General features: G+C 73.4%; 51 protein-coding genes and 2 pseudogenes (1 of these 53 only partly in view). 31 read left to right on the top strand and 22 right to left on the bottom strand.

Annotation, left to right across the window (positions count from 1 at the left end):
* The 13 genes from ABD324_RS20880 to ABD324_RS20820 all read left to right on the top strand — a co-directional run.
* Positions 1–1,577, top strand: the 3' portion of a protein-coding gene (locus ABD324_RS20880; protein WP_344419581.1) for a CaiB/BaiF CoA-transferase family protein. 646 nt of this gene lie to the left of the window's left edge; the window shows 1,577 of its 2,223 coding nt (coding positions 647–2,223); its start codon lies beyond the left edge, outside the window; the stop codon is at positions 1,575–1,577.
* On the top strand, positions 1,574–2,812 hold the full coding sequence (locus ABD324_RS20875) for an ABC transporter substrate-binding protein (RefSeq protein WP_344419578.1): 1,239 nt from the start codon (positions 1,574–1,576) through the stop codon (positions 2,810–2,812). The genes ABD324_RS20880 and ABD324_RS20875 overlap by 4 nt, the downstream gene beginning before the upstream one ends.
* Before the next feature lie 49 nt (positions 2,813–2,861).
* The gene (locus ABD324_RS20870) at positions 2,862–3,737 is read left to right on the top strand and encodes a branched-chain amino acid ABC transporter permease (protein ID WP_344419575.1); all 876 of its coding nucleotides are present in this window, start codon (positions 2,862–2,864) and stop codon (positions 3,735–3,737) included.
* Positions 3,737–4,753 carry a branched-chain amino acid ABC transporter permease gene (locus ABD324_RS20865; protein WP_344419572.1) on the top strand — a complete coding sequence of 339 codons (1,017 nt, stop codon included), beginning with the start codon at positions 3,737–3,739 and terminating at the stop codon, positions 4,751–4,753. Before ABD324_RS20870 ends, ABD324_RS20865 begins: the two co-directional genes overlap by 1 nt.
* Entirely contained in the window at positions 4,746–5,489 is a 744-nt protein-coding gene (locus ABD324_RS20860) for an ABC transporter ATP-binding protein (protein ID WP_344419569.1), read from the top strand. Before ABD324_RS20865 ends, ABD324_RS20860 begins: the two co-directional genes overlap by 8 nt.
* Entirely contained in the window at positions 5,486–6,349 is an 864-nt protein-coding gene (locus ABD324_RS20855) for an ABC transporter ATP-binding protein (protein WP_344419566.1), read from the top strand. The genes ABD324_RS20860 and ABD324_RS20855 overlap by 4 nt, the downstream gene beginning before the upstream one ends.
* Positions 6,350–6,470: 121 nt before the next feature.
* Positions 6,471–7,616, top strand: coding sequence for an NAD-dependent epimerase/dehydratase family protein (locus ABD324_RS20850; RefSeq protein WP_344419563.1), 1,146 nt, complete (start codon positions 6,471–6,473; stop codon positions 7,614–7,616).
* On the top strand, positions 7,613–8,803 hold the full coding sequence (locus ABD324_RS20845; protein ID WP_344419560.1) for a thiolase family protein: 1,191 nt from the start codon (positions 7,613–7,615) through the stop codon (positions 8,801–8,803). Before ABD324_RS20850 ends, ABD324_RS20845 begins: the two co-directional genes overlap by 4 nt.
* A gap of 12 nt (positions 8,804–8,815) precedes the next feature.
* Entirely contained in the window at positions 8,816–9,385 is a 570-nt protein-coding gene (locus ABD324_RS20840; protein WP_344419558.1) for a Zn-ribbon domain-containing OB-fold protein, read from the top strand.
* The gene (locus tag ABD324_RS20835; RefSeq protein WP_344419555.1) at positions 9,382–10,323 is read left to right on the top strand and encodes a cyclase family protein; all 942 of its coding nucleotides are present in this window, start codon (positions 9,382–9,384) and stop codon (positions 10,321–10,323) included. Before ABD324_RS20840 ends, ABD324_RS20835 begins: the two co-directional genes overlap by 4 nt.
* Before the next feature lie 79 nt (positions 10,324–10,402).
* The gene (locus ABD324_RS20830; RefSeq protein WP_344419553.1) at positions 10,403–11,410 is read left to right on the top strand and encodes an alcohol dehydrogenase catalytic domain-containing protein; all 1,008 of its coding nucleotides are present in this window, start codon (positions 10,403–10,405) and stop codon (positions 11,408–11,410) included.
* Positions 11,411–11,420: 10 nt separating this feature from the next.
* Positions 11,421–13,076 (top strand): class I adenylate-forming enzyme family protein, encoded by a 1,656-nt coding sequence (locus tag ABD324_RS20825; protein ID WP_344419550.1) that lies wholly within the window; start codon positions 11,421–11,423, stop codon positions 13,074–13,076.
* A 154-nt stretch (positions 13,077–13,230) separates the two neighbouring features.
* The gene (locus ABD324_RS20820) at positions 13,231–13,986 is read left to right on the top strand and encodes a GntR family transcriptional regulator (protein ID WP_344419547.1); all 756 of its coding nucleotides are present in this window, start codon (positions 13,231–13,233) and stop codon (positions 13,984–13,986) included.
* A 235-nt stretch (positions 13,987–14,221) separates the two neighbouring features.
* Here ABD324_RS20820 and ABD324_RS20815 read toward each other — a convergent pair whose 3' ends face one another.
* Entirely contained in the window at positions 14,222–15,589 is a 1,368-nt protein-coding gene (locus ABD324_RS20815; protein WP_344419544.1) for an MFS transporter, read from the bottom strand.
* Positions 15,590–15,632: 43 nt separating this feature from the next.
* Between ABD324_RS20815 and ABD324_RS20810 the strand changes: the two genes are divergently transcribed.
* The 3 genes from ABD324_RS20810 to ABD324_RS20800 all read left to right on the top strand — a co-directional run bounded on the left by ABD324_RS20810 (position 15,633) and on the right by ABD324_RS20800 (position 17,323).
* Positions 15,633–16,226 (top strand): YqgE/AlgH family protein, encoded by a 594-nt coding sequence (locus ABD324_RS20810; protein WP_344419541.1) that lies wholly within the window; start codon positions 15,633–15,635, stop codon positions 16,224–16,226.
* Between the two features lie 84 nt (positions 16,227–16,310).
* Complete coding sequence (locus ABD324_RS20805) at positions 16,311–16,646, top strand: hypothetical protein (RefSeq protein ID WP_344419538.1); 336 nt, start codon at positions 16,311–16,313, stop codon at positions 16,644–16,646.
* Positions 16,647–16,825: 179 nt separating this feature from the next.
* Positions 16,826–17,323, top strand: coding sequence for a DUF427 domain-containing protein (locus ABD324_RS20800; protein WP_344419535.1), 498 nt, complete (start codon positions 16,826–16,828; stop codon positions 17,321–17,323).
* Positions 17,324–17,379: 56 nt separating this feature from the next.
* Here ABD324_RS20800 and ABD324_RS20795 read toward each other — a convergent pair whose 3' ends face one another.
* Positions 17,380–17,820 carry an SdpI family protein gene (locus tag ABD324_RS20795; protein WP_344419611.1) on the bottom strand — a complete coding sequence of 147 codons (441 nt, stop codon included), beginning with the start codon at positions 17,818–17,820 and terminating at the stop codon, positions 17,380–17,382.
* A gap of 493 nt (positions 17,821–18,313) precedes the next feature.
* On the opposite strand from ABD324_RS20795, the gene leuS reads away from it, so the two are divergent.
* On the top strand, positions 18,314–21,169 hold the full coding sequence (gene leuS / locus ABD324_RS20790) for a leucine--tRNA ligase (RefSeq protein ID WP_344419532.1): 2,856 nt from the start codon (positions 18,314–18,316) through the stop codon (positions 21,167–21,169).
* Positions 21,170–21,654: 485 nt separating this feature from the next.
* On the opposite strand, the gene ABD324_RS20785 is transcribed toward leuS, so the two are convergent.
* The 5 genes from ABD324_RS20785 to ABD324_RS20765 form a co-directional block, all read right to left on the bottom strand.
* Positions 21,655–22,128, bottom strand: coding sequence for a hypothetical protein (locus ABD324_RS20785; protein ID WP_344419529.1), 474 nt, complete (start codon positions 22,126–22,128; stop codon positions 21,655–21,657).
* A 414-nt stretch (positions 22,129–22,542) separates the two neighbouring features.
* Complete coding sequence (locus tag ABD324_RS20780; RefSeq protein ID WP_344419526.1) at positions 22,543–23,301, bottom strand: UPF0158 family protein; 759 nt, start codon at positions 23,299–23,301, stop codon at positions 22,543–22,545.
* A gap of 391 nt (positions 23,302–23,692) precedes the next feature.
* Entirely contained in the window at positions 23,693–24,280 is a 588-nt protein-coding gene (locus tag ABD324_RS20775) for a C40 family peptidase (protein WP_344419523.1), read from the bottom strand.
* A gap of 517 nt (positions 24,281–24,797) precedes the next feature.
* Positions 24,798–25,877 carry an inositol-3-phosphate synthase gene (locus ABD324_RS20770; protein WP_344419520.1) on the bottom strand — a complete coding sequence of 360 codons (1,080 nt, stop codon included), beginning with the start codon at positions 25,875–25,877 and terminating at the stop codon, positions 24,798–24,800.
* Positions 25,870–26,460: a PadR family transcriptional regulator gene (locus ABD324_RS20765; RefSeq protein ID WP_344419517.1), complete on the bottom strand. Its 591-nt coding sequence runs from the start codon at positions 26,458–26,460 to the stop codon at positions 25,870–25,872. Before ABD324_RS20765 ends, ABD324_RS20770 begins: the two co-directional genes overlap by 8 nt.
* A gap of 178 nt (positions 26,461–26,638) precedes the next feature.
* Between ABD324_RS20765 and ABD324_RS20760 the strand changes: the two genes are divergently transcribed.
* The 4 genes from ABD324_RS20760 to ABD324_RS20745 all read left to right on the top strand — a co-directional run bounded on the left by ABD324_RS20760 (position 26,639) and on the right by ABD324_RS20745 (position 31,920).
* Positions 26,639–27,043 carry a DUF5318 family protein gene (locus ABD324_RS20760; protein WP_344419514.1) on the top strand — a complete coding sequence of 135 codons (405 nt, stop codon included), beginning with the start codon at positions 26,639–26,641 and terminating at the stop codon, positions 27,041–27,043.
* Positions 27,044–27,224: 181 nt separating this feature from the next.
* On the top strand, positions 27,225–29,735 hold the full coding sequence (locus tag ABD324_RS20755) for a transglycosylase domain-containing protein (RefSeq protein WP_344419511.1): 2,511 nt from the start codon (positions 27,225–27,227) through the stop codon (positions 29,733–29,735).
* A 93-nt stretch (positions 29,736–29,828) separates the two neighbouring features.
* Positions 29,829–31,304, top strand: a complete 1,476-nt coding sequence (locus tag ABD324_RS20750; protein ID WP_344419508.1) for a glycosyltransferase family 87 protein — start codon at positions 29,829–29,831, stop codon at positions 31,302–31,304.
* A complete protein-coding gene (locus tag ABD324_RS20745; protein ID WP_344419506.1) occupies positions 31,291–31,920 on the top strand; it encodes an NUDIX hydrolase in 630 nt (209 codons plus the stop codon). The genes ABD324_RS20750 and ABD324_RS20745 overlap by 14 nt, the downstream gene beginning before the upstream one ends.
* 295 nt (positions 31,921–32,215) lie before the next feature.
* On the opposite strand, the pseudogene ABD324_RS20740 reads toward ABD324_RS20745, so the two are convergent.
* Positions 32,216–32,968 (bottom strand): annotated as a pseudogene (locus ABD324_RS20740) (glycosyltransferase 87 family protein); the annotation flags it as partial.
* Between the two features lie 368 nt (positions 32,969–33,336).
* Positions 33,337–34,107 carry a deoxyribonuclease IV gene (locus tag ABD324_RS20735; RefSeq protein WP_344419503.1) on the bottom strand — a complete coding sequence of 257 codons (771 nt, stop codon included), beginning with the start codon at positions 34,105–34,107 and terminating at the stop codon, positions 33,337–33,339.
* Between the two features lie 272 nt (positions 34,108–34,379).
* On the opposite strand from ABD324_RS20735, the gene rpsF reads away from it, so the two are divergent.
* From rpsF to dnaB, 5 genes are all read left to right on the top strand, one after another.
* Positions 34,380–34,718 (top strand): 30S ribosomal protein S6, encoded by a 339-nt coding sequence (rpsF, locus tag ABD324_RS20730; RefSeq protein WP_425565874.1) that lies wholly within the window; start codon positions 34,380–34,382, stop codon positions 34,716–34,718.
* A 41-nt stretch (positions 34,719–34,759) separates the two neighbouring features.
* Complete coding sequence (locus ABD324_RS20725) at positions 34,760–35,305, top strand: single-stranded DNA-binding protein (protein ID WP_344419500.1); 546 nt, start codon at positions 34,760–34,762, stop codon at positions 35,303–35,305.
* Between the two features lie 58 nt (positions 35,306–35,363).
* Complete coding sequence (gene rpsR / locus ABD324_RS20720; protein WP_037042067.1) at positions 35,364–35,600, top strand: 30S ribosomal protein S18; 237 nt, start codon at positions 35,364–35,366, stop codon at positions 35,598–35,600.
* A 14-nt stretch (positions 35,601–35,614) separates the two neighbouring features.
* Complete coding sequence (gene rplI, locus ABD324_RS20715; protein WP_344419487.1) at positions 35,615–36,064, top strand: 50S ribosomal protein L9; 450 nt, start codon at positions 35,615–35,617, stop codon at positions 36,062–36,064.
* Positions 36,065–36,700: 636 nt separating this feature from the next.
* Positions 36,701–38,149, top strand: a complete 1,449-nt coding sequence (gene dnaB, locus ABD324_RS20710; RefSeq protein ID WP_344419485.1) for a replicative DNA helicase — start codon at positions 36,701–36,703, stop codon at positions 38,147–38,149.
* A 78-nt stretch (positions 38,150–38,227) separates the two neighbouring features.
* On the opposite strand, the gene ABD324_RS20705 is transcribed toward dnaB, so the two are convergent.
* Positions 38,228–39,160, bottom strand: a complete 933-nt coding sequence (locus tag ABD324_RS20705; protein ID WP_344419482.1) for a cation diffusion facilitator family transporter — start codon at positions 39,158–39,160, stop codon at positions 38,228–38,230.
* Between the two features lie 218 nt (positions 39,161–39,378).
* Here ABD324_RS20705 and ABD324_RS20700 point away from each other — a divergent pair, with 218 nt between their 5' ends.
* Positions 39,379–39,708 (top strand): DUF3040 domain-containing protein, encoded by a 330-nt coding sequence (locus tag ABD324_RS20700; RefSeq protein WP_344419480.1) that lies wholly within the window; start codon positions 39,379–39,381, stop codon positions 39,706–39,708.
* Here ABD324_RS20700 and pcaD read toward each other — a convergent pair.
* Genes pcaD through ABD324_RS20685 form a run of 3 tightly spaced genes read right to left on the bottom strand, consistent with a single transcriptional unit; the run spans position 39,705 to position 41,844 of the window.
* Positions 39,705–40,469 carry a 3-oxoadipate enol-lactonase gene (gene pcaD / locus ABD324_RS20695; RefSeq protein ID WP_344419477.1) on the bottom strand — a complete coding sequence of 255 codons (765 nt, stop codon included), beginning with the start codon at positions 40,467–40,469 and terminating at the stop codon, positions 39,705–39,707. The genes ABD324_RS20700 and pcaD overlap by 4 nt on opposite strands.
* Positions 40,466–41,131 (bottom strand): CoA-transferase, encoded by a 666-nt coding sequence (locus ABD324_RS20690; RefSeq protein WP_344419475.1) that lies wholly within the window; start codon positions 41,129–41,131, stop codon positions 40,466–40,468. Before ABD324_RS20690 ends, pcaD begins: the two co-directional genes overlap by 4 nt.
* Complete coding sequence (locus ABD324_RS20685) at positions 41,128–41,844, bottom strand: CoA transferase subunit A (RefSeq protein WP_344419472.1); 717 nt, start codon at positions 41,842–41,844, stop codon at positions 41,128–41,130. Before ABD324_RS20685 ends, ABD324_RS20690 begins: the two co-directional genes overlap by 4 nt.
* Positions 41,845–42,073: 229 nt before the next feature.
* Here ABD324_RS20685 and ABD324_RS20680 point away from each other — a divergent pair, with 229 nt between their 5' ends.
* Entirely contained in the window at positions 42,074–42,982 is a 909-nt protein-coding gene (locus ABD324_RS20680) for an aldo/keto reductase (RefSeq protein WP_344419469.1), read from the top strand.
* Between the two features lie 81 nt (positions 42,983–43,063).
* On the opposite strand, the gene ABD324_RS20675 is transcribed toward ABD324_RS20680, so the two are convergent.
* Both ABD324_RS20675 and ABD324_RS20670 read right to left on the bottom strand, forming a co-directional pair.
* The gene (locus ABD324_RS20675) at positions 43,064–44,512 is read right to left on the bottom strand and encodes an SDR family oxidoreductase (protein WP_344419466.1); all 1,449 of its coding nucleotides are present in this window, start codon (positions 44,510–44,512) and stop codon (positions 43,064–43,066) included.
* Between the two features lie 14 nt (positions 44,513–44,526).
* Positions 44,527–45,864 carry an AI-2E family transporter gene (locus ABD324_RS20670; RefSeq protein ID WP_344419463.1) on the bottom strand — a complete coding sequence of 446 codons (1,338 nt, stop codon included), beginning with the start codon at positions 45,862–45,864 and terminating at the stop codon, positions 44,527–44,529.
* Between the two features lie 778 nt (positions 45,865–46,642).
* Between ABD324_RS20670 and ABD324_RS20665 the strand changes: the two genes are divergently transcribed.
* Entirely contained in the window at positions 46,643–47,212 is a 570-nt protein-coding gene (locus ABD324_RS20665; RefSeq protein WP_344419460.1) for a hypothetical protein, read from the top strand.
* Positions 47,213–47,422: 210 nt separating this feature from the next.
* Here the strand turns inward: ABD324_RS20665 and ABD324_RS20660 are convergent, their stop codons facing one another.
* The 3 genes from ABD324_RS20660 to ABD324_RS20650 form a co-directional block, all read right to left on the bottom strand.
* Positions 47,423–48,679, bottom strand: coding sequence for a D-arabinono-1,4-lactone oxidase (locus ABD324_RS20660; protein WP_344419457.1), 1,257 nt, complete (start codon positions 48,677–48,679; stop codon positions 47,423–47,425).
* Between the two features lie 263 nt (positions 48,680–48,942).
* Positions 48,943–50,241, bottom strand: coding sequence for an amidohydrolase family protein (locus ABD324_RS20655; RefSeq protein WP_344419454.1), 1,299 nt, complete (start codon positions 50,239–50,241; stop codon positions 48,943–48,945).
* Positions 50,238–50,855, bottom strand: coding sequence for an NYN domain-containing protein (locus ABD324_RS20650; RefSeq protein WP_344419451.1), 618 nt, complete (start codon positions 50,853–50,855; stop codon positions 50,238–50,240). Before ABD324_RS20650 ends, ABD324_RS20655 begins: the two co-directional genes overlap by 4 nt.
* Before the next feature lie 108 nt (positions 50,856–50,963).
* Between ABD324_RS20650 and paaI the strand changes: the two genes are divergently transcribed.
* Positions 50,964–51,413, top strand: coding sequence for a hydroxyphenylacetyl-CoA thioesterase PaaI (paaI, locus tag ABD324_RS20645; protein WP_344419605.1), 450 nt, complete (start codon positions 50,964–50,966; stop codon positions 51,411–51,413).
* A gap of 41 nt (positions 51,414–51,454) precedes the next feature.
* Here the strand turns inward: paaI and trmB are convergent, their stop codons facing one another.
* From trmB to ABD324_RS20630, 3 genes are all read right to left on the bottom strand, one after another.
* Entirely contained in the window at positions 51,455–52,162 is a 708-nt protein-coding gene (trmB, locus tag ABD324_RS20640; RefSeq protein WP_344419448.1) for a tRNA (guanosine(46)-N7)-methyltransferase TrmB, read from the bottom strand.
* A complete protein-coding gene (locus ABD324_RS20635) occupies positions 52,155–53,159 on the bottom strand; it encodes a glycosyltransferase family 2 protein (RefSeq protein ID WP_344419445.1) in 1,005 nt (334 codons plus the stop codon). Before ABD324_RS20635 ends, trmB begins: the two co-directional genes overlap by 8 nt.
* 159 nt (positions 53,160–53,318) lie before the next feature.
* Entirely contained in the window at positions 53,319–54,332 is a 1,014-nt protein-coding gene (locus tag ABD324_RS20630; RefSeq protein WP_344419443.1) for a glycosyltransferase family 2 protein, read from the bottom strand.
* 177 nt (positions 54,333–54,509) lie between these two features.
* Here ABD324_RS20630 and ABD324_RS20625 point away from each other — a divergent pair, with 177 nt between their 5' ends.
* Entirely contained in the window at positions 54,510–56,945 is a 2,436-nt protein-coding gene (locus ABD324_RS20625) for a DUF2339 domain-containing protein (protein ID WP_425565873.1), read from the top strand.
* A gap of 81 nt (positions 56,946–57,026) precedes the next feature.
* On the opposite strand, the pseudogene ABD324_RS37315 reads toward ABD324_RS20625, so the two are convergent.
* A pseudogene (locus tag ABD324_RS37315) lies at positions 57,027–57,146 on the bottom strand (PH domain-containing protein); the annotation flags it as partial.
* Positions 57,147–57,366 lie beyond the last annotated feature (220 nt).

Genomic DNA, 57,366 nt, shown 5'->3' with positions numbered 1-57,366 from the left:
CGCTCGCCCTGCAGACCACCCGGATCGCCGAGCACCTCGTCGCCGGCGAGACCCCGATCCCGCTGGGCAGCGAGTCCGCGGCGTTCGTGCCCTCGGGGGCGTTCCGGTGCCGCGACTCCCGCGACCTGCTGGTCAGCGCGCCGGACGATCCCACGTGGCGGACGCTCTGCGACGCGATCGGTGAGCCGGATCTGGCCGCCCGGTTCCCCACGAACCGCGATCGCGTCGACCAGCGTGAGGAGGTCTCCGCCCAGCTCCGCCGCGTGTTCGCCGGCGCGGACTCGACCTGGTGGCGGGGCCGGCTCGCGGCCGCCGGCGTGCCGCACGCGCTGCCCCAGGTCCTCGACGACGTCATGCGCGGCACCGGGGCCGACCTGCTCGGTGAGCGGCTGGTCACCGTGCCGCACCCGGTCGAGGGCGTGATGCGGGTGCCCGGGCCGCCGTGGCAGTTCTCCCGCACCCCCGCGGGGCAGGGCGTCGCCCCCCTGCCCGGCCAGGACACCGCGGCGTTCCTCGCCGACACGGAGCTCCCGGGGCGGAACCGCCCGGAGCTGCGGGAACAGGCCGGGGAGAGCACGCTCCCGCTCACCGGCGTCCGCGTCGCCGAGCTCGGCCAGGGGGTGTCGACGCCCTACTGCGGCTGGCTGCTCGCGACCCTCGGCGCCGAGGTCACGAAGGTGGAGCCCGAGGGCGGCGACCTCGCCCGGCACTGGGCACCGGCGACGGACACCGGCGACTCCGCCGTGTTCCGGGCGCTGAACCGGGGCAAGCGGTTCGCGGACGCGATCCCGGACGGCGTCGACGTCGTCCTCACCGACCTCGTCCGCACCGACGACGTCCATCTCGAGGTCGCCGACCACACCGTGCTCTGCCGCATCTCCGCCGTCGAACCGGGTCATCCCGCCACCGAGCTCGAGATCCAGGCGCTGGCCGGCCTCACCCGGTACGTCGGGGCGATCGGCGACCCGACCGTCCGGGTCGGCGCCGACCTCGCGTCCACCCTCGCCGGGGCCTTCGGGGTCCAGGCGGTGCTGGCGGCCCTGATCGAGCGGCAGTCGTCCGGCAAGGGCCAGGTCGTCGATGTCTCCGCTCTCGACGGGCTGCTCGCGGTGATGTCCGTGATGGTCGCGGCGCTCGACGACCCCGCCGAGTGGGGTGGCTTCCACTGCCTCGCCGCGGCCTACCCCCGTGACCGCGGCGTCCCCACCTCCGACGGCGCGATCTCGTTCTCCGCCCCGCGCCGCAGCGACGACGCGTGGTCCGCCCTGTGCGCGGAGCTCGGCGCAGACGACCTCGCCCGCGACGAGAACTTCCGCTCCGACGCCCAGCGCACCCCGAGGAGCAAGGAGCTCAACCGGGAGCTCGCCAAGTACACGGTCGCCTTCGACACCGCGACGGTGCTGGAGGCCACGCACCGGCACGGCGGTCTCGGCGTGCCGATCCAGGACTACGCCCAGTTCTTCGCGCACCCGCAGGCCGAGGCCATGGACCTGCACGACACCGCGGGCGGGCTCGACTCGCTCGCCGCCCCCTGGCGGATCGACGGCCACCGCCCTCACCTAGGAGGAGAGAAATGAGACCCTCACGTCTCGCCCCTCTGGCGCTCTTCGCAGCGGCCATGCTGGGGCTCGCGGCCTGTGGCGGCGGTGGTGCCGGCGCCTCGGGTGGCTCGGCGCAGACCGTGAACATCGGCCTGCTCGTGCCCCTGACCGGCCCCTACGCCGAGACCGGCGAGGAGCAGAAGCTCGGCGCCCAGATGGCCGTCGACGAGATCAACCAGGCCGGCGGCATCACGTCTCTCGGCGGCGCCAAGCTGAACCTCACCGTCCGCGACGCGGGCACCCAGGTCTCCGACAGCGTCTCCGCGATGACCAGCCTGCTGGCCTCGGGGAACATCACCGCCGGCATCGGCACCGGCATCACGTCGAACACGATCGCGGCCTCCCAGGTCTCCGAGCAGCGCAAGACGCCGTGGCTCGACGTCACCTTCGGCGACCAGCTCACCGGCCGCGGCTTCAAGTACCTGTTCATCACCAGCCCGCTGGCCTCCGAGCTGGACAAGGAGTCCTTCCCGGCCGTCCAACAGCTGGCCACCGAGGCCGGCGTGAAGCTCGACAAGGTCGGGCTGCTGCCCGGCACGAACTCCGTGCTCACGGACACGGCCAAGGAGATCGCGAGCATCTACGCGCCGCAGTTCGGCTGGAACGTCGTGATGAACGAGACGCTGCAGCCCGGCTCGGTCACCGGCGCCGTCACCTCCGGCCTGGTCGACCGGATCAACTCCTCCGGAGCACAGGCGCTGTTCGTCGGCTCCGCGACGCCGGACGTCATCGCGATCCAGAAGCAGCAGATCGCGCAGGGCAAGACGCCGGTGCCGTGGGTGCTCTCCGGGGCACCGTACGTGTCGAAGAGCTTCGTCGACGCGCTCGGTCCGCAGGGCAGCCAGGGCGTCATCGCGACCGTCTCGGCCGGGGTCTACCCCTCCGACCAGGCGATCTCCGACAAGATCTCGGCCGCCGGCCAGGTGCCCAACGAGTACAACCTCGTCCCGTACTCCGAGGTCTACATGATCAAGGAGGCCCTGGAGGCCGCGAAGTCGACGGACAAGGACAAGGTCCGCGACGCCATCGCCGCGCTCGACCTCAAGGGCGGGCAGGCCGGGTCGGTGTGGCCCTGCAACTGCGTGAAGTTCGACCCGACGGGCCGCTCCGCCACCAACAAGGCCGTGCTCATCCAGTGGCAGAACGGCAAGCCGATCACCGTGTTCCCGGAGTCCGTGGCCGGGGCGAAGGCCTTCTTCCCCAAGAACTGACCCGAGACCCCGGGGCGGCGCGACCCGCCGCCCCGGGGAGGGAGCAGCCATGTCCATCGTCGTCAACGGCATCCTCATCGGGGCCCTCTGGGCGGTCCTCGGCCTCGGCAAGCAGCTGATCCTCGGCGTGCTGAGGTTCGTGAACTTCGCCCACGCGAGCTTCGCGCTGATCGGGATGTACGTCCTCTACGTCCTGTGGAACGCCACGGGCATCAACCCGTTCATCCTGGTCGTGCCCGTCGCCGTGATCCTCGGGCTGCTCGGGCTGGCGATCGAGCGGCCGCTGATCCGGCCGCTGGTGGCCCGCGGCCAGCGCGCCCAGATGATCGCCACGCTCGCCCTGCTCACCCTGATCCAGGCCCTGCTCAACCTCGGCTTCGGCGCCGCCGGCCGCACCACCCCCAGCGACCTGACGACGAGTGGCACGACCCTGCTGCCCGGCGTCTTCGTCACGTGGTCGTCGCTGCTGGTGTTCGGGTTCGCGCTGGTGGCGTTCGGGGTGGTCTGGCTGCTCCTGAACAGGACGACGTTCGGCCTGCAGGTGCTCGCGACCTCGCAGCGCCGCGACTCCGCCGTCTACTGCGGGATCAACGTCCGCCGCGTCTACGGCCTGGCCTTCGCGCTGACGATCGCGCTGGCCGGCCTGGTCGGGGCCCTCTACGCGATCGGGACGCCGGTGACCCCGACGTCGGCGACGCCGCTTCTGGTGCTGATGTTCGTCGTCCCGATCCTGGGCGGCCTGGGGAGCATCCCGGGCGTGCTCATCGGGGGCGTGATCGTCGGCATCCTGCAGGGCCTGACCACGAGCTTCCTGCCGCCCCAGCTCGAGAACGCGATCATCTACCTGATCTTCGTGCTCGTGCTGATGGTCCGCCCGCAGGGCGTGCTGGGCAACGCCGCCCTGCTCACCGAGAGGTCCACGTGATGACGGTGACCCAACACCGGCCCGTGACCCGCGAGAAGGCGGCGACCCGGAAGCTGCCGGGCGTCGGACGGTCCCGGCGCGAGCTGCTCGCCGTCGTCGCCCTGGTCGTGGTCGTCGTGGTGGTGGCCCTGATCTCGCCGGACATGTCGACCACGGCCGCGTTCACGATGACCTTCGTCCTGCTCGGGCAGAGCTGGAACCTGATCTCGGGGCTCGCCGGCCCGCTCGCGCTGGGCCAGGCGGCGTTCTTCGGCATCACGGACTTCACGATCCTGGTGCTGCGCACGCACGGGGTGAACCAGTACCTCGGCATCGTCGTCGGGATCGTGGCCTCGGTGCTCCTGGCGCTGATCGTGGGGCTGGCGACGCTGCGGCTGCCCGGCTTCTTCTTCGCCATCGCCTCGCTGATGGTGCCGCTGATCATCCAGGCGGTGATCCTCTACTTCGGGTTCTTCCAGGTGGAGCGGCCCTTCTCGCCGGAGGACACCCCGGGCGACTTCAACTTCAACGATCCCTTCGTCTACCTGTGCATCGCGGCGGTGTTCGTGCTCGTGGCGGCCGTGGTGACGATGGTCGTCAAGGGCCGGAGGATGGGCCGCTACTTCCAGGCGATCCGGGAGAACCCGCGGGCCGCGGAGGCCTCGGGCGTGCCGACCTTCCGCTACAAGGTCTATGCGTTCCTCATCGCCGCGGTCTTCGCCTCGCTCGCGGGCACCTTCTACAGCCAGCTGACCTTCGTCTTCGACCCGCTCGACGCCTTCGACCCGACGGTCTCGGTGCAGGCCCTGGTCGTGACGCTGGTCGGGGGCGCGGGCACGGTGCTCGGCCCGGTGCTCGGCGGCGTGATCATCATCCCGCTGACCCAGCTGGCCCGGACCTATCTCTTCCAGCTGCCCGGCCTCGACCAGATCGCCTACGCGGTGCTGCTCCTGGCGGTGGCCCTGTGGTTCCCGCGCGGGGCGTACCCGACCGTCGCGCGGGCCCTGCGGAACCGGAAGGAGCGGCGCTGTGGCTGACACTCCCGTGGTCGAGGCGGAGAACGTCCGCGTGCAGTTCGGCGGCGTCGTGGCGGTGCGCGACGTGAGCCTGGCGGTTCGCGCCGGCGAGCGGATCGGCCTGATCGGCCCCAACGGCGCGGGCAAGACGAGCCTGGTCAACAGCCTGTCCGGCGAGATCCGGCCGACGTCGGGCCGGGTCCTGCTCGGAGGTGTCGACGTCAGTAGGGCCGCCCCGCACAGGCACTTCCGCCACGGCCTCTCCCGCACCTTCCAGGTCGCCCATCCCTTCCCGGCGCTGACGGTGATCGACAGCGTGATGCTCGGCCCGCTCTCGGCCGGCTCGTCCGTCGCCGAGGCCGCCGAGCGGGGGTACGACGCGCTGGCCGCCCTCGGCCTCGACGACGTCTCCGACAAGGAGATGTCCGACCTGAACCCCGTGACGGCGAAACTCGTCGAACTGGCGAGAATCATCGCCGCGGAGCCGAAGGTCGTGCTGCTCGACGAGCTGCTGGCGGGGCTCCTGCCTGCGGAGAGGCGGCAGGTGCTGGACAAGCTGATCGAGATCAGCGAGTCGCGCTCCTGGGCCACGGTGATGATCGAGCACCTGATCGGCGACGTGCGCCGCTTCTGCACCCGCCTGGCCGTGCTGGTCGACGGGACCCTGATCGCGGACGGGCCGACGGCCGAGGTGCTCGCGGATCCGGCGGTCATCGCGGCCTACCTGGGTGAGACGTCGACCAAGGAGGGCTCGTGAGCGAGCGTGCGAGCGAACCATCAGGGCTGGGCGAGCGTGCGAGCGAACCATCAGCGCTGAGAGAACGTGCGGGCGAACCATCAGGGCTGGGCGAGCGTGCGAGCGAGCCGTCCGGTGGGCGTGCGCTGTTGGAGATCCGGGATCTGGTGGCCGGGTACGGCGTCGCCCAGGTCCTCCACGGTGTGTCCCTGGAGGTGGGCCGCGGCGAGACCGTCGCCGTCCTCGGCCCCAACGGCGCCGGCAAGTCCACCCTGCTGCGGGCGATCTTCCAGACCTGCCGCGTGCAGGGCGGCTCGATCACCATGGACGGGCAGGACGTGCGCGCGGTCGCCGACTACCAGGTCGCGACGCTCGGCATCGCCCATGTCCCCGAGGGCCGCGGCCTCTTCCCGGAGCTGACGGTCACGCAGAACCTGGTGCTCGGCGGGCTGAAGTTCGGCAGCCGCGCGGTGATCGGCGAGCGCATCGAGCGGGTCGTCGAGACCTTCCCGCGGCTGAAGGACCGCCGCCAGCAGGTCGTCGGGACGATGAGTGGCGGCGAGCAGCAGATGGTCGCGATCGGGCGGGCGCTGATGTCCGAGCCCCGCGTCCTGCTGCTCGACGAGCCGTCCCTCGGCCTGGCCCCGCAGGTCGTCGAGACGATCTTCGCGGAGCTCCGGTCGCTCGCGGCGTCCGACGCGGGCCTGTCCGTGCTGATCGTCGAGCAGCGCGTGCAGGAGGCCCTCGACATGTGCAGCCGCGGCTACGTGATGCAGGGCGGGGAGATCGTCTTCTCGGGGACGACCGAGACCCTGCGTGGCGACGCGGCCATGACCTCGGCGTTCTTCGGCGACACCGTCCCGGCAGAAGGAGAGCGATGACGACGTCGGTCAGGGGATGGGCCCGGCCCACCCGCCCGCGCGGAACCGGTGGGGCCCCGTCGGACCTGCGCCACGCAGTGCAGGCCTGCCGCGCCGGGCGGGCCGCGCTCGAGGGGGTCCGATGAGGACCGCACTCGTCGTCGGGGGCACCGGCCCCACCGGCCCGATCGTCGTCGAGGGGCTCCTGGAGCGTGGCTACGACGTCACGATCCTGCACGGCGGGCAGCACGAGAACCCGGACGTGCCCGAGGTGCCCCACATCCACGCCGATCCGCACTTCGCCGAGACCCTGGCGCCGGCGGCGGTCGAGGGCCGCACGTTCGATCTGGTGGCGGCCCAGTACGGGCGGCTGCGCGTGCTCGTCGACGTGTTCCGCGGCCGGACGGCGCAGCTGATCGCGATCGGTGCGTCGACCGGTATGGCCGCCGGCCCCGCGGACCCCCGCTGGAACCGCCTCGGCCGCCCCGCGCTGCTCACCGAGGACCGCGTGATCCCCGCCGCCGACGAGGTGTCCAGCACCAAGTTCGCGCTCCGGATGGCCCAGGCGCAGGACCACCTCTTCGCCGCGCACGCCGACGGCGCCTTCAGCGCCACCTACCTCGGCTATCCCGTGCTCTACGGCCCCCACCAGCCCGGACCCCAGGACTGGTCGATCGTCCGCCGGGCGCTCGACGGCCGTCGCCGCCTGGTGATCGCCGACGGCGGCCTCAAGCTGGAGACGCGCGGCTACACCCGCAACGTCGCCCGCTCGGTGCTGCTCGCCGCCGACTCCCCCGACGTCGCCGCCGGGAAGAGCTACATCGTCTGCGACCCGCACACCTACACGATGACGCAGCGGATCGCGCTGGTCGCGGCGGTGTGCGGGGTGGAGTTCGAGCTCGTCGACCTGCCCTGGGAGCACGCCCGCCCGGCCCATCCGCTGTGGCGCTACGAGCAGGGGCACCGGCTCTCGGACTCCGGCCTGATCCGCCGCGAGCTCGGCTACACCGACGAGCTGCCGGTCGACGAGGCGCTGGCCGCGTCCGTCGAGTGGATGCTCGCGCACCCCTTCGAGCGCGGGGGGCCGGAGGAGAACCAGCTCGGCGACCCCTTCGACTACGAGGGCGAGGACCGGGTCATGGCTGCCGCCTCCCGTCCGCCGGAGCCCTACGAGCTGCCGGGCTACGCCCACCAGTACCGACACCCCAAGAAGCCCGGCGAGGCATGGCGACGCGTCGAGGGCGCCATGTCACCGACCGGTCCGGTCGCGCAAGGGAGCGCCCAGTGAAGCTCAGAGACACCGAGGTCTGCGTCGTCGGCGTCGGGACCAGTGAGGAGTTCGGCTTCGACCTCGGGAAGAGCCCGCACCGGCTGCAGGCCGAGGCCTTCCTCGCCGCGCTGGCGGACTCCGGCCTGGAGAAGGCCGACGTCGACGGGTTCGCCACCGCCCACGGCTCCCCGACGGGCGTGGACTACGAGGAGTTCACCTCCACGATGGGGCTGGACTGCCGCTACATCGACCAGGCCTGGGCTCACGGCCGCTGGGCCACCGGCGTCACGGTTCACGCGGCGTTCGCGATCATGGCCGGGATGGCGGACGTGGTGGCCATCGCGAACACCGGCGTCACGGCCCGGGGGTACGGCCGGCACCTGCGGAACCTCGGGGGGCACAGCACCGTCGAGGGCCTGCGCGACGTCGGCGGCGGGCACGGCGAGTGGGCCGTCCACGGCGTCGACACCCCCGGCTCGGCGACCTCGCTGGTCGCGCAGCGGTACATGGACCGCTACGGCGCCAGCTCGGCGGACCTCGCCCGCGTCGGCATGGGGTTCCGGCGCAACGCCGCGCAGAACCCCATGGCGATCCTGCGCGACAAACCGCTCACCCCCGAGTCCTACGAGCAGGAGCCGGTGCTGTCCGGACCCTTCCGGCGGTGCGACTACGCCCTGCACAACGAGGGTTCCACCTGCCTGATCCTGGCGTCGGCCGACCGCGCCCGCGATCTCGCGAAGAAGCCGGTGACGATCGCGGGCGCGCAGAGCATCCGCGCCAACCGCGACAACTACGTCATGTTCTCCCGCCCCGGCCTCGGCGTCGGCTTCGGCGGCGACTACCCCTTCACCCCCGAGCCCGCGCCCGTCTACGACATGGCCGGCGTGACCCGCGACGACGTCGACGCCCTCTACGTCTACGACTCCTTCGGCAGCAACCTCTGGATGATCCTCGAGCGGTTCGGGTTCTGCGGCGAGGGCGAGGCGCCGGAGTGGGTCGAGAAGAACGGCCTCGAGGTCGGCGCCCCGCTCCCCGTCAACACCAACGGGGGGCTGATGGCCGAGGGCCACTTCGCCGGCTACGCCCACCTCGTCGAGATGACCCGGCAGCTGCGGGGCGAGTGCGGGCCGCGGCAGGTCACGGGCGCCGAGGTCGCGCAGTGGGCCACGCCGTGGGGCGACTCCCTGATCCTCACCGCCTCCTGAAAGGAGCCGTCGATGCCCACCCTCACCCCCGCCGGCCAGTACCGCGGCCCCGCCCCGGTCGTCCATCCCGAGTCCGAGCCCTTCTGGCGCGGACTCGGCGAGGGGCGTCTGGAGCTGCAGAAATGCAACTCCTGCGGCACCGTCCGCTGGCCGATCGCCCCCGTCTGCTGGAACTGCACGTCGCTCGACGCCACCTGGACGCCGGTCGCCACCTCCGGCACGGTGTCCGCCGCGGTGACCGTGCGGCGGGCGACCGGCAACCAGGTCTGGGCGGACGTCGTGCCCTTCGTCTCGGCGATGGTCGACATGGCGGACGGGCTGCGGCTCCCGGGCCGGATCCTGCCCGCCGCCTCGCCGTCCGTCGCCGCACCGGGGTCCGCCGGCGCCGCCTCCGGATCCGGCCCCGTCTCCGGATCCGGTACGGCCTCCGAACCCGGCCCCGGCTCCCGGTCCGGCACGGCCGCCGGTACCGCCGCGGATCCGGCGGCCGCTTTCCCCGCCGGCACCCCCGTCGAGGCGGCGTACCTCGACGCGGGCGACGGGATCGGCGTCCTGTGCTTCGTCCCCGCGGAGTCCGCGTGAGCACCCCGAAGTTCGCCGATCTCCCCGAGATCGCCGGGGAGCGGCACGCGTGGGACGTCTGGGGTCGGGACGACGAGCTCGGCTCGCTCAACCGCGTCGGCCCGGCCGAGATCCTCGCCGCCACGCAGACGGTGCGCGACGGGACGGTCGTCCCCCTCACCCTCCCTCTCGACGAGCCGGATCCGGGCCTGTTCGAGCGCCGCACCGCCTTCGAGCACGTCGTCGAGACGACCCGCAACGGCCGCGACGACAAGGTCGACAACCTCTGGCTCCAGTTCTCCAGCCAGTGGGACGGCCTGCGGCACGTCCGCTTCCGCGAGCACGGCTACTGGGGCGGCCGCCAGGAGGAGGACCTCGATGCCGGCGACGCGCTCGGCATCGACCGCTGGTCCGTCCGCGGGCCGATGGGCCGCGGCGTGCTGGTCGACGTCGCGAGGTTTCACGTGGAACAAGGACGTCCGTGGGCGCCGGACGAGGCCTTCGACATCACCCCCGCGGTGATCGAGGAGGTGGCCGCCGCCCAGGGGGTGACGTTCCGGCCCGGGGACTTCCTGATCCTGCGGACCGGCTGGGTCGAGTGGTACCGGGCGCAGAGCCCGTCGGCCCGGGCCGCGATGCGGGGGAGCGTCGGCAACGGACTGGCCTGTCCCGGGCTGGACTCGGCGCGGGAGACCGCGGAGTTCCTGTGGGACAACGGTTTCGCCTCGGTCGCCGCGGACAACATCGCCTGCGAGCGCCTCCCCGTCGACCGGGGGAAGGGTTTCCTGCACCGGCGGGTGATCCCGCTGCTGGGCATGGCGATCGGGGAGTTCTGGGAGCTCTCCGGGCTGTCCGAGGCGTGCGCCGCCGCAGGCCGCCACGAGTTCCTGCTGGTCTCCGCCGCGCTGCGCATCCCGCGCGGGGTCGGCAGCCCGGCCAACGCCTACGCGGTGCTGTGACGCCGCGCGTCCCGGCCCCCGCGCCCCGGGGTCGTGCCACAGCCGACGACCCTGCCCGCACCCCACGAGGAGCGATGTCGTGAAAGCAGTGAGCTTCGCCGAGACCGGCGGCCCGGAGGTCCTCGTCTACGGCGACCTCCCCGATCCCACCCCCACCGACACCCAGGTCGTCGTGGCGGTCAGGGCGTGCGGCATCTGCGGGCACGACTCCGCCGACCGCGCCGGCCTCGCCCACATCCCCCTCCCGGCCGTCCTGGGCCACGAGATCGCGGGCGACGTCGTCGCCGTCGGCAGCGCGGTGCGCGGCTTCGCCGTCGGGGACCGGGTGGCGTGCAAGCAGTTCCACACCTGCGGGCGGTGCCTCCCGTGCCGCTCCGGCGACGAGCTGTCCTGCGCGCAGAAGGAGTTCACCTACGGCGGCGGCGCGGAGTACGTCGCCCTCGAGCAGGACACCCTGCTGTCCGTTCCGGACGGCGTGGACTACGCCGACGCCGCCCTCACCGCGTGCGCGGTCGGCACCTGCCTGCAGGCCCTCGACCGGATCGGGACGCTGCGGCCCGGCGAGACGGCGGTGATCACCGGCGCCGGCGGTGGCCTCGGCCTGCACGCCATGCAGGTGGCGAAAGCCATGGGCGCGCGCGTGATCGGGCTGACGTCGTCGCCGCAGAAGGCGGAGCTGCTCGGCCGCCACGGGGCGGACGAGGTGGTGGTGAGCGGGCCGGAGCTGGCCACCCAGCTGCTCGACCTGACCGGCGGCCGCGGACCGGAGGTCGTGCTGGACAACGTCGGCCATCCCGACGTCTTCGGCCCGTGCTTCCGCGCGCTGGCCCGCCGCGGCCGCTACGTCCTCACCGGACAGCTGTACCGGCAGAAGATCAGCCTCTTCCCGGCGTTCGTGTTCTTCAAGGAGGCGGTGATCACCGGGTCCGGCTCCACCCTGATGTCGACGTTCATGCGCTCCATGGAGCTCGTCGAGTCGGGGAAGGTCCGGCCGGTGACCCAGACCTATGCGCTGTCCGACGCCGTCGAGGCGCACGAGGCGGTCGACGCCAGCAGGGTCGTGGGCCGGGCGATCCTGGTCCCGTAGAGGGGGAAGCATGTCGCAGACCATCGGGGAGGTCGTCGACGCGCACGTCGCGACCCGAGGGGACGAGCTCGCGCTCGTGGGTCCGGGCTTCGCCGGAACCCGCCGGCTCACCTGGCGGGAGCTCCGGGACGAGGGCGCCGCGCTCGCCCGGGCGCTGGTCCGCGCGGGCGTCGGGCGGGGTGACCGGGTCGCCGCACTGCTGGGCAACCGGCCGGAGTGGGTGGTCACGGCCCTGGCCGCGGGGCGGATCGGGGCCACGCTCGTGCCGCTCAACACCTGGTACAAGCCGGCCGAGCTGGCCTGGACGCTGTCCCGGACAGGGGCGGTGGTGCTCCTGTCCGAGGCGGGATTCCTCAAGCGGGACTTCGCCTCCGACATCGCCTCGCTCGATCCGGGGATCGCCGCCGGCACCCCGGGCGAGCTGCGCCTCGAGGCCTTTCCGCAGCTGCGGACGGTCGTCCACCCGGAGGCGCGGTCGGGCGCCTTCGGGTGGGACGAGTTCGTGGCGCGCGGCTCCGGGGTGGTGCTGGACGGCCCGGCGCGGCCGGAGGACCCGCTGTTCCTGCTCTACACCTCGGGCAGCACGGCGGAGCCCAAGGGCGTGGTGCTGAACCAGGGGCCGTTGCTGCAGAACGGGACGGGGATCGGCGACCGCCGGGGCATCGACTCCTCGGACCGGATCTGGTTGGGCTCGCCGCTGTTCTACGGGCTCGGCGCGGCGAACTGCCTGCCCGCCTGGCTCACCCACGGCGCGTGCCTGGTGCTGCAGGGCGTGTTCACCGCGGAGACGGCGCTCGACGTGATCGAACGCGAGCGCTGCACCGTCTTCTACGGCATGAGCAACATGGTCCTCGCGATCCACGAGTCGCCGGTGTACTCGCGGGAGCGGGTGTCGTCCCTGGTCAAGGGGGCGGCGGGGATCTCGGTGGCCGAGCGGAAGATCCTGATCGAGGACATGGGCGTCAGCGGCGCGACGGCCTCCTACGGCGCCACGGAGCTCTACGGCAACTGCTTCGGCGGCAACCCCGACGATCCCCTCGACCTCAAGTACGAGACGACCGGCTACCCGCTGCCGGGCTTCGAGTTCCGGATCGTCGACCCGGCGTCGCTCGAGGACCTCGACCCCGGTGAGGTCGGGCTGCTCCTGGTGCGCGGCTTCGTGATCGACGCCTACGACGGCGACCCGCCCGACACCCGCTCGGCCTTCGTCGGCGACGGCTGGTACTCCACCGGTGACCTCGGCGCCTTCGGTGCGGACGGCTACTTCCGCTACCACTCCCGCATGAAGGAGATGATCAAGGTCGGCGGGATCAACGTCTCGCCGGTCGAGGTCGAGCAGATCCTGTTGCGGCACCCCGGGATCCGGGAGGCCAGCGTCGTCGGGGTGCCGGACGCGGTCCGGGGCGAGGCCATGGTGGCGGTCCTGGCGGTGGCCGGGGGCCTGGAGGCCGACGAGGTCCGCGGCTACATGCGCGACACCGCCGCCGCCTTCAAGACGCCCAGCCGCTTCCTGATCCGCGGCTCGGACTGGGTGCCGCGCACGGCGTCGGGCAAGGTGGCCAAGGCGATCCTGCGGGAGAAGGTGCTCACGGCCCTCGCGGAGGACGACCCGGCCGGCGGCGCGACCGGGGCCCCGGGCGAGGTCCAGGGTGACCGCGCGTCCTAGGCCGGCGGGCGTTCCCCGGCCGGCCGGGCATCCCGAGCCGGAGGATCTGCCGGGGCCGGCCGGGCTTCCCGAGCTCGGCGATCTGCCGGGACCAGCCGGGTCCACCGAGTCGGAGGATCTGCCGGGCTCGGCCGGGCTTCTCGAGCCGGACGGCGTGCCGGGACCAGCCGGGCTCCCCGGGTCCGGCGTCCTGGGGCCGGCCGGCCGGACGAGCGGGCGCACCACGGCTGCCGCGAGGGGCGGGGAGCCGGCGCTCCCGCGGGCCCGCCGGGGGCGGACCGCGCTGGGCGCCGAGATCGCGGCGCACGTCCGCGAGCTGATCATGTCCGGCGCGGTCGAGGGCGGCGCCTGGCTCCGCCCCGAGCGGCTCGCGGAGGAGCTCGGGACCAGCGTCACCCCCGTCCGCGAGGCCCTGCTCGCCCTGCGCGGCGAGGGTTTCGTGCGGCTCGTGCCCCGGCACGGGTTCCTCGTGGCACCCCTCAGTGGGGACGACGTCGTCGACCTCTACCAGGTCCAGGCCTGGCTGGCGGGCGAGCTCGCCGCCCGCGCCGCGCAGCGCGTCGACACCGCGGCGCTGGCCGGGCTGGAACGTCAGCAGGAGACGCTCGAGGCCGCCTCCCGCACCGGTGACCCACGCCGGGTGGAACGGGAGAACCACGAGTTCCACCGAGGCATCAACCTCGCCGCCCACGCGCCCAAGCTGGCCTGGTTCCTCGCCATGGCCACCCGCTACGCGCCCCGGCGCTTCTATCCGACGATCACGGGCTGGGAGGTGGCGTCCGTCGAGGACCACCGCCCGATCCTCGACGCCCTGCACCGCCGCGACGAGGACGCCGCCCGCACCGCGATGCGCACCCACATCGAACACGCCGGCCGACTCCTGGTGGAGCACCTGCGCAGCTCGGGGTGAGCGCAGCCGCGATATCGAACACGCCGGCCGACTCCTGGTGGAGCATCTGCGCAGCTCGGGGTGAGCGCAGCCGGGATATCGAACACACCGGCCGGCTCCTCGTCGAGCACCTGCGTAGCTCGGGGTGAGCGCAGCCGCGATATCGAACACGCGGGCCGGTTCCTGGTGGAGCGTCTGCGCAGCTCGGGGTCGGCGTCGCCGCGGTGGTGGGTCACCGTCGGCCACGAGCAGGACCTCAGCGCGCCCGACCGCGGCGCAGCTGCAGGTCGTGGCCGAGCAGGCCCAGCAGGTAGACCACCGCGGCCGAACCCAGCAGCCAGGGCGAGTCGCCGTCCGGCGGGCTGGCGAGGGCCGCCGCGGTCACGGCGATCACGTAGCAGCTGTTGAAGAGGGCGTCGTAGAGCGCGAAGACCCGGCCCCGGGTGTCGTCCGCGGTCTCCTCCTGGATCGCCGCGTCCGCGCACAGCTTCACCACCTGCCCCGCCGTGCTCAGCACGAACGCCCCCACCAGCACCATCGGCAGCGTGACCACGCACGCGACCGCAGTCTGCATCGCCGCGGCCGTGACCAGCCCGACGCGGATCGTCGTCGCCCGGCCGAGGCGATGGGTCAGCCACGGTGTGAGCAACGCGGCGGCGCCCAGCCCGGCCCCGGCCGCCACGACGACCTGACCGACGCCCGCCAGCCCCGCGCGCAGCGGCCCCATGTCGTGGAAGGCATAGCGGAACAGCAGCAACGACAGCAGCGTGCTCATGCCGAACGCGAGCCGGTGGGCCCCGACCGCGCAGAACGCCCCGGACACCGTCGGCCGGGCGAGGACGGCCCGCGCCCCGTCGACCCAGCCGCGCAGCACCGCCACGGACCGGCTCACCGCCGCCCCGCCGGAGGGGACGCGATCCGGTCCGAGGGCGGCCCGCGCGAAACCCGCCGCCGCGAACGCCGCCAGCAGCGACCCCACGATCGCCACCGCCGTCGTGATCCCGGAGCCGCGGTCGCCCTCGCCGATCAGCCCCCGGATCCCGATCGCCATGGCCCCGCCGATCGCCGCGGACGCGGCCCCGGCCGTCGACGCCACGGTGTTCGCCTCGACCAGGTTGCGCGGCTCCACGACGTGCGGCAGCGCGGCCGACAGCCCCGACCCCACGAAGCGGCTCACCCCCACCACCGCCAGCGCCCCCAGGTAGAGCGGCACACCGTCGACACCCGAGGCCACCGCCGCGGCCACCACGAGGATCAGCACCGCGCGCAGCAGGTTGGCCAGGAGCAGCACCCGCCGGCGGTCCCAGCGGTCGAGCAGCGCCCCGGCGAAGGGCCCGATGAGCGAGTACGGCAGCAGCATCACCGCGAGACCGGCGGCCACGGCGAGCGGATCCGCCTGGCGCTCCGGGTTGAACAGGACCGCGCCGCCGAGCGCGGCCTGGAAGAAGCCGTCGCCCCACTGGGCGGGCATCCGCGAGAGCACCAGCCGGCGGAAACCGCGGGCCCGCGCGAGGCCTCGCAGCCCCAGCTTCTCCCGGGTGAGTTCCGTCTCCACGCCGGCCTTCTCGCTGGTGACGTCCGGTGGACCGCTCGCGGTCGCAGGGGCGGGCTCGGGAACCGGCACGGGTGGAGGGTACGTCCCCCGGTCGGGGTGCGAATATGGGTGCGTGAGGGACGAGCGCCCCGGCCGGCAGGCCGCCACCCCGGTGGGACCGGGCACCCTGCTGGTGGCCTCGCCGGGCCTCACGGATCCCAACTTCTCGCGGACCGTCGTCTACATGGTCGAGCACCGCGAGCACGGCAGCCTCGGGGTCGTCCTGAACCGGCCCTCGGAGGCCGGGGTGGGCGAGGTGCTGCCGAAGTGGGCGCCGCTCGCGTCGGACCCGTACGGCCTGTTCGTCGGTGGCCCGGTCGACGGCACCACCGCCCTCTGTCTCGCCTGCCTGAAGCCGGGTCAGCGCCCGGACGGGCTGCCCGGGGTCGTGGGCGTCAACGGGCCGGTGGTGCTGGTCGACCTGGACAGCGATCCCACCGCCGTCGCCCCCCGGCTCCGCGGCCTGCGCGTCTTCGCGGGCTACTCGGGCTGGGACGCCGGCCAGCTGGCCGGGGAGATCTCCCGCGGGGACTGGTTCGTGGTCCCGGGGCTGCCGGACGACGTCACCACCGCGCGCCACAGCGACCTGTGGGGTCGGGTCCTGCGCCGCCAGGGTCCGCCGCTGGCGCTGCTCGCCACCTTCCCGGTGGAGATCGGTCTCAACTGAGCCCGATCGGTTCGTGACCTGCGGGAGCTTCCGTCGCAGTGCCGGGGCGAGGACGCTGGGACACCCCTGTCGAGGAGCCCGCCGATGAGCCGCCGCGCCCTGCCCGTGATCGCGCTCGGCTGCGTGCTGTCGGGCCTGCTGGCGGGCGGCTGCGCCCAGACGATCGCCGGCACCGCGCAGGCGACCCCGCTCCCCACGATCGACGGCACCCGCCTCGAACAGGAGGTCCGCGAGACTCTCGTGAAGGACCCCACCACCGCCGCGTTCGCCGCCACGGCCGACGTCCAGTGCCCCCAGCAGGTGATCGCCTACCCCCGCCTCGCCCTCTTCTGCCAGGTCATCGCAGGCAACATCATCAAGAACGTCCCGGTCACGGTCCTGGACAGGGACGGCGACTACCAGATCGGCAAGCCGTTCTGACGTACGTCTTACACAAACGTATGAGCCAGACGGACGATCATCACCCACGAGTCGGCCCGCGGGCGCAGTCCGGCGGTGAGCGGAGCCGGTGGGCCGAATGTGGACGCTCCGGACGAGGCGGGTGGGACGTGGGCCCCGGTCGGCGCGCGGCGTCCCGCCGTCCGTCCTACCGTCACCCCGTGCGCCCCCACCCCGAGAAACCCGGACCCGGGCAGGAGTCGGTCTGGGACTACCCCCGCCCGCCCCGTGCCGAACGGTCCACCCGACGTGCGGTGGTCCGGCATGCCGGCACCGTGGTCGTCGACACCTCCGACCTGGTCCGGGTCCTGGAGACCAGCCATCCGCCGACCTGGTACCTCCCCCGGACGGCGTTCACCGAGGGCGTCCTGCGGCCGGTGACCCGGACGACCGTCTGCGAATGGAAGGGCGTGGCCCGCTACGTCGACGTGGTGGTGCCCGGGGCGGCGCCGCTCGAGGCGGTCGGCTGGTGGTACCCCGAGCCCGATCGCCGGTATCCCGAGCTCACGGACCGGGTGGCCCTCTACGCCGCCCCGTTCGACGAGATCAGCCTGGACGGCGAGCAGGTCGCTCCGCAGCCGGGAGGCTTCTACGGCGGCTGGGTGACCGCCGACGTGGTCGGGCCGTTCAAGGGCGGGCCCGGCAGCTGGGGCTGGTGATCGTCAGGAGTGCGGGATCCCGGCCGTCCGTGGCCGGGGATGCGCAGTTGCGGTGATCAGGCGTTCTGGGCCGACGACGGCCGGCAGCCCTCGATGAGGTCGCAGCCCGCGCACGTGCCCGCGCAGGCCGCGGGCTGATCCGCGGCCCGGGAGGCGGTCTCGAGCTGCGCCGCCCGGTCGCCCAGCGCCCCGCCGACACCGGCGAGGGCCAGCCCGCCGACGACACCGACACCCGTCACGATCCAGGACAGCCCGGTGGGCGCCCCGACGAGTAGCACCACGCCCGCGACCAGGCAGATCGCGCCGGCGGCACCGACCGGCGGCGCCGCGACCCGGTTCGCGGACACCCACGCGGCGGCCGACTCGAGGGTGTTCGCCGTGCGCACGCCCGCCCAGCGGTTGCGCCGCAGCCGCGACCGCGCCCCGAGCACGGCGACGCTCACCAGTGCGGCGCCGACCAGGACGAACAGCACGCCGAGGACGAGGCGGAGGGTCATGGGCACGGGACCAGCGTAGACACCGGGCCGCGCCCGCCGCTCGCCCTCCCGGGATCAGGACGAGCGTCACGCCCTGCGGCCGCGCACGCTCGCCCGGGCGGATCGTCGACCTGGTGACCCGTGCGACCCTGACTCAGGGGGTACGGGCCTCGCGACGTGCCGGGGTGCTCGCTTCGGACCTGACTCCGGGGCTACCGGCACCGCGATGCTGCCGGCGTGTTCCGCGCGAACGCCTCCGGGGCGGCCGGCCTGCGGCGTGGTGACGATCGCGGCCGCCGCCCCGGACCGCGTGAGTCCGCTGATCCGCGTCCCGGCGGCCGGACCCGCGCCCCGCCGCACGGAACCCCGTCGCAGGGGTCCGGCCAGCGGCGTTACCCTGGACAACGCGTTCCACGGCCCGCCGGACGACCGGCCTCACCGGCGCCGCGCCGAGCCCTCCCGGGCTCCCGGCGACCGCATCGAGCAGTAGGCCATCGTCGAGGTGAACGGGATCATGAGCACGGAGAGCACGACCGCCCTGAACGCTGCGCCTTCAGACGCCCCCGCGTCCCCGCCGTACCGCTACGACGCGCGGCTGGCCGGGGAGATCGAGCGCCGGTGGCAGGACCGCTGGGAGGCCGAGGGCACCTTCACCACGCCCGACCCCGGCGAGCCCGGCGCGGAGAAGCCCAAGGCGTACCTGATGGACATGTTCCCGTACCCGTCGGGTTCGGGGCTGCACGTCGGGCACCCGCTGGGCTTCATCGGCACGGACGTGCTGGGCCGCTACCTGCGGATGAACGGCCGCAACGTGCTGCACCCGATGGGCTTCGACGCCTTCGGCCTGCCCGCCGAGCAGTACGCGGTGCAGACCGGCACGCACCCGCGTACCACCACCGAGGCGAACATCGCCCGGTACAAGGAGCAGCTGCGGCAGCTGGGCCTCGCCCACGACCCGCACCGCTCGATCGCGACCACGGACGTCACGTTCTACCGGTGGACGCAGTGGATCTTCCGGGAGATCTTCGAGGCCTGGTACGACACCGAGGCCGGCCGGGCCCGCCCGATCGCCGAGCTGCGCGCCCAGTTCGAGTCCGGCTCCCGGACGACCCCTGACGGACGTCCGTACGCCGACCTGTCCGAGGCCGAGCAGCGCGTGCTGATCGACTCCTTCCGCCTGGCGTACATCTCCGAGGCGCCCGTCAACTGGTGCCCCGGGCTGGGCACCGTGCTGGCGAACGAGGAGGTCACCGCGGACGGCCGCTCCGAGCGCGGCAACTATCCGGTGTTCCGCCGCAACCTGCGCCAGTGGATGATGCGGATCACCTCCTACGCGGACCGCCTGGTCGCGGACCTGGACCGGCTGGACTGGCCGGAGTCCGTGAAGGCCATGCAGCGCAACTGGATCGGCCGGTCCGAGGGTGCGCGGGTCCGCTTCGCCGCCCCCGGTGGGGCACAGATCGAGGTCTTCACCACCCGCCCGGACACGCTGTTCGGGGCGACCTACATGGTCCTGGCGCCGGAGCACCCGCTCGTCGATCGGCTGACGCCCGCGGCCTGGCCCGCCGGGACGGACGAGCGCTGGACGGGTGGCGCCGCCACCCCGGCCGAGGCCGTCGCGGAGTACCGCGCCGCGGCCGCGCGCAAGAGCGAGCTGGACCGGCAGGAGAACAAGGAGAAGACCGGCGTCTTCACCGGCGCGTTCGCCGTGAACCCGGTGAACGGCAAGGAGATCCCGGTCTTCGTCGCCGACTACGTCCTGATGGGCTACGGCACCGGCGCGATCATGGCCGTGCCCGCGCAGGATCAGCGGGACTGGGACTTCGCGAGCGCGTTCGGGCTGCCGATCGTCCGCACCGTCGACCCGGGCGACGTGACCGGCGAGGCCTTCACCGGCGACGGGCCGGCGATCAACTCGGCCAACTCCGAGATCAGCCTGGACGGGCTGGGGGTCGCCGAGGCCAAGCGCGCGATCACGGAGTGGTTGGCGGGCAAGGGATTCGGCGAGGGCGTCGTCCAGTACAAGCTGCGGGACTGGCTGTTCTCGCGGCAGCGGTACTGGGGCGAGCCCTTCCCGATCGTCTGGGACGAGAACGGGCCCATCTCGGTGCCCGAGTCGATGCTGCCCATCGAGCTGCCGGACGTCGACGACTACTCCCCCAAGACCTACGACTCGGACGCGGCGGACACCGAGCCGGAGCCGCCGCTGTCCCGGGCGAGCGAGTGGGTCGAGGTGGAGCTGGACCTCGGGGACGGTGTCAAGAAGTACCGCCGCGAGACCAACACGATGCCGCAGTGGGCCGGCTCCTGCTGGTACTACCTGCGGTACCTGGACCCGGAGAACACCGAGCGGTTCGTCTCGGCCGAGGCCGAGAAGTACTGGATCGGCAAGGAGCCGGAGCGCGCCGCGGACGACCCGGGCGGCGTGGACCTGTACGTCGGCGGCGTCGAGCACGCGGTGCTGCACCTGCTGTACTCGCGCTTCTGGCACAAGGTGCTGTTCGACCTGGGCTGGGTGAGCAGCGAGGAGCCGTTCCGCAGGCTGTTCAACCAGGGCTACATCCAGGCCTTCGCCTACACCGACGCGCGCGGCCTGTATGTGCCCGCCGAGGAGGTCGTCGAGGGCGAGGACGGTGGTTTCACGTGGAACGGGCAGCCCGTCGGCCGTGAGTACGGGAAGATGGGCAAGTCGCTCAAGAACGTCGTGACGCCGGACGAGATGTGCGACCGGTACGGCGCCGACACCTTCCGCCTGTACGAGATGTACACCGGCCCGATGGACGCCTCGCGGCCGTGGTCGACGCGCGACGTCGTCGGTCCGCAGCGCTTCCTGCAGCGAACCTGGCGCAACCTGGTCGACGAGAACACCGGCCGGTCCCGCGTCACGGAGGAGACCCCGGACGTCGACACCCTGCGGGCGCTGCACAAGGCGATCGCCGGGGTGCGCGAGGACTACCCGGCACTGCACTACAACACCGCGGCCGCGAAGCTGATGGAGCTGACGAACCACCTGACCAAGCAGTACCCCGGTGGGGCGCCGCGGTCGGTGGCGGAGCCGCTGGTGCTGATGCTGGCGCCGCTGGCCCCGCACATCAGCGAGGAGCTGTGGTCGATCCTGGGCCACGAGGCCACGCTGGCCTACGAGCCCTTCCCCATCCCGGACGCGCAGTACCTGGTCCAGGACACCGTCGAGTACCCGATCCAGGTCAACGGCAAGGTGCGCTCCCGCGTCACCGTGCCGGCGGATGCGGACCAGGCCGCGGTCGAGGCGGCGGCGTTGGCCGACGAGAAGATCGTCGCCGCGCTGGAGGGCGCCGCGCCGCGCAAGCTGATCGTGGTACCGGGCCGTCTGATCAACATCGTCAGGTAGCGCGCACACGCATCCGGGGCCTCGCACACCAGTTCCCGCTGGTGTGCGAGGCCCCGATGCTGTGTGCGGGCTACCTGCGCTCGGCGGGCTACCTGTGCTCAGCGGGCTGTCGTCGCGGAGGGCGGACCGGGCGCGGGCGTTCGCGTGGCGGACCGCGGGTCATGATCGGCGATCGAGTGCGCTGAGGCTGTTCCTCGCTGCGTGTCCGCACGCAAATGGCGATCATGATGGCGATGGCGGCGGCCACGCTGCTCGTCGCGCGACCTCGCCGGAGCTGGGGCCGTGGTCAGCGGTTCGGGTGCAGTGATCGGTGTCGTGGTGTCGTGACGGTCGTCGGGGCAGCCTTGGGCGCACCGAAAGGGTGATCATGAGCCTGACGACCGCAGCGGTGCGGGGCCTCGGTGCCGGGAGCTGTCAGGGCGGCTGTCGGGGGCTGTCCGTTGTCCGGGGGGCTGTCGGGGCGGCCCCGACCGGATCGACGGCGGTCAGGTCTCGCTGGCGCGTCGGCGGCGGAGGGGGCGGACCGTCTGCCGGGTCGCCTCGCCCACCGTCGGGGCGCTGCGGGCCGGGTCGTCGAGCCATTCGGTGACCCGCTCGATGACCGCGGCGGCGTCCGCCAGGGCAGCTCCCGCCTCCGCGGCCGGGGTGTCGGCGTGGGTGCGGGCGGCCAGGGCGGAGCGGTTGACCAGGGAACGGAGCGCCCGGCCCGTGTCCGGATCCATCGCCCGTTCCCGGACGACCCGGCGGACGTAGGCGGACACGACGTCGGACGGCTGGTCGCGCACCTCGTCGAGCACGGCGAGCGCGGCCTGCGCCGCGAGCACCGCGGCCCGCGCCGCACACTCCACGGCCTGCGCCGCGAACCCGCCGCGGGCCAGGAGCTCGCCGGCCGCGAGCTCGCGCCGCGCCCGGAGGAGACCGGGCCGCGGGACGGCGTGAGCGGGCACCTGCTCGCTCATCGCTCGGTCCCGCGGAGCGGGGTCGGCACCGGGCGGGTCCGCCCGGTCCCGCCGGGCGGGGCGGCTCCCAGGACGCTGCGTGCGGGAACCCGTTGGGCCCCGCGGAGCGAGATGGGTGCAAGGGAAGGTCTGCCCGATCTCACCGAGCACCAGAAGGCGCTACGCGGCGCATGCTCGCTCATCGTCCGGCCCCCGGCGCCGGACAGGGCCGCGGGGGCGCAGTTCCGTTGTGTGAGGTCGGCACCGGGAGGGGCTGTCCGGTCCCGCTGAGCGGGGTGAGCACCAGGACGCTGTGTGCGGCATCGTGGCCGCTCGTCGGACGGTCCCGTTGTGCGAGGTCGCCGCCGGGACGACGAGCGGCGCGAAGGGTCGTCGCGGAGCCTCGGTCCCCGTGCAGTGCGGGTGTCGCGGGCCTCATCTCAGCCGCACCGCTTCGACCCGGGATCTCGCCAACCAGGGCTCGTCCGGGCGGGAGACCTGGGCCTGGGAGACCGGGTGGGCGCAGATCGTGATGCCTGTCCGCTCGGTGTGGTGCCAGAGCAGGGTGTCGATCTCGTGTAGCTCCGCCCAGGGGGAGGTGATCTCGTCGAGCACGAGGAGGAGGTCCAGTGAGGACTCCACCGAGCCCTCGCCGCTGGCCCAGGGCCCGATCAGCAGCACCTGGTGCAGTCGCGCTCCGTAGTGCGCGGCGAGGTCGGCGGCGACGGCGGCGGGGACGTCGTCGTTGTCCGGGTCGGGATCCGGGTGGGCCGCGGCGGCGCGCTCGGCGGCCGCGGGGTCGACCAGGCCTGCCTCGGCGAGCCACTCCAGGGCCCGACGGCGGGCCCGCGCGTCCCGGAACCGGAACCACTGGTCCCTGACCTCGGGGAACTCGAAGAGCGTGTTCTTGAACCGGCGGAAGGCGCCGCGCCCGTTGATGGCCCGGTCGAGCAGCTCGGCCGCCCGCCGGTGCTGGACGCCGGCGGTGAAGTCCGCCATGTCGGTGTAGCCCGCGTGGGAGCCGGTGCCCTCCACGCGCATCCAGCCCTCGGCACCGAGGTCGACGGTGCCGTGGTCCGCCACGGTGGGCGAGACCCGCCCGCTGCGGGGGTCGATCCACCACTCGACGTCCGGGGTCCGGTCGTCGAGCGCGGCGGCGAGCTCCGCCAGATCGACCTGCGCCGGATCGAGCATGCCGGCAGGGTACCGGGACCGGGGCCCCGAGCGGGCCCGCCGCCCGCACCGACGTCCTGTTGATCATCCATCGGGGAGATCATCAGGACGTCACTGCCCTTTGATCAAGGAAAATTCGCGGTGTGGTCCTGATGATCATTCGGAGGCCGCAGTGGGGTCCTGGTGATCATGTCGGGCTGGAGCCGGTCGGGCTGATCACATCGCTACGGCACTGAGGTCCTGCTGATCACACGAGCGCAGCACTGGGGTCCTGATGATCACACGAGCGCAGCACTGAGGTCCTGGTGATCACTGCGAGACAGCGCTGAGGTCCTGGTGATCACCGGGCATGCCGGTGCGACCCGTCGTCCGGCCGGGACGACGGGTCGCTCGGTGGCATCGGGACGGGAGGTCAGACCCGGCGGGCCGAGTTGAACGGCATGTTCGCCAGTGGGCTGATCTTGACCGGCTGACCGCTCGTGCTCGCGTGCACGACCTGGCCGTTGCCGATGTAGATCGCGACGTGGCTGACCGGCTTGTAGAAGAAGACCAGGTCGCCGGGCTGCAGGTTCGCCTTCGCGACCGGCGTGCCGACCGCCGACTGGGCGCGGCTGGTCCGCGGGATCGTGACGCCGACCTGCTTGAAGGCCCACGAGGTGAGGCCGGAGCAGTCGAAGGCCGAGGGGCCCGAGGCGCCGTAGCGGTACGGCTTGCCGATCTGGGCGAGCGCGGTGTTCATGGCGGCCAGCCGGAGGGCGGCCGGGTTGAGCGCGGTCGTGGCGGCGACGTCCTGGACGGGCGTCTCGACGACCGGGGCGGCGGGAGCGGCCGCGGGAACAGCGGGTGCGACAGCGGGCGCGACGACCGAGGTGACGGCCGCGGCGGACGCGGTGTCCTGCGCGGCCCCGGTGGCGGCCGGCGCGAGGGCGAAGAACGCCGATGCCGCGGCGGTGGCGGCGACGACGGTGGTGCGCAGGAGCGCGGGTTTGTGCGAAGGCACTGGGTGAATCCTCGACGGTTGCACCGCCGGTCGACGGCCGTCGCCGCTCGGGGGAGAGCGGCGTCGACACGACGGGCACGTGGGGACTCGTCGGCCTCGGATAGGGAGCCCGGCCGGCGAACGCACCCGTCCGTCCGGACGGTGACCCTGGCCCCGGCTTCCTGGGTGGTCGCCGGTGGCTCAAGGCCGTCATCGAAATTACGAACGTATTAAGCAGGTTGCCATGACGCACATCTCATTGTGGTATCCGTATTCGGGTGAGCGTTCTCACGACAAATGCTGCGCGAACGGACGAATTTCACGTGTGTCGTCCGCCCGGCGACCGCTCAAACGTGGCAAGGACGGTGACGTGCGCCATCGTGACGTCCGTGATCGGACCGTTATTGCTCCGCACGGGTGAAAGTCCTTCCGGTCCGGAAGATCCACGAACATTTCCGGATACCAAGCAAATGACCCCGGCCGGTGATCACCGGCCGGGGTCATCCGACGACTGAGCGTCAGCGCATCAGGTTCGGGCTCAGCGCTCGCGCTCGCCCGTGATGAACTGCTCGACCGCGTCCCGGGCCTCCGAGTCGCTGTACTGCTCCGGCGGCGACTTCATGAAGTAGCTCGACGCCGACAGGATCGGGCCGCCGATGCCCCGGTCCAGCGCGATCTTCGCGGCGCGCACGGCGTCGATGATGATGCCCGCGGAGTTGGGCGAGTCCCAGACCTCGAGCTTGTACTCGAGGTTCAGCGGGACGTCGCCGAACGCGCGGCCCTCGAGCCGGACGTAGGCCCACTTGCGGTCGTCGAGCCAGGCCACGTAGTCCGACGGGCCGATGTGCACGTTGTCCTTGCCCATGTCCCGGTCGACCTGGCTGGTCACCGACTGGGTCTTGGACACCTTCTTGCTCTCGAGGCGCTCGAGCTCCTTCATGTTCAGGAAGTCCATGTTCCCGCCCACGTTGAGCTGCATCGTGCGGTCGAGCTGCACGCCGCGGTCCTCGAACAGCTTGGCCAGCACCCGGTGGGTGATGGTCGCGCCGACCTGGGACTTGATGTCGTCGCCGACGATCGGGACGCCGGCGTCGGTGAACTTCTGCGCCCACACCGGGTCGGACGCGATGAACACCGGCAGGGCGTTCACGAACGCCACGTGGGCGTCGATCGCGGCCTGCGCGTAGAAGCGGTCCGCCGCCTCGCTGCCCACGGGCAGGTAGGACACGAGGACGTCCGCGCGGGTCTCGCGCAGCACGGCCGCGACGTCCACCGGCTCCTCGTCCGACTCGGTGATCGTCTCGCGGTAGAAGCGGCCGAGCCCGTCGAGGGTGTGGCCGCGCTGCACCGGCACGCCGAGCGGCGGCACGTCGGCGATCTTGACGGTGTTGTTCTCGCTGGCCCCGATGGCCTCCGAGAGGTCGTACCCGACCTTCTTCGCGTCCACGTCGAACGCCGCGACGAAGGTCACGTCGCGGACGTGGTAGCCGCCGAAGTCGACGTGCATCAACCCGGGGACGCGCGTGGCCGGGTCCGCGTCCTTGTAGTAGTGGACGCCCTGGACCAGCGACGCCGCGCAGTTACCGACGCCGACGACGGCGACTCGCACCTCACCCATGTGCGGCTCCTCCTTCTTTCTTCTGCCTGCTGTCGGATCCGGCCTCGTTGCCGGGGTGACGCTCCCGCTCGATCAGCTCGTTGAGCCAGCGGACCTCGCGCTCGGTGGTGTCGAGCCCGAGTTCCTGCAGTTCGCGGGTGTAGCGGTCGATCTGCTCACCGGCCCTGGCCAGCGCGGCCCGCAACCCCTCCCGGCGTTCCTCGACGGCGCGGCGCCGGCCCTCCAGGATGCGCATCCTGGTCTCGGCCGGCGTGCGGGAGAAGAACGCCAGATGGACGCCGAAGCTCTCGTCGTCCCAGGTCTGCGGGCCGGTCGCGGCCAGCTGCTCGGCGAAGCGCTCCTTGCCCTCGGCGGTGATCCGGTACGTCCGGCGGGCCCGCTTGGACCAGCCGGCGGTCGGGGAGGCCGAGAGCTGCTCGTCCTCCACGATCAGCCCGGCCCGCACCAGCCGGCGCAGGGCCGGGTAGAGCGAGCCGTAGGAGAAGGCCCGGAACCCGCCGAGCCGCAGGCCGAGCTGCTTGCGCAGCTCGTAGCCGTGCATCGGGGCCTCGAGCAGCAGGCCGAGGATGGCGAACTCGAGCACGTCGCCCTCCCCGTCCGCCCGCCCCGTGGCGGAGCACTTCGATCGCCCCACTATATCGAGCCGATACATCCGGTCGCTGTGTCGAGAGCAACTCACAGCGTTCTCCCAGGCCCGCCGGTCGGGCGGTTGCCGAATGTCGTCGGGCGACCCGACGGGGTTCGGCCGCTACCCTGGACGAGTGCCCGCACCCAGACAGGTCGTCGACTACGCGTTGCAGCGCCGTGCGCTGCTCGTGGAGGTCCACGCCGGACGGGTGGGCACCGCCGAGGTGTGCGACGCCAGTCCGTACCTGCTGCGCGCGGCCCGGTTCCACGGCCGGCCGACCGACAAGCACTGCCCGGTGTGCCGCAAGGACACGCTGACCCACGTCTGGTGGGTGTTCGGCGAGGAGCTGCGGCACGCGTCGGGCTCGGCGCGCAAGCCCGAGGAGATCGACGATCTGGCCGACCGCGTCGGCGAGTTCACCGTGTACCTCGTCGAGGTCTGCCGCACCTGCAGCTGGAACCATCTGGTCCAATCGTGGGCCGAGGGCAGCGGCGCCCGGCCGGATCGTCCGCGCCGGCGGAGGACCGCCGCCGAGTGACGATGCCGGGACGGGCACAATGGCCCACGGACCGGTGACGGTCCGGCACGTCAGGACCTGATATGTACGAGTTGCCGACCTGCACCACCCCCGACCCGATGCGACAACCCCGCACCCCACTCCCCAGCCCGGCCCGTCCCCGCTCCCCGCGGGCGGTCCGTGGAGAAGCACGGAGCCCGCGGTGACCGACCAGCGCCACGACCGACAGTCCCGACCGGGTGTCCCCAACGTGTGGGACGTCCGCCCGGAGCAGCAGGGCCCGCCCCCCGGCGGGGCCGCGCCGTGGCATGGGCAGGCGCGGGGGCAGCAGGGCATGCCGGCGCCGCAGGGCCGCCGCCCGGGTCCGTACCCGGGTCCGCCGCCCGTGCGTCCCCCGGTGCGTCCCGGTCCGCCGCCGCCCGGGCGCCCGGTGCCGGCCGCCGGTCCGCCGCGCGGTCCCGGTGGCGGGGTGCCGCTGCTGACCCACGCCGACGGGGCGGACCGCCCGGACGACCGCGGCGGTCTCGCCGTCGCCGATCCGCCCGGCCCGCCGCGCGGTCCCGGGGACGGCGGCCGCGGCGGTGGGGAGGGCGAGGGGAAGGGCCCGCGCAAGAAGAAGCGCAAGCTCTGGCGCCGGCTGCTGTTCTGGGGCCTCGGCGTGGTCATCCTCGGCCCGCTGCTGGCGTTCGCCGTGGGCTGGATGGTCTTCGCCGTGCCCAGCGCGAACGACGTGGCCAACACCCAGGTCGCCTCGTTCACCTTCGCCGACGGCAGCCCGCTCGCCACGGTCCGGCCGAACAACATCAACCGGACCAACGTCACGCTCGACCAGGTCCCGGAGTCCGTGCAGCACGCGGTGCTGTCCGCGGAGGACCGGTCCTTCTTCTCCAACCCCGGCTTCGACATCTCGGGCATCGGCCGCGCCGTGTGGAGCCAGCTCACCGGCGGCATCGGCGGCGGCTCGACGATCACCCAGCAGTACATCAAGGTGACGACCGGGCAGGACCAGTTCTCCCTGTGGCGCAAGTACCGGGAGATCGTCCTCGCCGCGAAGATCTCCAAGGAACAGACGAAGCAGCAGATCCTGGAGAACTACCTCAACGCGATCTACCTCGGCCGCGGCGCCTACGGCATCCAGGCCGCCAGCCAGGCGTACTTCGGCAAGGACGTCAAGGATCTGACGCCGTCGGAGGGCGCGATGATCGCCGGGCTGATCCAGTCGCCGTCGCGCTGGGACCCGGCGAAGAACCTCGACAAGTCGCAGGAGCGCTGGAACTTCGTGCTCGACGGCGAGGTGGCGCAGGGCTGGATGAGCCCCGCGGACCGCGCCAAGCAGGTGTTCCCGAAGTGGGTGCCGGCCTCGACGGCCGACGGCGGCATCCCCGGCGACGCCAGCGGCCACATCTACAACCAGGTCCGGGCCGAGCTGGAGGCCAACGGCATCTCCGACTCGGAGATCAACACCGAGGGCCTGACGGTGCAGACGACGATCAACCCGGACATGCAGAAGGACATGGTCGACGCCGCACACAAGATCATGAAGGGCCAGCCGGACAACCTCCGCACGGCCGGCGTCGCGATCGACCCGAAGACCGGCGCCGTGCTCGCCTACTACGGCGGGGACAACGGCGTCGGCCTGGACTACGCGCAGGCGCCCAAGCAGCCCGGCTCGTCGTTCAAGCCGTTCGTGCTGGCGGCGGCCCTGCAGCAGCCCGACCCGATCGGCCTGGGCACCCAGTACGACGGGTCCTCGCCCCAGACGATCGCCGGCCAGAAGGTCTCCAACTCCGACGGCGTGAGCTGCGGGGTGTGCTCGGTGAAGACGGCGATGACGCAGTCCATCAACACCGTCTTCTACAAGATGGGCGTGGACATCGGGCCCCAGAAGGTCGCCGACGCGGCCGTCAAGGCCGGTATCCCGGCGGACCCGCTGAAGAACCCGACCGGTGGTATCGCGCTGGGCGACAAGAACGTCCGCACCATCGACATGGCCTCGGCCTACGCCACGTTCGCCGCGAACGGTGTCGAGCGCGCGCCGTACCTCGTGGCCAAGGTGACCACGAGCGACGGCCGGGTGATCTTCGACAAGGGGACGGCGTCGGGGGCGGGCCAGCAGGCCTTCAGCCAGCAGGTCGCGCGCAACGTCACCGAGTCCATGACGGACGTCGCCAGCTCGTCGCGGATCGCCCTCACCGACGGCCGCCCGGTCGCCGCCAAGACCGGCACCGTCCAGTCCAGCGTCGTGGGCCAGAACAACGACGCCTGGACCGTCGGCTACACGCCGTCGATCTCGACCGCGATCTGGGTCGGCACGGACGACAACTCGCCGATCAAGAACGCGCAGGGCCGGCCGATCTACGGCCGCATGCTGCCGGGCTCGATCTGGCAGGAGTTCATGTCCGACGCGCTGAAGGGCTCGCCCGTCGAGACCTTCGGCAAGTTCACGCCGATCGGCCAGGCGCCGGTCTCCGACGCACCGGCGACGAGCTCCTCGCAGCCCACGACCGCGCCGCCGACCGACGGCCAGTCGCAGGACGGCAACGGCGGCAACGGGAACGGCGGCAACGGCAACGGCAACGGCGGCAACGGCAACGGGAACGGGAACGGCGGGGGCAACGGGAACGGCAACGGGGGCACGGGCAACAACGGCCGTGGCGCGCTGTCGAACAATCCGTTCTTCTCGAACAACGACAACGGCGACGACGGCAACTAGGTGACGTCGGCGCCCCCCGGCAGGTCGCGGCGCGCCCGGCCCGGTGAGCGGCCGGGCCCGCCGCGGACGGTTCCCAGCTGGACCGAGCCGGTGGTGGCCTCCGCGAGCTGGCTCGTCGGTGGGCCGCTCGGCCGGCACGCCCTCGTGGGCCGGGTGCGCTTCTGGACGCCGCTGCGGGTCGTCCTGCTGCTGACGGTCGCGGTGCTCGCGCTCGGCTGGTTCGGCAAGGCGCCCTGCCTGCAGCAGGCGCCGGGGGCCGACGGGCAGCTCACCCTGGACTGGCAGAACGACCGCCAGTACGTGGCGATGTGCTACTCGGACACGGTGCCGCTCTACGGCATCGAGCGGCTCGACGATCCCTCGGCGCTGCCGTACCGCGACGCCTGGACGGAGACCGCCTCGGACGGCTCCACCCAGGTCCGCTACATGGAGTATCCGGTGCTCACGGGCTTCTACCAGTGGGCCGCCGCCCGGGTGACGGACGGCTGGCTGGCCGCCGCCGCGGTGCTGCCGCTGCCGTCCGGGCTGCCGGTGGTCGTGTACTTCGACATCGTCGCGATCGGGCTCGCGCTGGCCTGGATCGTGGTCTCGTGGAGCGTCCTGCGGTTGCGTGCGCCGGCCGGCCGGCCTTGGGACGCCGCGCTGGTCGCTGTGTCGCCGCTGGTCGCGGTGCACGCCTTCACCAACTTCGACGCCCTCGCCGTCGCCGCGGCGTGCGCCGGGATGCTGGCGCTCGCCCGCCGGCACCCGGTGCTGGGTGGCGTGCTGCTCGGCCTCGGCGGCGCGGCGAAGCTCTACCCGCTGCTGCTCCTGCTGCCGGTGCTGCTCGTCGCCCTGCGCCGCAAGGAGATCGCGCCGGCGCTGCAGGCGATCGCGGGAGCCGCGGTCGCCTGGCTGGCGGTCAACCTGCCCGTCGCGCTGGCCTGGCCGGACGGGTGGTGGGAGTTCATCCGGCTCAACCGGACCCGGCCCGCGGACCCGGACTCGCTCTACTACGCGCTGTCCTACTTCACCGGCTGGAGCGGCTTCGACGGCCCGCTGCGCCCCGACCAGCCGCCGAACGTGCTCAACGCGGTCAGCCTCTCGCTGTTCGTCGCGGTCTGCGCCGGGCTCGTGGTGCTGGCCGCGAAGGCGCCCCGCCCGCCCCGGCTGGCCTCCCTGGCGTTCCTGGTCGTGGCGGCTTTCCTGCTGGTGAACAAGGTGTGGAGCCCGCAGTACTCGCTGTGGCTGGTGCCGCTGGCCGTGCTCGCCCTGCCGCGCTGGCGGCTGCTGCTCGCGTGGATGGCCGTGGACGCGCTGGTGTGGGTGCCGCGGATGTTCTACTACGTCGGCGTGGACCAGAAGGGGCTGCCGCCGGACTGGTTCCTCGGTGCGGTCCTGCTGCGGGACGCGGTCGTGGTGCTGCTCTGTGCGCTGGTGGTGCGTTCCGTGCTGAACCCGGCCACGGACCCCCTGCGCGCCGATCCGCTGGCGGACCAGGACGATCCGGACTGGCCCGTGCGACGACGCTCACAGCGGTCCGCCGCGCCCGTCGCGGTGGGGCAGGGTGGACGGGATGGGACCGGATGAGCTGCGCGCCGCGGCGGAGAAGCGACTCGCCGACTTCGACCGGCGCGGGATCGACCGCCCGGACCTGAAGCGCTCGGCCGTCACGGTCACGCTGGTCACCACGGGCGCCGGGGAGTCTGCCACCTTCGCCGACGGGCTCGCCTTCCTGCTCACCCGGCGCGCCGCCACGCTGCGCCGGCACAAGAAGCAGTGGGCGCTGCCCGGCGGCCGGGCCGATTCCGGCGAGACGATCACCGAGACGGCCCGCCGTGAGCTGGCGGAGGAGCTCGGCCTGCACCTGGGCGAGGACGCCGTGCTCGGCCTGCTCGACGACTATGCGACCCGCTCCGGGTACGTGATCACGCCGGTCGTGCTGTGGGGCGGCGAGGTCGGGGAGCTCACGCCGAACCCCGACGAGGTGTCCCTGCTGCTGCGGATCCCGTTCGCGCAGATCGACGTGGAGCCGCGCTTCATCACGATCCCCGAGTCCGACTCCCCGGTCATCCAGGTGCCGCTGTTCGACCGCCTCGTGCACGCCCCGACGGGTGCGGTGATCTACCAGGCCCGCGAGGTGTTGCTGCACGGTCGTCCGACCCGGGTGGACCACCTCGAGCAGCCGGTGTTCGCCTGGCGCTGAGGTCCACCGGCGCGTCGAGCCCCGCGACCGTGGGCACGCGCAGGAACAGCACGAACAGGATCGCGCACAGCAGCGAGGTGCCCCACACGCCGAGGACGACGGCCTGCGGCGCGAACCCGTCCGCGACCCCGCCGCCGACGTGGAACCAGCGGAAGACGCCGATGCCGATCAGCGCGTCCGCCACGAGATAGCCGGCGATCCAGCCGCCGCGCACCCGCAGCAGCACGAGGAACGGCAACAGCCACAGGGTGTACTGCGGGGAGTGCACCTTGTGCAGCAGCAGGAAGCCGCACAGCATCGCGCCGCTCACGCCGACCCAGGGATAGACCTCGCCGCGCCGCCACCGCCGCAGCCCGTACAGCGCGGCCGCCGCGAAGGACAGCAGGACGAGCAGGGGGGACAGCACGTCGACCAGGTCGCCGAACCGCTCCCCCGCGCCGAGGTCGGCCATCAGCGGCCGCACGCCCCAGAACCAGATCGAGTTCGTGGAGGCGTCGACGGGCCGGCGCTCCTGGAAGGTGAACGACGCGCGCCAGCCCTCGTAGCCGACCAGGGCGAAGGGCAGGTTGACCAGCACCACCGTGCCGAGCCCGGCCCACAGGACCCGGAGCGCGCCGGGAACGTCGAGCGTGCCGCCGGGCGGGGCGCCCCGGGTGAGGACGAGCAGCGCGAGCGGCACCAGGAACGCGCCGGGATAGAGCTTGAGGGCGCAGCCGAGCCCGAGCAGGACGGCGGCGAGCACCGGGCGCGGGCGTCGCGTGCCGTGCACCGCGAAGACCGCTCCCACCGAGCAGGCGACGGCCGGCAGGTCCCAGTTGTGGAAGGCGTAGAGCACCAGGGGCGGGCCGAGCGCCCACAGCAGCGCCCGCCAGCGCGCCAGCCGACCCAGCAACCAGCCCGTGACCAGGCCGAACGGGGCCAGCAGCAGGGCCGAGCCGAGCAGGAAACCCGCGTCGGTGTGCGCGGCGAGCGCGCCCAGCCAGATCAGCACGCCGGTGAGCACGGGGTACTCGACGCTGCCGCCGTGCAGCTCGCCGTCCGCCCCCATCGAGCCGTTCAGGTACGGGAAGACGTGCTGGTCGACGTCCCGGCCGAGCCAGAGCTTCTGGATGTCGGAGTAGCAGACGTCCCCGTACGCGCGCCCCGCGAAGTCCGGCTGGCTGCGGCCCGCGGCGTCGAACTCCGGGCCGGTGCAGCGCGCCTTGTTCGCGTAGCCCAGCACGAGGATGAGCCCGGTGAGCAGCACGAGCAGGGCCAGCGCGCCCCGGCCGAGCCGCTGCCGGGTGCCCGCCGCGCCGTGCCGTCCCCGGGCGCCGATCGCGCTGCTGAGTTGTTCGGTGCGGTGCTCTTCCGTGCCACGCCGCGCGCCCGGTCCGTCCGCCGGTGGGTCTGGCGCGGGCGGACCGGGGCCGGTGGTCACGCCTCCAGCTTCCCGCGCAGGTAGGCGATGTCGGCGGCCTGGCCCTCGGCCGGCGTCTCGACGACGACCGGTGCCTGCGCCGCCGCGCACACGGCCGCCAGCTGCTCCGGGTCGATCGTCCCGGAGTCGACGTTGGCATGCCGGTCGCGCGCGGAGCCGAACTCGTCCCGCGAGTTGTTCAGGTGCACCAGGTCGATCCGGCCGGTGATCGCCTTCGCCCGGTCCACGACGTCCACCAGGTCCTCCCCCGCGGCGAACGCGTGGCAGGTGTCCAGGCAGAAGCCCACGCCGAACTCGCCGACCGCGTCCCACAGCCGGGCCAGCGCGTCGAACCGCCGCGCCATCGCGTTGTCCCCGCCTGCGGTGTTCTCGATGAACACCGGCACCGCGAAGCCGCCCTCGGCCTCCTGGCGCTCGACGAACTTGCGCCAGTTGTCCACGCCGACGGCCGGGTCCTCGTCCCGCGTGACGTGCCCGCCGTGGACGACGAGGCCGATCGCCCCGACCTCCTTGGCCCCCTCGGCGTGCTGCACGACGAGCTTGCGGCTCGGGATGCGGATGCGGTTGTTGGGCGACGCCACGTTGACCACGTACGGCGAGTGCACGACCGTCGTGATCCCGGAGCCGACCAGCGCGGCCGCCTCGGGATGGGGTTTGGGCTTCTTCCAGCCCTGGGGGTCGGCCAGGAAGAACTGCACGATCTCCGCGCCGCTCTCCTTCGCCGCGGCCAGGGGATCGTCGTCACGGACATGGGCGCCGATGAGCATGGGGGCGAGGGTAGCGACGGGCCCCGACAGTTCCGTGCCCGAGCCGTCCCCGGTCCTCGTCGGATCCGCGTTCGCGGGGGTGAACGATGTCCCGGGGGTGGCGCGGACCGGCGCAAACGCGCTGGTAATCTCCTTGTCAACTGCACCGGCCGGACCCTCCCGGGTCCGCGAAAGACGAGCCCGCTCGCGAGAGCGGGCCCGATTCTTGTCGGTGCGGGGTGAGAACCTCCTGCCGCGGATGCACCGCGGCCGTTCCAGTCCACAGGAGGTGAATGGTTCTCATGCGTCACTACGAGCTCATGGTCATTCTCGACCCGAGTCTTGACGAGCGCACGGTGCAGCCGTCGCTGGAGACTTTCCTGAACGTCGTCCGCTCCGACGGCGGTTCGGTGGAGAAGATCGAGGTCTGGGGCAAGCGCCGCCTGGCCTTCGAGATCAAGAAGAACGCCGAGGGCATCTACGCGGTGCTCGAGGTCGAGGCCGAGCCGGCCACCGTGGCCGAGCTGGACCGCCAGCTGGGGCTCAACGAGTCGGTCCTGCGCACCAAGGTGCTCCGCCGCGAGCCCCGCAAGGCGCGTCCGGCCGCGGCCGCACCCGCCGCCGCGAGCTGACCCGACCGGCACCAGGCAACCAGTAACGAGGGAGGCCACCCATGGCCGGCGAGACTGTCATCACCGTGGTCGGCAACCTGACCGCCGATCCGGAGCTGCGGTTCACCCCGTCCGGGGCGGCCGTCGCCAACTTCACCGTGGCGTCCACCCCGCGCAACTTCGACCGCCAGTCCGGCGAGTGGAAGGACGGCGAGGCGCTGTTCCTGCGCTGCAACATCTGGCGCCAGGCCGCGGAGAACGTCGCCGAGACGCTCACCCGCGGTTCCCGCGTCATCGTGCAGGGCCGGCTCCGCCAGCGGACCTTCGAGACCCGCGAGGGTGAGAAGCGCACCGTCATCGAGATGGAGGTCGACGAGGTCGGCCCCTCGCTGCGGTACGCCACCGCAAAGATCAACAAGGTCAGCCGGGGCGAGGGCTCGGGCGGCTTCGGTGGTGGCGGTGGTGGCGGCGGCTTCAGCGGCGGCAGCGGTGGCGGTGGCAACGGCGGCGGCGGTCGCGGTTCGCAGGGCGGTGGCTACGACGACCCGTGGGGCTCCGCCCCGGCGGCCGGCAGTGGTCCCGCGGCGGACGACGAGCCTCCCTTCTGACCTCATCCTTCCCCACCCCGCGCCCCGGGCGCGGTGAGCACAACCAGGAGCATCAGCAATGCCCAAGCCCGTCCTGCGCAAGCCCAAGAAGAAGGTCTGCGCATTCTGCAAGGACAAGGCCCAGGAGATCGACTACAAGGACACCGGTCTGCTGCGGAAGTTCATCTCCGACCGCGGCAAGATCCGCGCCCGTCGTGTGACCGGCAACTGCCGTCAGCACCAGCGGGACGTCGCCGTGGCCGTGAAGAACAGCCGCGAGGTCGCCCTCCTGCCGTACACCTCGACCGCGCGCTGAGGAAGGGGACCGACATGAAGCTCATCCTCACCGCGGACGTGCCCAACCTGGGCGCGCCCGGCGACATCGTCGAGGTCAAGGACGGCTACGGCCGCAACTACCTGCTCCCCCGCCAGTTCGCGATCGTCGCGACCCGTGGCGCGGAGAAGCAGGTCGAGCAGATCCGCCGGGCCCAGAAGGCCCGTCAGATCCGCGACCTGGGGCACGCCAAGGAGGTCGCCGGCCAGCTCGGCAACCTGTCCGTCAGCGTGACCGCCAAGGCCGCGGGCGACTCGGGCCGGCTGTTCGGCTCGGTCACCGCCGCCCAGATCGCCGAGGCCGTCAAGAAGGCCGGCGGCCCGGTCCTGGACCGGCACGCCATCGAGATCGGCGAGCAGATCAAGACCGTCGGCACCCACGCGGTGTCGGTGCGTCTGCACCCGGAGGTCACCTCCGAGGTGCAGGTGGCCGTCGTCGCCAGCTGACACGCGTCACGTTCCGTCACGAGGGCGGGGCTCGGTCCACCGGACCGGGTCCCGCCCTCGTGGCGTTCCGGGGCTCCTCGGCACGGTCCGTCGCCGGCCCGGCCCGCCCCTGCCGGACACCGTCGGCGAACGGATGCACACACACCGTCCATCGCGTGGGAGCGACACGCGGCCGGTGACGCCCGTGTCGCTCGGTGACCCCCCGGATGCGCCGGGTGGACGGTCGCCGCGCCCGCCCGACACGCCCGTCGAGGGACTCGCCGACGGGTCTCGAGGGAAAGTTGTCCACACGGGGGTCGGGCCTGCTGATCAGGCGAAAGGCGCTCCGAGCTGGGATTGTCCCCACTTTGTCCACAGGCACTGGGGGATGGGCTCCTGCGGAGTCCCCGGTTCGTCCCCATCCGGTCCCCAGGGTTGTGCACATGACGATTCGGACTCCGGGGTCGCGTCCCCTAGCGTCGGGCTCCACGAGGATCCGATGTCCGTCCCCGGCGCGCCGACCGTTCGTCGCACGCCGTTCGACGGGGCCATCGGACGGGTGAGCAGGGCCACCGCCGGGAACCGGGGCCGATCCGGTGCGGATCGAACCTCTGTTCGATAGTATGGCGGTGACGGTGACTGGGGGTGACACCACGCATGGCGGTGACGGATGATCGTCCCAACCGGCAGAGCGGTCCGCGGGCCGTCCGGGAGGGCGATCGGGCGGAGTTCTCGGAGTCCGCCGGTCCGTCGGGCTCCTCGGGGTCCTCCTCGGCGTCGCCGTTCGACCGCCAGCCCCCGCAGGACCTCACGGCGGAGCAGTCCGTCCTCGGCGGCATGCTGCTGAGCAAGGACGCGATCGCGGACGTGGTGGAGGTGCTGCACCCGGACGACTTCTACCGTCCGGCGCACCAGACCGTCTACGACTGCATCCTCGACCTCTACGGTCGTGGCGAGCCCGCGGATGCGGTCACCGTGTCGGCGGAGCTGCAGCGCCGCGGAGACCTGATCCGCCTCGGCGGCGCGCCCTACCTGCACACCCTGATCGCCACCGTCCCCACCGCGGCCAACGCGGCCTACTACGCCGAGATCGTCGCGGAGAAGGCCACGCTGCGCCGGCTCGTCGAGGCCGGCACCCGGATCGTCCAGCTCGGGTACCACGGGGCGGACGGCGCGGAGGTCGAGGAGGTCGTCGACCGGGCGCAGGCGGCGATCTACGAGGTCACTGAGCGCTCCACCAGCGAGGACTACATCGTCCTCGAGGAGCTCCTGCAGCCGACGATGGACGAGATCGACACGATCCAGTCCCGCGGCGGCGTCTCGCACGGCGTGCCCACCGGCTTCACCGACCTCGACGAGGCCACGAACGGGCTGCACCCGGGCCAGATGGTCGTGGTCGCGGCCCGCCCGGGTCTGGGCAAGTCCACGCTCGGGCTGGACTTCGCGCGCTCCTGCTCGATCAAGCACGGCATGACCAGCGCGGTGTTCTCGCTGGAGATGAGCAAGACCGAGATCGTCATGCGCCTGCTCTCGGCGGAGGCGCAGATCAAGCTGGCGGACATGCGCGCGGGCCGGATGCGGGACGAGGACTGGACCCGCATGGCGCGCCGGATGAGCGAGATCTCCGAGGCGCCGCTGTTCATCGACGACTCGCCGAACCTCACGCTGATGGAGATCCGGGCCAAGGCGCGCCGGCTCAAGCAGCGCAACGACCTGAAGCTGATCATCCTCGACTACCTGCAGCTGATGACGTCCGGCCGCAAGGTCGAGTCCCGCCAGCAGGAGGTCTCGGAGTTCTCCCGGCAGATCAAGCTGCTGGCCAAGGAGCTCGAGGTGCCCGTCGTGGCGATCTCGCAGCTGAACCGTGGTCCGGAGCAGCGCACGGACAAGCGGCCGATGATCTCCGACCTGCGCGAGTCCGGCTCCATCGAGCAGGACGCGGACATGGTGATCCTGCTCCACCGGCCGGACGCGTTCGAGCGGGACGATCCCCGCGCCGGCGAGGCGGACCTGATCCTGGCCAAGAACCGTAACGGCCCCACCGCGAACGTCGTCGTGGCCCACCAGCTCCACTACAGCCGCTTCGCGGACCTCGCCCACCACTGAGCCCGACCCTGCGTTATGGAGCCATAACGCACGTTTCCAGGCCCGGAAACGACAGTTGTGGCTCCATAACGCGGGCCGTCAGTCGCAGGTGCTCTCGTGGACCGTGTGGGCGTGGCGTTCCAGCTGCAGGGTGCTGTGGGCCAGGCCGAAGCGCTCCTTCAGGAGCGCGGCCGAGCGGTCGAGGACCGAGCCGTCGCAGCCCGTGGCGTTCTCCTCCGGCCCCTCGACCACCAGGTGCGCCGAGAGCGACGGGGTGCGGTCGTTGATGGCCCAGATGTGCAGGTCGTGCACCTCGGTGACGCCCTCGACGGCCAGCAGGGCGCCGCGCACCTCGTCGACCTCGATGCCGGCGGGCGCGCCCTCGAGCAGCACGTGCCACACCTCGCGCAGCAGACCGACGGCCCGCGGCAGGATCAGCAGCGCGATCAGGAGCGAGGCCACGGTGTCGGCGTAGGGCCAGCCGGTGGTGATCAGCACGAGCGCCGCGGCGATGACGCCGACGGAGCCCAGCGCGTCCCCCAGCACGTGCAGCATCGCGCCGCGCATGTTCATGTTGCCGCGGTCCCCACCGGCGAGGATCAGCAGCGACACCACGTTGCCGACCAGGCCCGCGGCGCCCAGGACCAGCAGCGGCAGCCCGGGGATCTCGGCCGGGGTGAATAGCCGCTCGATGCCCTCGACCGCCACCCAGGCGACGACGGCGACGAGCGCCAGCGCGTTGAGCCCCGCGACCAGGACCTCCACCCGGCCGAGGCCGAAGGTGCGGTGCCGGCTCGCGGGCCGGGTGGCGAGCGCCGCGGCGACGACGGCCGCGGCGAGGGCCCCGGCGTCGGTCAGCAGGTGGCCGAGGTCCGCGAGCAGGGCGAGCGATCCGGTGAGCAGCGCGCCGACGCCCCCGAGCACGGCGCAGAGCAGCGTGACGACCAGCGCCGCGACGAGCCGGCGGCGATCGCTCCCCGCCGAGTGCCCGTGTGCGCCACCGCCGTGCCCGTGACCGTGCCCCGTACCCATGCGTCGCACGTTACCTATGCATCGTCGTGCATGTAAAGCATAGGGTCCCCTCATTTCGGAGGGGTCCGGTCACACCTGAGGGTCAGGTCACGATTCGGTCACCTAGACTTCGGGCGAGGAAAGTCCCCGGGTCGACGGCGAGCGGTGGACCTGTCCCGCCAGCCCGCACGACCCGTCAGGTCCGCTCCGGACCACGATCCCGGGGGTGTCCGCACACCATGCTCAGCGACCGTGAGCGCAGCCAGTTCGCCCTGATCGAGCAGGGGCTGCTGACGGGCGACCCGCTGTTCGTCGCCCGCTGCCGCGCGATCGGCCGCAAGGTGCATCGCTCCGTCCCGGCCGCCGCCCGTCCCGCGCGCACGATGCAGGCCGCCGGGATGATCCCGACACTGCTCCTCGGCGGGGGGCTGGTGCTGCTGGTGCTCGGTGGCGCCGCCGCGGCCGTGCCGATCGTGGTGGCGGGGATCCTGATGGCGATCTCTGCCCTGGGACTGGCGCTCACCACCTCGCAGCAGGCCCGGCCCGACACTCCCGGAGCGACGGGCTAGTCCCTCAGGTGCTCCAGCAGGAGCCGGTTCGTCTCCTCGGGGTTCTCGATCGTCGCCAGGTGGGCGCCGCGCACGACCTCCAGCCGCGCCCCCGGGATCCCGGCCGCGATCGTGCGTGAGTGCGGCTCGACCGGTGTCGAGCGGTCGCTCTCCCCGCCCAGCACGAGGGTCGGCGCGGTGACCGCCCCGAGCCGGTCCCGGTGGTCCCAGGCCTCGATGGCCCGGCAACACGCGAGGTAGCCGTCGTCCGGGGAGTCCGCGACCCAGCCGACCGCCCGCGCGACCTCCGCCGGATGAGCGGCCGCCCAGTCCGGCGTGAACCACTTCTCGACGATCGCGGCGGCGAGCCCGCCCGTGCCGTCCGCCTCGACGCCGGCGATCCGGGTGGGCCAGGCCGTCCGGTCCGGGAAGTACGACGAGGTGCAGCACAGGGCGAGCCTGCTGATCCGCTCCGGCCGCTCCGACCCGAGGTACAGGCCGACCATCCCGCCGAGGGACAGCCCGCACCAGGCCACTCGCTCGAGCCCGAGCGAGTCGAGCGTGGCCAGGGCGGCGTCGGCGAGGCGCGCCATCGTGTACGGGCCCTCCGGGGCCGGTGAGCCGCCGTGCCCGAGGTGGTCCAGCCGGACCACCCGGAAGCGCTCGGCGAGCACCGGCAGGTTCGGCTCCCACATCTCGATCGTGCTGCCCAGCGACCCGAGCAGGACGAGCGGCGGACCGTCCGCGGGCCCGTCGACCCGGCTGTGCAGGATCTCGCTCACGCGCTGCTCCTCGACGCCTCGTGTTCCGCCGCGGTGATCTCGGCGGTGGTCACCGGATCCTCCGCGACCTCCAGCTCCCACCCGGTCTCCGCCCGCACCTGCTCCACGGTGACGCCGGGGTGCAGGTCGGTCAGCACCAGCTCCGCGGTCGCCGGGTCGGGCCGCAACACCCCGAGATCCGTGACGACGGCCAGGGGCCCGCCCCCGGGCAGGCCGAGCGCGGCCCGGTCCACCGGGCCGGTCCCGAAGCCGACGGCGGTTACGAAGTCCACCCGGTCGACGAACGAGTGCAGCCGGTGCGGCAGCACGACGACCGTCTCCCGGGCGTGGGCGGCCACGGCGGCGGAAAGGCCTGCGCCGGCCAGGCGTGCGGTGGGATCGTCGTACTCGCCCAGGACGGTGTCGCCGAGGTTGCCCAGCAGGTCGACCTGGGCGGCGGTGAGCACCCCGACGTCGACCCGGCCCGTCTGCAGCCACGCGTGCAGCTCCGCGAGGCCCGCGAGCACCCCGTCGACCCGGCCGTCCGCCTCCACGATCGTCAGGCCGGGCGCATGGGTGGCCCGCGCGAGCCGCGCCGCCGCGAGCGGCAGGCCGGGCAGGGCGAGGCAGACCTGGTCCGACCGCAGCAGCCGGGCGGCGGCCACCGTCAGCAGTGCGCTCACACCCGCACCTCGTCGAGCCAGCGGCCGAAGCCGGCCCGGTCGGCGGGCGGCCCCTGCGACGTGGCCGGCCCCACCAGGGCGACCCGGTCGACCACGAAGGCCGGCAGCACGATCCCGGGCTCGGCGGGCAGCTCCTCGACGATCTCCTCGACGGTGACGAGGGTGCGGCGGGCGGCGAGCGCGGCCTCCCGCAGGATCCCCGGCGGGCCGGTGACCTGCACGTTCCCGCTCCGATCGGCACGGCGCGCATGCAGGATCGCGACGTCCGGGCGGACCGCCGCCACCGCCGTCACCACCTCGCCGGTGAAGGGGCAGCGCACCGCGGACACGGTGTCGTGCTCGGGCAGGTCGGTCCCGCGGGCGCCGCGCAGCGTGCCGAAGGGCAACCCGGCCGCCCCGGCCGTGTAGCGGGCGACGAGCGCGGCAGCGGTGTACTCCTCGATCTCCAACGGCACCGGGCGGCCCTCGAGGAGCGCCTCCCGGAAGCGGGGCAGCCCCGGATCGGCACCGGCGAACACCAGCCGGCGGACGCACCCGGCGCCGATCAGCTGGTCCGCGAGCGCACCGGCGTGCAGCGTCACCAGCGTGAGCGAGCCGGGGCCGCGCCGCAGCAGTGCACGGGCGGCGGCGACGGGCCGGCCTTCGAGGGCGATCTCCGCGCCGTCGGCGACGAGATCGGCGACGGCGTCGGCCAGAGGCGAGATCGTGGCCACGCGGGAAAGCTAACGGGCCGGGGCCCCACCGGCAACGCGAGCAGCCCGCTCCCGGGGCCGGCGAACAGGGCGTCCGCGGCCGTGCCGCCCCTCGCCGCGGACGACCCGCACGCGGTCCGGAGACCGTCGTGACGCTGCTCACCGCGGTGGACTGACCTTTCGGCGGGGGGCGATGCGGTACTCGTCACGATCGGCGGCGGCCTGTCAACCTGAGTGCCACCCTCGTGCCATGAGCAGCGCACTCTCGTCCTCCCCCCAGGCCGACCCGGAGATCCCGGCGGGCCCGGCGGCGGCCGCGGGCGCGTTCCGGATCGGAGCGGGCCCCGTCGTCAACCGGCTCGGGTTCGGGGCCATGCGGATCACCGGACCCGGGGTCTGGGGCCAGCCCGCCGACCCGAAGGTCGCCATCGAGGTCCTGCGGCGTGCGGTCGACCTCGGCGTCACGCTCGTCGACACGGCGGACTCGTACGGACCCGAGGTGTCCGAGGACCTGATCCGCGAGGCCCTGCACCCGTACGACGGCGTCACCGTCGCCACCAAGGCGGGCCTGGTGCGCCCCGGCCCCGGCCGCTGGACGCCGGTCGGCCGCCCCGAGTACCTGCGTCAGCAGTGCGAGCTCTCGCTCCGCCGGCTCGGCGTCGAGCGCATCGACCTGTTCCAGCTGCACCGGGTGGACCCGCTGGTCCCCGCCGCGGACCAGTTCGGCGTGCTCGCGGACCTCAAGGCCGAGGGCAAGGTCGGCGAGGTCGGCCTCTCGGAGGTCTCGGTCGAGACGATCGAGGAGGCCTCCCGCATCGTCGACATCGCGACGGTGCAGAACCGCTACAACCTGATCGACCGGGCGAGCGACGACGTGCTGCGCTACTGCACCGAGAACGGCATCGGCTTCCTGCCCTGGCACCCGGTGGCCGCCGGTTCGCTGGCCGAGCCCGGCGGCATCGTCGCCGAGATCGCGTGGGCCCACGGTGTCACCGCGCCGCAGGTCGCGCTGGCGTGGCTGCTGCAGCGCTCGTCGGTCATGCTGCCGATCCCCGGCACGGGCGACCTCGCCCACCTCGAGGACAACTGCCGGGCCGCCGGTCTGTCCCTCGAGCTGACCGAGATCCAGCGGCTCGACGAGGGCCTCAGCTCGCTCTGACCCCCGCCGCACGGTCCCCGGTCACATGCGGGCCCGCTCCGCGGTCCTGGGTCAGATGCGGGCCCGCTCCGCGGTCCTGGGTCAGATGCGGGCTCGCTCCGCGGTCCCGGTGATGTTGCGGACCATGCCGCCGAACACGATCCCGTGGAAGGGCGCGACGGACCACCAGTAGAGGTGGCCGGCGAGCCCGTGCGGCACGAACACCGCGCGCTGCGTGTAGCGGGAGCCGGCCGGATCGGGCGCCACGCCCATCTCGAGCCACGCCAGCCCGGGCACCTTCATCTCGGCGCGCAGCCGGAGCAGCCTGCCGGGTTCGAGCTCCTCGACCCGCCACCAGTCCAGCGCGTCCCCCACCAGCAGCTGGTCCGGGTTGCGCCGCCCGCGCGCGAGCCCGACGCCGCCGGCCAGCCGGTCCAGCCACCCGCGCACGGACCAGGCCAGCGGGAACGAGTACCAGCCGCGCTCCCCACCGATGCCCGTCACCACCCGCCACAGGTCCTCGGGAGCGGCCGCGCAGCGCTGCTCCCGGTCGTCCGTGTACACGGTGCCGCCCGCCCAGTCCGGGTCGCTCGGCAGCGGGTCGCTCGGCGCGCCCTCCACGGCGGCCCCCGACCAGTGCGTCTCCACCTCGCCCTCGCCGATCCGGGCCAGCGCGAGCTCGACGGCCTTCTCGTACCCGAGGCACTCACCGGGGGCGTACTCGAGGATGTCGTGCTCCCGGCACACCACCTCGTGCACCAGCGACTCGATCAGCGGCGCGGCGATCCCGCGGGGCACCGGCGTCACCACGTTCACCCAGTGCGCGGACAGGCGCGGCGTGAGCACCGGCGCGGAAAGGATCCGCCGCCTCGGCAGCCCCGCCACCGCGGCGTAGCGCTGCATCATGTCCAGATAGGTGAGGACGTCCGGGCCGCCGATGTCGAAGGTCCGGTTCACCTCGGGCGGCAGCCCGGCGGCGGCGATCAGGTAGCGCAGCACGTCCCGCACGGCGATCGGCTGGACCCGGTTGCGCACCCAGCTCGGCGTGAGCATCACCGGGAGCCGCTCGGTGAGGTAGCGCAGCATCTCGAAGCTCGCCGACCCGGAGCCGAGGATCACCGCGGCCTGCAGCGCCGCCGTCGGCACCCCGCTGCGGAGCAGGATCTCGCCGACCTCCGCCCGGGACTCGAGGTGCTCGGAGAGCGGGCCGTCCGGGTGCAGACCGCCCAGATAGACGATCCGCTGCACACCCGCCTCGCGCGCGGCCTCGGCCAGGACCAGGGCGACCCTGCGGTCGGTCGCCGCGAACCCCTTGTCGCTCAACGAGTGCACCAGGAAGTAGACGACGTCCACGTCCTCGCACGCCGCCCGGACGCTGTCGGGATCGAGCAGGTCGCCCTTCACGATCTCCGCGTCCCGCGCCCAGGGCACGTCCCGGAGCTTGCCGGGGTCCCGCACGAGGCAGCGCACCTCGCCGGTTCCCTCGGCCAGCAGCCGCGGGGCCAGCCTCCCGCCGATGTAGCCGGTGGCTCCGGTGATCAGGTACCGCATGCCGCGATCCTGCCTCAGCTGCCGCGGAACAGCCTGCCGAACGTGCGGCTCCACCACGACGGGACGTGGATCGACCGCGCGGTGTCCGGGTTCCCCTCGTGGGGGTCGACCGCGTTGATGGTCGACGCCGGGGGCTCGTCGTCGCGCAGGAAGGACCGGACCGCGGCGCTCAGCACGGCCAGCAGCGGCACCGCGAGCAGGGCGCCCGGGATGCCGCCGACCACCACGCCGCCCGCCACCGCGAGGACCACGGCGAGCGGGTGCAGCTTCACGGCCCGCCCGAGCAGCAGCGGCTGCAGGACGTGGCCCTCCAGCTGCTGCACCGCCACCACGACGGCCAGGATGATCACGGCCGGGATGGGCCCGTTGGCCACCAGCGCGATCAGCACGGCCACCACGCCGCTGATCACGGCGCCGACGGTCGGGATGAAGGCACCCAGGAACACCAGCGCGGCGAGCGGGATGACCAGCGGCACGCCGACCGCCCAGAGGCCGATGCCGATGCCGATGGCGTCGACGAAGGCCACCAGCACCGTCGCCCGCGTGTACCCGACGAGCGTGGCGAACGCCCGCCGCCCGGCCACGTCGACCCGCTCCCGGCGGGCGCGCGGCGCGACCTTGAGCAGGAAGCGCCAGATCCGCGCGCCGTCGTAGAGGAAGAAGATGAGGGTGAACAGGACCAGCGCGATGCCGGCACCGATCTCGGTGACCGTCGCGGCGGTGGTCAGCGCCCCGGACGTCAGGTTGGCCTTGTTGTCCGTGATGGCCTGGCCGATCTGGCCAGGGATGTCCCGCAGCTGCTCGGACGACAGGTTGAACGGCGGCCGCGCCAGGAACTCCTGGATCGACTGCAGGCTCGCGGTGAGCTGCTGCTGCAGCTGCGGGAAGCCGCCGATGAACGTGTTGACGACGAACGACAGCAGGCCGCCGATCAGCGCGAACCCGGCCACGATGGTGATCGCCACGGCCGGCCCGCGCGGCACCCGGCGGGCGTGCAGCCAGGCGACGACGGGCGACATCAGGCCCGCGATGAGCGTCGCGATCGCGACCGGGACGACCACCACCCGGAGCTGGATGATCAGGAAGACCAGCAGGCCGAACGCGGCGGCGATGACCAGGGCCCGGGCGCACACCTCGGAGGTGACGCGCAGCGGGGTCGGGATCGAGCTGGCCGCGCGCGAGCGCCCCCCGTCCGCCTGCCCGTGGACGACCACGGCCGCGGCGCGGGTGCCGGCGGGGGGAACGGGTGGGCCCGCGGCGGGATCGGCCGGCCCCGGTCCGTCGCCCGGATCGGGGTCCCGGGCGCCCGCGTCGGGCTCGGTGGCGGGGTCCGGAGCCCGGTCGTCGGTCATGGGCGAACGGTAACCGGTTCGGTGTGCCGCGAAACCGGATGAGCCGGGCTGCTCCGACCCGGTGACGCTCCGCGGCAGGGGCCACCGGGGTGGCCTAGCACGGAGGGGTCGTGATCACGGAGCGTCGAATGACACCCGTGTAGTTGACCGTCTCCTGATCGTCCAGGGGTCCGGACGAGTGATGACGCAGTGACGGAAAGCAATAACGGCGGATCTCGGCGACGGGGAGAACGCTAGTGATCTGTCCCCCCGGAGGCGGCGCGGGACACGCCGGAAGATCGTCGTTCAGCCCGAAAGTGTGGCCGTGGGGGCGCCGGCCCGGCCTCGGTGGATCGCTGCCCCACCTGCGCGTTCCCTCGTCCGGGTGGTGCGGCGCGGGGACCGGCCGGAGATCGTGCCGGCTGCCGCGTTCCGTCGCGCTGCCGCCTGTGCCGCGGGGCGCCCCGGGACCGGCCGGGGTGAAACCGGATCACGACTTCGACACGGCCCGGCGTGCCGCTCCGCCCGGTTCACCACGCCGCACTGTGTCGCGGAGCGTCACGAAAGTGTGGTGGATGACTGCGCAGCGCTACATCGACGGCACGATCGAAAGCGTTACACCACCCGATCGAATGGAGTCGGCCGAAATCCTCGTAATGACCCGGCCCGGCCCGTTTCCCCGAGCAGGTGACCCCGTTGTGGGTGGTGTGTGCGGCCGAACGGCCCTGTGGGGACAGGTCCGATGGCACCATCGCGCGGCACACGGCGACGACCAGGGACGAAGACGGAGGTGCGGGGCGTGACCGATCGGGAGCGGACCCACGGAGCGAACGGGACGGTCCGGCGACGGACCACGGTGCGGGTGCGGGGTGTCGAGGACACCGGCCCGTTCCCGGGGCGGCACGCCAGCCGCACCGAGATCGCCGCGGAGACGCCGATCTTCCACGACCTCACCATCGGCGGCTGGCGCAGCGGGCAGGCGGCGCGCCCGCAGCAGCCGGCCCGCAGGCGTCCGGCGGAGGCGCCGGTCGACGCGCTGGACGACTTCCGCCGCGACCCGCTGACCGCGCCGATCCCGGTGCAGGCCTACGCGGCCCTCGCAGCCCCGGTGCCCGCGGGCCACGTGCCGGCACCGGCGCGGGTCCGGGTCCCGGCCCCGTCCGCTCCGGCTCCGGCTCCGATCTCCGCAGGTCCGGACCGCGCCCCGCTCTACGCGGCGCACGTCCCGGCCTACGCCCCCGCCGCCCCGGCCTACACGTCGCTGACGGACACGGGCCCGCACGCCCTCGCCGGGCTGTCGTCGCGCAGCGGCCGGCACCACCGCCGCGCCGTGAGCTCCGGCTCCGGCCTGCACCACCTCGGGCACTAGGCACCAGGGAAGAGAACGGACCGCGGCCGCTTCGGGCCGCGGCAAGGTGCCGGCGGGCTGGGGAGCCCGCCGACGCCGACCAGGGGCCGGTGGCCCGGGGTCCGGTGGGAGTGACCGGACCGCGGAACCACCGGCCCTCGTCGTGCGCCCCCGACCCCGCGAGTCGGCATCTCCCGCGGTTCCGCCCCGCGCGTCAGCGGCCCCGGGACCTCAGCTCGTGGCGTTGCCCAGCAGCGCGTCGAGGTGGTCCCCCGTGAACCGCCGGTCCGGGTCGATCCGCTCCCGCAGCGCGAGGAAGTCCGTCAGCCGCGGGTAGGCCAGCGCCACGTCCGCGGCCGTCCAGTCGTGCCGGCCTCCCCAGTGCGGGCGCCCGCCCATCCCCTCGAGCACGCTGCCGACCAGCCGGAACAGCCGGCCCTGCGTCTCGCCGCGGCTCGCCCGGACGGCGATCCACGCCGTGGGCCGGCCGTGTGCGGGATGCAGCCACCCGGTCTCCGCCGGCCCCGTCCGCACCTCGATCGGCCGCTTGATCTCGACGTCCTGGGCCGCCGTCGCCGCCCCGAGCTCCCGCAGCGCAGTGTCGAGGGCCTCCCGCGGGACCGCCCACTCGGTGAACTCGGCGCGCGCCGGATGCGGGTCGCGGAGCAGGTCGTACGGCAAACCGGTCGTGGCCTCGTCGAACCGCGGGACGGGCCGGGATCGCTGAGCGGACCACTGGGTGGACGCCGCGTGCCCGATTCGGGTGGCGACCCGGCCGAGCGCCTCGACGGGGCCGCCGCCGACCGGCTCGGGCTCGCGGTCCAGGGGCGGCCCGACCCGGCGCAGCAGGCCCTCGCCGCTCGGCAGGTGGAGCTCGAACGACGTCCAGGGCGACGTGTCCAGCGGCCCACCGGGCGCCAGCACCTCCGGATGGGCGTGCGCGATCTCCTCCCGGATCTCGCCCTCGACGGCCGGGACGGTCCGCAGCGTCACCTCGGTCAGGACACCCAGCACGCCGAGCCCGACCCGGAGCCCGTCGAGCTCCGAGTCGTCGGCGGTGCGGAGCCGCCCGCCGCCGTCGACGAGCCGCGAGCCCGTGACCAGCGCGGACAGCGAGCCCCACTGGGTGGAGCCGCCGTGCGTCCCGGTGGCCACGGCGCCGGCGACGGTCGCCGCGGGCGCGTGGGTGACGAGCGGCAGCATGCGGCCGTGGGCGGCGAGCGCCGCCTGGACCGAGGTGATCGACGCGCCGGCCCGCACCCGCACGGTCTCGGCCCCCACCGCGACGATCCCGGTGAGCGCCGAACAGTCCAGATGGACGTCGCCGGTGAGCACGAGCGCGCTGTCCGACCAACCCGACCCGACGGGCCGGACGGTGTGGCCCCGCTCGGCCGCGCGGCGGACCGCCGCGACCACCCCGGCCTCGTCGAGCGGCCGATCGGTCCGTTGGGGCCGGCACTGCTGCCCACCCGACCAGTTCCCCCACATTGGCTCGACCCTATCCCCCGGGCCGCGGCGGCCCGGCCCGCCGAGCCGGACCCCGCCGTCGCAGATGTGTGTTCCGGCCTACCGGCTCTGCTCGGGGGCGCGCGCCGACTTCGCCGCAGGAGCGAGGGGCGGCCTCAACGGCCGGACGTGGGGCGCCGCGTCCCCGGTCGACGTCGCAGATGTGTGTTTCGGCCTACCGGCTCTGCTCGATGGCGGGCTCCGCCCGCGCGCCGACTCGCGGGCTTGGGGTCGGTGCGGGGGCGTCAGGTGTGGAGGCGGGTGGCGATGGTGCGGAGGTCGGAGTGGGCGCGGGCGGCGTCGACCGTGACGGGCTCGCCGTCGTCGATCACCTGCTCCCCGCCCACCCACACGTCCCTGACCAGGCGGGATCCGCCGGCCCACACCAGGTTGGAGACGAGCTGGGCGTCGTCCTCGGGGGCGACGAAGGCGGGATCGTCGAGGTCGACGTGCACCAGGTCCGCGCGGCGGCCCGGTTCCAGCACCCCGAGGTCGTCCCGGTCGATGGCGGCCGCGCCGTCCCGGGTGGCCATCAGGACCACGTCCGCGGCCGTCAGCGCCGCGGCGTCCTCGGAGCGCAGGCGCGCGTAGAGCGCGGCGAGGCGGGCCTGTTGCCAGAGATCGAGATCGTCCCCCGATGCCGGGCCGTCCGTGCCCAGGCCCACCCGGATCCCGGATCGCCGCAGGTCCGCGACCCGCGCGATCCCCGCGGCGAGCTTGCCGTTGGAGCCGGGACAGTGGGCGACGGCGACCCCGTGCGCGGCGAACAGCGCCAGATCCGCGTCCGAGAGCTGGATGGAGTGGGCCGCGAGCACCCGCCCACCGAACGCGCCGACGGCCGCGAGCTCGGCCGGGACCGACCCGAACTCGGCCCGCTGCGCCACGTCCTCCTGGCGGGACTCGGCCACGTGGACGTGCAGCAACGCCCCCCGTGCCCGCGCCGCCGCCGCGATCGACGCCAGGGCCGCGGGCGGGAGGGTGTAGGCGCTGTGCGGGCCGTAGCCCAGCTCGATCCGGTCGTGGGGGTGCAGGCCGTCGGCGTCGATCCGGGCCGACACCTCGTCCCGCATCTGCTCCCAGGTGCCCAGCCGGTCCCAGCCCGGCGCCGCGATGATCCCCGGGGTGAGGATGGCGCGGGAGCCGGCCGCGAGGACCCCTTCGATCACCGCGTCGGTGAAGAAGTACATCTCGACGCTCGTCGTGCAGCCGCCGCGCAGCAGCTCGACCGCGCCCGCGGTCATGGCGGCCCGCACGTCGTCCGGGCCCAGACGGGCCTCCGCCGGCCACATGACGTCCTGCAGCCAGGACATCAGCGGCAGGTCCCCGCCCATCCCGCGCAGCGGCAGCATCGGCGTGTGCGCGTGGGTGTTCACCAGCCCGGGCATGAGCAGCCCGGACAGCCGCGTGACGGGTCCCGCCCATGCCGGCGCCGCCGCCTGCGGGCCGATCCAGGTGATCCGCCCGTCGACCACGTCGAGAGCCGCGTCCCGCACGATCGGGAAGCCCTCGCCGCAGGTCAGTGCGACGGGGGCGGTGAACCTCACCGACGCGGCTCCAGCAGCGACCGCAGCGTGCGGAAGGGCGGCAGCCAGGCGCCGTCGTCCGGCAGGGTCTCGAGCGTCATGCGCGGGAGCGGCTCGCGGAAGACGCCGTCGATGTCCTCGAGGTCGAGGAAGGAGATGACCTCGGAGTTCAGCGCGAAGTTGGCGTACTCCCGGAACCCGATGACGGTGACGTCGATGTGGTCCGCGATGAGCTTCTCGAGCGGCTCGCGGAAGGCCCGCCCGTCCCCCGAGGCGACGACGACGTGGCGGAGGTAGCCCTCCTGCTCCCGCAGCGCGATGTGCTGGAGCATGTCGTCGTCGATGTCCGAGTCCTCGGTCACCTTGGGCTTGGCGAACACGGCGAAGCCGACGTTGCGCAGCGCCTCGACCCAGGGCCGGACGACCTCCGTCGACCCGGGCACGACGTTGGTGAACACGCAGGCCTCGGCCACCGCGTCCGGGCCGGCCAGGTCGAGCAGCCAGCGGCCCACGGCGTCGAAGCGCGGGCGGAACGCCGACGTCGGGCGCGCGCCCAGCAGCGAGCCGAGGCTCATGTCCATGTTGGGCGCGTCCCAGACGAGCAGCACCCGCGGGAGGGGACCGGGTGTCGTCACGGGCTCTCCCGGCGGGCGGTACGCATGCCGGTGAGCCTATCCCGCCGGGCGCACACTGAGCGGGTGACCACGGATGCGCAGGGCGTCGCCGAGCGGGTGGCGGCGGCCATGGAGGAGCACGACGCGGCGATCCGCGGGGCGGGGATCCGGCTGCTCGACGTCGGACCGGGCCGGGCGCGCACCGCGCTCACAGTGGAGGATCGCCACGTCAACGGGCACGGCATCGCCCACGGCGGCTACCTGTTCTTCCTCGCCGACGCCGCGTTCTCCTTCGCCTGCAACAGCCACGGGACGTCCACTATGGCCGCCGGAGCGGACGTCACCTTCGTCCGCGCGGCCCGCCTCGGCGACGACCTGGTGGCCGAGGCGACCGAACGGGTCCGCTCCGGCCGCTCCGGCCTCTACGACGTGACCGTCCGGGTGGGCGACGAGGTGGTGGCCGAGTTCCGCGGCCGCTCCCGCGCCGTCCCCGGCCTTCCCGCCCCCGGCGCTCCGGCCCCCGCCGCTGCCACCCCGCCCCCGCCCGCCGTCCCCGCCGCCCCGCCCCAGCCGAGATGAACCTGAGGGCGATTCCGACCATGATCGAATCGCCCTCAGGTTCATCTCGAGCGGTAGAGGAGGTCGCGGATGTCGCGGCCCTCGCGCACGGCGCGTTCCTCGAACTTGGTCAGCGGGCGGGAGTCCGGGCGCGGGAGCCAGGGGTCCATCGCCTCGTCGCGCTCCAGGGCGGCGCAGGCGTCGCAGACCGCGAGCATCTGGTCCGCGTAGTGGGCCCAGTCCGTGGCCAGGTGCAGGAACCCGCCGGGGACCAGCCGGGACGCGGCCAGCGCGGCGAACTCCGGCTGCACCAGGCGGCGTTTGTGGTGACGGCGTTTGGGCCAGGGGTCCGGGAAGTACAACCGGATCCCGGCGAGGGACCGCTCCGGGACGGCCCGTTCCAACAGGTCCACGGCATCCCCCCGGAGGAGGCGCAGGTTCTCGATCTCCGCCTCGCGCAGCCGGATCAGCAGGTGCGCCAGGCCGGGCTCGTAGACCTCGACCCCGAGGAGGTTCGTCGCGGGCTCGGCAGCCGCCATCCGCGCGGTGGCCTCGCCGTTGCCCGTGCCGATCTCCAGCACGAGCGGGGCCTCGCGCAGGAACAGCGCGCCCACCGAGGACACCTCCGCGACGTCCCCGCCGTACACGGGCCACCAGCGGTCCCAGGCGTTCTGCTGACCCTCGGTCAGCCGGGTGCGGTGACGGACGAACGACGGGATCCGGCCGGGGTCCGGGTGTGCGGGGCCCACCATCGAGTCGGTGTCAGGCACCGTTCGCCGCGGGCAGCGAGACGTGCGCGGTCGCGCCGGGGAGCTTGCCCCGCACGTACCCGGCCGTGGTGAACCCGAGGCAGACGACGACCGCGGCGGCCGAGGCCGGACGCCCGGCCCTGACCTCGCGCAACACGGCCCTGGGCAGCACGGTCGCGACGTAGCCACGCTCGGTGGACAGCGCGTCCCCCTGCCCGACCAGCTTGGACACGGCCGCCTTCGACAGGCCCTCCGCCCAGCTCCGCCGGCGCAGGTACGCCCACTCGACGCGGTCCTCGCTGACCCGGTGGTCCACGGCGGCCCGGGGCTCGAACAGGATCTTGATGTCCCGCCCGTCCGCCCGGTAGGCCTGCCGGGCACGGATGCAGAGCTCGGTCTCCTCGCAGCCCAGCGGGTTCTTGCCGATCCGCCCGATGTCCTCGGCGAACCCCCCGACACGCTTGAACACCTCGGCCCGCAGGGACATGTTGCAGCCCATGAGGTTGCGCACCTCGGCCTGCGCGGTGGGCTGGCCGGTGTAGGTGCAGCCGACGACCCAGTCCAGCTCGCCCGTGCCGTGGTCGGACAGAGCGTCGCCGGGCAGCATGACCGGCCGCCCACCGGGAAAGCGCGGGTGCGCGACGCCGCCCACGCCGGCCACCGCGGGATCGGCATAGGGCTCCAACAGGGCGCGCAACCAGCCGGGCCGGGCCGACGCGTCGTCGTCGAGGAACACGACGACCTCGCCCTTCGCGAGCTCGACGGCCGTGTTGCGGGCCCCGGACAGGCCCTGCTTGTGCGCGTTGGCCACCACGACGAGCTCGGGGAAGGCCTCGCGGGCCCGGTCGAGCAGCGCCGGATTGTGGTCGACGACGACGATCGTCTCGAGCGGCCGGACGTCCTGCGCGGCCACCGACTCCACGGCCGCGACGATGTCCGCCCACCGCTTCTCGGTGTACACGCACACCACGACGCTCGCCGTGACGGGCGGCGCGCCGACGGGCTCGAACAGGTTCACGACCGGGTTCCTCCAGGTTGGCGCCGCGGAGGCCTCGGGGCGGTCGGCCCCGGCGGCGCTCCACGCTGCTCACGTGCGGCGTCAGCTCTCGTGGTGCTCCGCGCGGCTCGGCTTCTGCGCCGCTCCGCGCGGCTCAGCTCTTGCGCCGTTCCGCGCGATTCAGCTCTTGCGCCGCTCCGCGCGGCGGTGCTCCGCGAGAAGGGTACGCAACACCCGCATGCCGTCCGCGAAGGTCCGCAGGTTCGTGTCGCCGAACATGCGCTCCTTCTCGATCGAGGGCACCTCGGTGATCTTCAGGCCGGCCGCCGCGATCCGGCAGTTGAGGAGCGTCTCGATCTCGAAGCCGTCGCCCCAGACCATGGTGCCGTCCTCGGGCTGCGGCACCGCCGGGTCGGGCAGGTCGAGCAGCGGGATGAGGTCGGCCCAGAAGGCGTTGTAGCCGTAGCAGAGATCCGTGTACGAGGTCCCGAACATCACGTTGGCCATGACGTTCAGCCCGGCGTTGCCGGTCTTGCGCAGCAGCGTGATGTCGTCGCTGCCGCCGCCCTCGGCGAACCGGCTGCCCTTCGCGAAGTCGGCACCCGCCACCAGGGCCGACACGAAGGCAGGGATCTCCCGCGGATCGGCCGAGCCGTCCGCGTCGAACATCACGACGACGTCGCCCGTGGCCGCGGCGAACCCGCAGGCCATCGCGTTGCCCTTGCCCTTGCGGGTCTGCGTGATGCAGCGGACCCAGGGCAGGGTGCGGCGAGCGGCGCCGATCGTGTCGTCCATGGAGTTGCCGTCGACCACGATGATCTCGTGCACGGCGGGGCGCACGGCCGCGATCTGCGGCAGCACCACCTCGATGTTCCTGGCCTCGTTGCGGGTCGGGACGATCACCGTGACGGCCGGGTTGCCCGAGCGCCGCGGCGAGGGCCGCGGCCGCGGGCGACGGCTGGTGGTCGGCTCGTCGATCGGCTTCGCCGCGGCACCCGAACCGGGCAGCGCGCCGGGCGACGGGGCCGGCCGGTAGCCGGGTGGCGGCGGGGTGTAGCCGCCGGGAGGTGCGGGGTGGCCGGGGTGCGGTCCGGGACCGGGCGGGCCGGGGCGCGGGCCACGGTGCGGCGGCGCCCCGGGCGTCCCGGGGGGCGCCGGCGATGCGGCCGATCGGGCGGGCGTTACGGCGCTCACACAACCTCCAGACAGGTCCGCTCCACCGTTCCAACGAGCGAGCGCGATCCCGCGATACGCGTGATCGTCGTCTCACTCGTAGGAGATCGGGGTGGCCGGGGAGCGTGACCTTTTCGTGACCCGATGCTCGTACTTCCACGCATCCTGTCTGACGCCCCGACAGGGATGCTCACCGGTATGACCGAACCGACCGGTGGACCCGTCGCCGTCGACGAGCGGGTGCAGGCCGTGGCAACCGAGCTGGGTGAGCTCGGCCGGCGGCTCGACGGCCTGGGCACCACACTGAACTCCCTGGTGGGAGAGTTGCGCGCGGGGGCCGTGACCGGCCCACAGCCGCCGTCCCCGGCTCCCTCCCCACTGCCGGTGACCCCGGCCGAACCGTCCGCCGACGCCTCGGTGCCCCCCGTCGCCCCGCGCGTGTCGCCGTGGGCCGCGCCGGGCGAGGTGGCGACGCCGCCCGGCGGGACGGCCGGAGCCCCGTCGGGTGTGGCGGGTGCGCGACCGGGTGGTGACGCGCCGGGCGCGGCGGTCGAGGGGTCCGCCGGACCGGCGCGTCCCCCGGCACCCGAGAGCGCTCCCCCGGCTCCCGCTGCGCCCACCGCCGGTCTCCAGCGGCCCGGTACGCCCGGCCCGACCCCCGGTGCCCAGGACCGGCCCGCACAGGGCGACGGGACCGAGGGCTCCGGCCCGCAGGGTTCCGGGACGCAGGGCTTCGGCCAGCAGGGCTACGGCCCGCAGGGCTACGGAGCCCAGGACCACGGCCCGCAGGGTCGGGCAGGTCAGGGCTACAGCACCCAGGGGCATGCGGCGCAGGGCTACGGCGCTCAGGGTCACGCGGCTCAGGGCTACGTGGCTCAGGGTTACGTGGCTCAGGGCTACGTGGCTCAGGGTTACGTGGCTCAGGGCTACGCGGCTCAGGGCTACGCGGCACAGGCCGCCGGCCGCCCCGCCGTCCCGTACTGGGACGGCACCCGCTGGATCGACCCCCGCACCGCACCCGTCGCCGGCCCCCCGCGCCCGACCGCCGCCCAGAGGATGCAGTCCCGGCTGACCGGGCCCGGCCTGCTCGCCGCGATCGGCGGCGCCGTGACCCTGCTCGGGGTCGTGCTGCTGCTCGCCCTCGCCGCCTCCCGCGGCTGGTTCTCCCCGACCGGACGCGTGGTCGCCGGCGGCGTGCTCGGCGTCGTCCTCGTCGGGCTGGCGCTGCGGCTGAACCGCAAGGCCACGCCGGGCGACGGGGCCCGGACCGGGGCGCTCGCGCTCGCGGGCACCGGCTTCGCCGCCCTCTATCTCGACGTCGCCGCCGCGACCGCGCTCTACCACCTCGTCCCGCAGGTGGCGGGCCTGATCGGGGCGGCCGTCGTGGCCGGGGCCGCGCTCGCGCTGGCGGACCGCTGGCGCTCGGAGGCCCTCGCGGCCGGTGCCCTCGTCGGCGCCGCGCTGCTCGCCCCCGTCGTCACGGAGGGGATCACGACCCTGCTGGTCGGGCTCATCCTGGTGCTGCAGGCCGCCTCGGTGCCGGTCGTCGTGCGCCGCGGCTGGCCGGTGCTCGCCGGTGTGGCCGCCGGGTTCCCCGCGCTCTACGGCATGGTCCTCGCCGGGAACGAGCGCCCGGGCGGGGCCGTCGTCGCCGTCCTGGTCGCGGTGCTGGTCGTGGGCCTGTCCGCCGCGGTGCTCCAGGCGGTCGTCGGGCTGCAGCCGTCCGCCGCCGCCCGGCTGCCCATGGGGCTGACCCTCGGCGCGCTGATCGCCGCGCCGCTGCCCCTGCTCGTCCTCGCCCCCCGCGTCGGGGACTGGTCCGGTACCGCGCTCGCCGCGCTGGCCGCCGTCGGGCTCTTCGCCATCGCCGCCTGGCACGCCCTCACCAAGGCCCTGCGGATCACCGGCCTCGCCGCCGGGTCGGTCGCGCTGCTGGAGGCGCTCTCGATCTCGCTGGACGGCGCGGTGCTGCAGCAGGTGCTGCTCGGCGTCTCGCTCGTGATGCTGGTGGTCGCGTCGCTGCTGCGGTCGCGGGCCACGCTCGCCTTCGGCGGCGCGTTCGGGATCTTCGGGCTGCTGGCCGCGCTCGGCGGGCCGCTGCGGATCGGCGCGCTCGTCGACTACCCGCGGGTGTCGTTCGAGCCCGGCCTGGTCACCGCGCTGGTGCTGTCGGTGCTGGTCCTGGCCGCCGGGGTGGCCGCGCTGGTCGCCGCCGGACGGATCGGGGTGGCCCGCGCGGACGCCGCGACGGCCTGGTTCTGGGTCCCCACCGCTCTGATCGCCCTCTACGGCGCGGCGGGCGTGGTGATCGTCCCGGCGCTGATGGCGATGCCGGACCGCACCGGCTTCGTGACGGGGCACGCGATCGTCACGGTCTCCTGGACCGTCGCCGCGCTCGTGCTGCTCGCCCGCGGGATCGCCCGCCCGGCGCTACGGGTGGCCGGGCTGGTGCTGGTCGCGGCCGCCGTCGGCAAGCTGGTGCTCTTCGACCTGCTCGCCCTCGACGGGATCGCCCGCGTGGCGGCGTTCCTCGGCGCCGGCCTGGTCCTGCTGGCGGCGGGCAGCCGGTACGCCCGTCTCGTGGCGCGGGCCCGGCAGGCCGAGGGGAGCCGGCAGGAATGGGCCCAGCAGTGACGGGGTGGTCTCGACGGCCAGCCGCAGCCCGGAGTCGACGTCCACGTCGTGGGCGTGGAAGGCCCCCCGGCCCGCCGCCGTCGTCGCGACGAGGGTGACCAGCCCGGTCCGCCGCTGCAGCAGCGTCTGCCGGACGGTCCAGCCGATCACCCCGTCCCGGCGCAGCGCGACGGTGGTGCGCCGCAGCGATCCCGCGCGCACCACCAGGTAGTCGCCGACGACCGTGTGCCCGAGCCCGCGGTAGGTGTCCAGCGCCAGCGCCGCCGCCACGGGCGATCCCACCAGCGCCACCGCGGCGGCGGCGATCAGCCATCCCGGCCCGGCGACCGCCGCGGTCAGGGCCAGCAGCGCCGCCAGGACCACCACGACGAGCGCGACGCGCCGCAGCCGCCGCCGGCGCGCGGCCGGCGGGGGCGGGCGC

The organism is Pseudonocardia ailaonensis (assembly GCF_039531635.1).
GTDB classification, from domain to species: Bacteria; Actinomycetota; Actinomycetes; order Mycobacteriales; family Pseudonocardiaceae; genus Pseudonocardia; species Pseudonocardia ailaonensis.
The sequence above is the reverse complement of the archived record's forward strand: the minus strand, read 5'-3'. Positions and strand labels throughout refer to the sequence as shown.

Coding starts and splice junctions, on each gene's coding strand:
- rpsF (WP_425565874.1), top strand. CDS start 34,380: ATGGTTCTCATGCGTCACTACGAGCTCATGGTCATTCTCGACCCGAGT.
- ABD324_RS20780 (WP_344419526.1), bottom strand. CDS start 23,301: ATGCTCGATCCGGCGCAGGTCGATCTGGCGGAGCTCGCCGCCGCGCTC.
- ABD324_RS20785 (WP_344419529.1), bottom strand. CDS start 22,128: ATGAGCGAGCAGGTGCCCGCTCACGCCGTCCCGCGGCCCGGTCTCCTC.
- ABD324_RS20870 (WP_344419575.1), top strand. CDS start 2,862: ATGTCCATCGTCGTCAACGGCATCCTCATCGGGGCCCTCTGGGCGGTC.
- ABD324_RS20625 (WP_425565873.1), top strand. CDS start 54,510: ATGACCGAACCGACCGGTGGACCCGTCGCCGTCGACGAGCGGGTGCAG.
- ABD324_RS20700 (WP_344419480.1), top strand. CDS start 39,379: ATGCTCAGCGACCGTGAGCGCAGCCAGTTCGCCCTGATCGAGCAGGGG.
- ABD324_RS20865 (WP_344419572.1), top strand. CDS start 3,737: ATGACGGTGACCCAACACCGGCCCGTGACCCGCGAGAAGGCGGCGACC.
- ABD324_RS20735 (WP_344419503.1), bottom strand. CDS start 34,107: ATGCTCATCGGCGCCCATGTCCGTGACGACGATCCCCTGGCCGCGGCG.
- leuS (WP_344419532.1), top strand. CDS start 18,314: ATGAGCACGGAGAGCACGACCGCCCTGAACGCTGCGCCTTCAGACGCC.
- paaI (WP_344419605.1), top strand. CDS start 50,964: ATGGAGGAGCACGACGCGGCGATCCGCGGGGCGGGGATCCGGCTGCTC.
- rpsR (WP_037042067.1), top strand. CDS start 35,364: ATGCCCAAGCCCGTCCTGCGCAAGCCCAAGAAGAAGGTCTGCGCATTC.
- ABD324_RS20725 (WP_344419500.1), top strand. CDS start 34,760: ATGGCCGGCGAGACTGTCATCACCGTGGTCGGCAACCTGACCGCCGAT.
- ABD324_RS20745 (WP_344419506.1), top strand. CDS start 31,291: ATGGGACCGGATGAGCTGCGCGCCGCGGCGGAGAAGCGACTCGCCGAC.
- rplI (WP_344419487.1), top strand. CDS start 35,615: ATGAAGCTCATCCTCACCGCGGACGTGCCCAACCTGGGCGCGCCCGGC.
- ABD324_RS20660 (WP_344419457.1), bottom strand. CDS start 48,679: ATGTGGGGGAACTGGTCGGGTGGGCAGCAGTGCCGGCCCCAACGGACC.
- ABD324_RS20840 (WP_344419558.1), top strand. CDS start 8,816: ATGCCCACCCTCACCCCCGCCGGCCAGTACCGCGGCCCCGCCCCGGTC.
- dnaB (WP_344419485.1), top strand. CDS start 36,701: ATGGCGGTGACGGATGATCGTCCCAACCGGCAGAGCGGTCCGCGGGCC.
- ABD324_RS20825 (WP_344419550.1), top strand. CDS start 11,421: ATGTCGCAGACCATCGGGGAGGTCGTCGACGCGCACGTCGCGACCCGA.
- ABD324_RS20680 (WP_344419469.1), top strand. CDS start 42,074: ATGAGCAGCGCACTCTCGTCCTCCCCCCAGGCCGACCCGGAGATCCCG.
- ABD324_RS20805 (WP_344419538.1), top strand. CDS start 16,311: ATGAGCCGCCGCGCCCTGCCCGTGATCGCGCTCGGCTGCGTGCTGTCG.
- ABD324_RS20705 (WP_344419482.1), bottom strand. CDS start 39,160: ATGGGTACGGGGCACGGTCACGGGCACGGCGGTGGCGCACACGGGCAC.
- ABD324_RS20770 (WP_344419520.1), bottom strand. CDS start 25,877: ATGGGTGAGGTGCGAGTCGCCGTCGTCGGCGTCGGTAACTGCGCGGCG.
- ABD324_RS20795 (WP_344419611.1), bottom strand. CDS start 17,820: ATGACCCTCCGCCTCGTCCTCGGCGTGCTGTTCGTCCTGGTCGGCGCC.
- ABD324_RS20670 (WP_344419463.1), bottom strand. CDS start 45,864: ATGACCGACGACCGGGCTCCGGACCCCGCCACCGAGCCCGACGCGGGC.
- ABD324_RS20675 (WP_344419466.1), bottom strand. CDS start 44,512: ATGCGGTACCTGATCACCGGAGCCACCGGCTACATCGGCGGGAGGCTG.
- ABD324_RS20850 (WP_344419563.1), top strand. CDS start 6,471: ATGAGGACCGCACTCGTCGTCGGGGGCACCGGCCCCACCGGCCCGATC.
- ABD324_RS20875 (WP_344419578.1), top strand. CDS start 1,574: ATGAGACCCTCACGTCTCGCCCCTCTGGCGCTCTTCGCAGCGGCCATG.